We start from the raw sequence: 57,671 nt of genomic DNA, 5'->3' as shown, positions 1-57,671 counted from the left end.
TCGGCATGCGGTCCGGACACCAGCATCGGCACGCGATGGCGCTTGGGGTAGACCGGCGCCATGACCGCCACATCGACGTAGCGCCCGCCGGCCTTCTCGATGACCTCCGCCGCCCGGCGTTTCGTCCCTGGCGCGCAGGAGTTGCAGTCGAACCAGAACGCCCCAGGTGCAATACCGTCGGCAGCAGCGCTGGCGGCTATCAACGCCTGATCGGCCGTCACCACGCTGAAGACCGCATCCACGCCGGCAAGCGCTTGCTGGGCCGTCTCGCAGCCTGCAACGTCATGTTCCGCGTATCGCGCCTGCATCGCCGCGCCGCCATCGATATCGAAGGCGGTCAGCCTCAGGGGTCGCCCTGCCCCCCAACCACTGACGAATGCCGCCGCGGCCTCGCCGAAACCGATGAAGGCGAGCCGCTCAACTTTGCCGGAATTACTTTTCATGTCGATCTCCAAATATGTCCGAAGACTGGCAAACGGCATCCGGCTTCACCAGCGTTCATAGCATGAACTTATGCTACGGCACAGGCTTTCGAATTGTCGGCACACGGGGCGGTATGGAATGTCTCCTGCAACGAAACCCAAGGAGAGCAAACATGTCTGCCAAAAAAACCGCCCTCGTTATTTCTGCACACGCCGCGGATTTCGTTTGGCGCTGCGGCGGTGCCATCGCTCTTCATGCATCCATGGGTTATGAGGTGACGGTCGCCTGCCTGTCCTTCGGCGAACGCGGTGAATCCGCGAAGCTCTGGAAGCAGCAGGGCATGACCCTGGATGTCGTCAAGAAGGCCCGCCGCACCGAAGCCGAGAAGGCCGCGGAAGCGCTCGGCGTCCACGACCTCGTCTGCCTCGATCTCGGCGACTATCCGCTGGAGCTTTCCCGCGACGACAAGAACAGTCTGGTCGACGTGATCCGCAAGGTGCAGCCGTCCTTCATGCTGTCGCATTCGCAATACGACCCTTACAACACCGATCATATGTACGCGACACAGGTGGCGCTGGAATGCCGGATGATAGCCCAGGCCTGGGGCCACAACCCCGGAGAAAAGGTGCTGGGCGCGCCGCAGCTCTACCTGTTCGAGCCGCACCAGACCGAGCAGATGGGTTGGAAGCCCGACACCTTCCTCGACATCACCCCGGTCTGGGAGAAGAAGCGGGCTGCGATCGAATGCATGGAAGGCCAGGAGCATCTGTGGGAATACTACACCCGCGTAGCCATCAATCGCGCCAATCACTTCAAGCGCAATTCAGGCGGCCAGTCGGGCGGGCGCGACTGCAAATATGCCGAGGGATTCCAGTCCATCTTCCCGCGCACGGTCGACGAACTCTAATCGGGACTCCCGGAGGATAGCATGACGGAACCCTGCTTTGACCTTGCCCATCTCGCGCATGTCGAGATGTACACCGACCGGTTCGAGGAAAGTCTCGATTTCTTCACGCGCATCTACGGCCTGAAGCTGTCCGGGATGGACGAGAATTCCGCCTATCTGCGCGCCTGGGACGACTACGAATTCCACTCGCTGAAGCTGACACGCCACCACACCACCGGCGTCGGCCACATCGCCTATCGCGCTTCGTCGCAAGCGGCTCTCATGCGCCGGGTCAAGGCGATCGAGGAAAGCCGGTACAAGGTGATCGGCTGGGTCGACGGCGACCGTGGCCATGGCAAGGCCTTCCGTTTCGAGGATCCGTTCGGCCATGTCTTCGAGATCTACTGGGATACCGTCTGGTACGAGGCACAGGAAGAAGCAGAGAAGGCCGCGCTGAAGAACACCGCCTCCGCCTTCACGGGGGCTGCGCCGCGCAGGCTCGACCACCTCAATCTCCTGTCCGAGAACGTCACGGAATTCCGCGCCTTCATGGAGACCTGCCTCGGTAGCCGAGTGACGGAAATGATCCAGCTCGACAATGGCCGGCTCGGCGGTTGCTGGTTCACGGTCAACAACAAGACCTATGATCTCGCCTGCACCGAAGAGCATGGCGGCGGTCAGGGGCGGCTGCACCACGTCACCTATGCGACCGACCAGCGCGAGGACATATTGCGCGCCGCCGACATCTTTCTGCAAAACGGCGTCCACATCGAGACGGGCCCGCACAAGCACGCGGTCCAGGGCACCTTCTTCCTCTATGTCTGGGAGCCGGCGGGAAACCGGGTAGAGCTCGCCAATTCCGGCGCGCGCCTCATTCTCGCACCGGACTGGCACCCGGTCGTCTGGACCGAAAAGGACCGCAAGAAGGGCCAGGCCTGGGGCCTGAAGACCATTGAGACTTTCCACACCCACGGCACCCCGCCGGTTGAAACGAAGGGACACTGACATGGCCGTCGTCATCCAGAATATTGTGCGCGCCGATCAGGCGATCATCGATCGGCTGGCTGCAGCAGGCGTTGCCACCGTCCATGAGGCCCAGGGCCGCAAGGGCATGCTGTCGAGCCGCATGCGGCCGATCTATGCCGGCGCGCAGATCGCCGGTTCCGCCGTCACCATTTCCGCCCCCCCCGGCGACAACTGGATGTTGCACGTGGCGATCGAACAGCTAAAGCCCGGTGACATCCTCGTGCTGGCGCCGACATCGCCCTGCGACAACGGCTACTTCGGCGACCTGCTCGCCACATCCGCCATGGCGCGCGGCTGCCGCGGCCTCATCATCGACGCCGGCGTGCGCGACATCCGCGACCTGACGGCGATGGGTTTCCCCGTCTGGTCGAAGGCGATCTCGGCGCAGGGCACCGTCAAGGAAACACTCGGTTCGGTCAACGTGCCGATCGTCTGCGCCGGCGCGCAGGTCGATGCCGGTGACATCATCGTCGCCGACGATGACGGTGTGTGCGTCGTCAGGCGCGAGGAGGCCGAAACGGTGCTCGCGGCCGCCGAAAAGCGTCTTTCCGCAGAGGAAGCCAAGCGCAGGCGGCTTGCCGCAGGTGAACTCGGTCTCGACATTTACGACATGCGGCCGCGACTGGCCGAAAAGGGTCTGAAATATGTATGAGGACGGTATTCCCTGCCTCTGGATGCGTGGCGGGACATCGAAGGGTGCATATTTTCTGGCGAGCGACCTGCCCTCCGAGCCCGAGGCCCGCAATGCGCTTCTTCTGAGGATCATGGGATCGCCCGACCCGCGGCAGATCGATGGTATCGGCGGCGGCGATCCACTGACCTCCAAGGTCGCGATCCTCTCTCCCTCAACCCGGGACGATGCCGATGTCGATTACCTGTTCCTGCAGGTCTTCGTCGACCAGGCGCTCGTCAGCGATGCGCAGGGCTGCGGTAATATCCTGGCAGGCGTCGGACCGGCCGCGATCGAACGCGGACTTGTCGCGGCGACCGGCAACCAAACGCAGGTGCGCATTCACATGGTCAACAGTGGCGAGATCGCGCTTGCGCGCATCCAGACGCCGGGCGGCCGCGTCAGTTATGCCGGCGCCACAGGGATTGCCGGCGTGCCCGGGGTCCATGCCGCGGTGCCCCTGCTCTTCCTCAACATCGCCGGCTCGATGTGCGGCTCGCTCCTGCCGACCGGCAACGCCGTCGACGTTATCGACGGCATCGACTGCACGCTGATCGACAACGGCATGCCGTGCGTCATCATGCGCGCCGCCGATTTCGGCCTGTCCGGCAAGGAAGACCGCGAAGAGATCGAGGCCATGAACGAGCTCAAGGCGCGCATCGAGGCCATCCGCCTGAAGGCCGGTCCAATGATGAACCTCGGCGATGTCGAAAAGGCGTCGGTGCCGAAGATGACGCTTGTCTCCGCGCCGGACCAGGGCGGCGCGATAGCAACCCGAAGTCTCATTCCGCATCGCGTCCATGCCTCGGTCGGTGTGTTTGCCGCCATCACCGTGGCAACGGCGACACGGCTCGCCGGAAGCCCGGCGGCCGCGCTTTGCAAGCCTCCCGCCGACGGACGCTATCGCATCGAACACCCGACCGGCGATATGGAGGTCTTCCTCGATGTTGCGGAAGACGGGTCGATCAGGGGAGCAGGAAACGTCCGCACGGCTCGCAAGCTCTTTGACGGCAGGGTTTTTGTATAGCCAGCGGGATTGACTCTGTTGAAGATATTCCGCCTGGCTGTAATGAGACCTTCCTACACTTCATTCAGGCGGTTTTGGCTTCGAGATTCTGTGAGAGCCTCTCCACGAATGTCGCCAGTTAGATTGAAAATTGCAGCCTGTCCCTTGCGTAAGGCGGGCATGCCCTCGAGTCCCTTGATCGTCGCGTGTGCCGTTTTCAGCTTCTGACCGGCTTGATGAGCTGTTCCAACTCGCCATGGTCAGCCACAACGACGTTGTTCAGATATTTGACCCGCCGGTGCACAAGCTCTTTCGGGCCTTTGTCATCAGCCTTCAATCCCGAGATCGCGATGCCGTAGGTCGGCGCCTTGTCGGTTTTGATGACTGTTGGCTTTTTCCAATCCTTCAAGCCATTCAGAGCCTTGCCGAGAAATCACTTGGCTGCTTTGGCATTGCGCGTCGGCGACAGATAGAAATCGATCGTGTTGCCGTACCGGCAAAGGATGAACCGTGGGGAGAGGGTAGTCGCCCTCTCCCGGCGATCGATCCTAAAACTTGGTGGCAAAGTTGACCCAGACAGCGTTACCTTGAGCTCGGTTCTCTGCGAAAACTTCGTGTTGCCACGACGCGCTGACCTGCATCCCTGGATTGAAACTGTAGCTGATCGACGGACCGATGGCGAAGCCCTTGCCGCGATGTCCGTCTGCGGCAACCCCGGGTCCGGAGTCGTCCGAGATCTGCTGGAGATAATAGCCGACCGCGCCAACACGCCATTTATCGAAGTTCCAACCGACCGCATAGTCCAGGACGAATTCCGTACCGGACGTGTAGTCCGTGTCAGTATTCTCCGTGTTGAATATCAGGCGGGCCGTCGCGCCGACCTCCAGACCCTGCGGATCCAAATAGTGATAGCCGAGGGTCGGCTGAACGGACCAGTGGTTGACGCCGATATTGGCGATGTCGGAGGCGTCGTACTGGCCGGTTGGCAATGCCACGTCGACACCCACGACGAACGTATTGTTGCGATCCGGGTGCCAGGCGAGTCCCACGGAGGTGGTGATGTCGGCGAGGCCGAGCGTGGTGTCGTCACCGAATGGCAACGACATGTCGAGATGGACGACCGGAACGACGAGTTGTCCCCAGAGCTGGGCGCCCCCGATTTCGATGTCACTGACGTAGAGGAAGCGGAAGGTTTCCGCCAGCGCCTTGACCTCGAAGTCGATCGGCACCCTGTCGCCGTTCGAGTCGTTGGTCCGGTCGGCGGTGAAATAGTTGGTCTGGGAAAGAAAATAGAGACCGGGATAGGGTGGAATGCTCGCAGCGAAGAATTGCGCCGAACCTGGCGAATACTGCGTGTTGCCGTTCTCGGCGGCCTGCACTTGACAGAGCGCTGTTGCCGATAGTGCCGCGGCAAGCCCGAATTTCCTGAATTTCATTATTCATCCTCCTCACATGAACAACGACGACGATACCCGCGAGAAGGGCTCCGGGTTGCAAACGCGCGCAAGACGTCATTCTCGCGGTAAGCGAGCCTGGTCATCCAGATTGCCTGCTGTCCTCCCCCTCGGCGGCCACCTCGCCACCGGCGCATCGAGATTCCCTAATCTAGGGAAATTCGATACGACCTGAAATCCGAACTAAGTCGGCACTTGACGAATGTAAAATGGTCATTGGCAATACGAGCTATTCGCAGAATAAATACCCGGCTCGGATATATTCATCACGTCGCGGGATATATGCCTTTGACCGTGCCATCCTCAGCGATCGAGTGCACCGCCTCATGAATCTGCTCGCGGATCCACGAAAGGGCCGGATCACGTGTCCGGTAACTGTGCCACTGAAGCGACTGCTGCAGCGCGGGCAGCGGAAACGGCGGCTCCACGATCTTGACGCCGCCGAGCTTCGACAGGACCTCTGCCAGGCTCCGCTGCACCAGACCGACCCTTCGGCTTCCGCGAACAAGTAGCGGTAGCGACGTGAAGAAATAGGTGGTCACCTCGATCCTGAGCTTGATACCAACGCGATCGAAGGCCCGTTGGGCGAAGCTTTCCCCGCCATTGGGCGGTTGCATCACGACGTGACCGGCGGACAGAAAGTCGGCCTCCGACATCACACCGGAGGAGAACGGCCCGTCCGCATCGACGACACAGCAAAGCCTATCCTCAAGCAGCGTTTCCATCGGATGATTGGTTGAACAGAAGACGGTGGGCGCGATCAGCAGGTCGGCCTCTCCACGTTCCAGCAGAAGGTGCGGATAGTTCTGCTGTGGCTTGAATTCGATCTGGATGGCGGGCGCCAGTTTCTCCAGACGCTGGAGAAACGCCGGCATGATTGTGAGGACAGTATAGTCCGACACGATGAAGCTGAAGCTCCGGCTCGAGTCCCCAGGAGAGAACGACGGGGTTGAAACGACGGCTGCCTCGATCCGGACGATGATGTCGCGCACTGGCTGTTCGAGCGATGCGGCCAATGGTGACAGTTCCATGGATCGCCCGACCTGAATGAGAAGCGGATCGTCGAAATAATCCCGCAACCGCCCGAGCGCATTGCTCATCGCTGACTGTGTGATGAACATTTCCTCGGCCGCACGGCTGACGTTGCGGACACGGATCAGCGTATCGAGCGCCGCCAGCAGGTTCAGATCGAGGTTCTTGAAACGCATGAGTCCCCCTCCCAGATATTCATGGCGTAAATATAAATCATTTATCAAAGCAATTTTGTAAACAGATTGATTTTCGTTAAGTCTCCCCTCGGGAGGAAATGATTGTCATGTGGCCGGCCGAGCCATGCCGTCAGTCGAATCTCCTCCCGATGAAATTTGCGCCGCCAGCGGCGGCCTCGAGGAGACCCAATGTTCAAGTATTTTCCGACCAACTACGTCTGGAACCTCTCGGTCAATCTGTCGATCGAGATGGGCGCCCGGATGGGAGAGATCGAGGAAATGTGCGCCCCGCTGCAGGACGCGGCCAGGGCGCCGGATGCCGCCGGAACGCAGGCATTCCGCGAAACCTGGATTCATATGGCGGACAAGCTCGTTTCCCTTGCGGAAGAGGACGAAGCCAAGGGTCGGCTGATTTCGGCCGGCGACAAGCTGATCCGTGCCGCCAACTACATACTGACCGCCGAGCGCCTGCTGGCACATGGTTCGGAAGGTCGCGTGGCTCTTTACCAGCACTTTCTTTCCACCTTCGAGAAAGGTCTGGCGCTGTCCGGCTCGCCCTGTCGCCGGGTGGAGATTCCCTACGAAGGAACGCATCTTTCGGCGCTCTATGTGCCCGCCGAAGGCGTCGAGGGCCCCGCACCGCTGCTGGTCCAGGTCAACGGCCTCGACAGCACCAAGGAGATGAAACTTCTCGTCGGCCTGCCGGGCTGGCTCGCCAAGCGCGGCGTGGCCTCGCTGATCGTCGACCAGCCGGGCACGGGCGAAGCGCTTCGCCTTCAGGGGCTCACCGCCCGCTTCGACAGCGAGCATTGGGCCAGCCGCGTCGTCGATTGGCTGGAGGGCCGGCCGGACGTCGATCCCAGGCGCATCGGCATGGAAGGCGTGTCGCTCGGCGGCTACTACTGTCCGCGCGCGGTCGCCTTCGAGCCGCGGTTTGCCTGCGGCGTCGTCTGGGGTGCCAATCACGACTGGCGGGACGTGCAGAAGAAGCGCCTTGCCCGCGAGGGCAATTTCCCCGTCCCCCACTACTGGAGCCACGTCATGTGGGTCTGGGGCGCCAAGGACATGGACGAGTTCATGCAGATCGCCGAAAACATTCATCTGAACGGCATCCTCGACCGGATCCGCGTGCCTTTCCTCGTGACCCATGGCGAGAAGGACAGCCAGATCCCCCTTCAGTGGGCGCATGCCACCTACGATCAGCTGGTCAACAGCCCGAGGCGCGAACTGAAGATCTTCGACGAGCGCACCGGCGGCGTGCAGCATTCGAGCTTCGACAATTCCGCCAATGCCGGCGCCTATATCGCCGACTGGGTCGCGGAAACCCTTGGCGGAAGCACGGTCGCGGAGCAAGCAGCATGACGATCAAGACAATGATCTGCGGTCGGCGGCGTCTCGGGCAGACGCTTGGCGAAAACCGTGCGCACATGAAGGACCATCACGGCAGGCTGGTGCTGGACTACATCGCCCGCGAGCCGTCCCAGGCGCCGCGCCGCTACGTCCAGAACCATGTCTTCGACGGCATTTATTTCGGCGGTGACGGGCAGCCCAAGGCCCTCTCGCTCGGTCTGGATTTTGTCACCGAAGTCTGGTTTCCGGACATGGCGGCGGCGAAATCCTCGCGCGAGACGCCCTTTTATCTCGAGCAACTGCAGCCGGACGAACCCAAGATGGTGGATGAATCCTCCGTCCTCGGCCTTCCGGTCACCGAAGAATTGATCCTGCCGCCGGGCGTGCGGGACGGCGCCGTGAAAGTCTTCCTGTTCTGGTTCAACAATGCACCGGACGCCAAGACAGTGCCCGAAGCCGCCAAGGGCCCGGGCTACGGCATGTTCGGCCAGTGTCGCAACCTGCCGCTGTTTCCGGGACCGATCGAGGCCGTCGACGAATTCTGGCTGCCGGACGAGGCCGCCGGGCTTGCCTTCGCGCAGGCCTGCCGCGATGCCGCCGGGGCATTCGTTCCCTCCGACACACGTTACTGCCTGGCGATCGCCCGCGAACATGTTCTCCACGCAGGCTAATCAAGACATCGGAATAGAAAGGAATGTCCCATGAACATCATAGGACCTGATTATCTCGTCTTCGGCGTTGACGATGTCGCCGCCTGTTGTGAGTACCTGGATGCCTTCGGCCTGAAGCCGACGGACGTTACCGCTGCCGGCGGCCTGTTCGAGGCGCTGGACGGCACCGGCATCATCATCCGCCACAAGTCCGATCCGTCGCTGCCTCCGCCGTTGCCGACGTCGAACATGCTGCGCCAGCAGGTCTATGGCGTGCGCTCCGCCGAGGATCTCGACGCGATCGAAGCGGAGCTTTCCAGGGACCGTCGGGTGGCGCGCCTGTCCGACGGCTCGATCGAACTGAAGGATGACCATGGCTTCGAACTGAGATTCCAGGTCACGATCCGCCGCGAACTCGTCATGCCCGCGGAAAAGATCAATGCACCGGGCGCGCCGGCGCAACGCAAGCCGAACGAAATCGGCGTCTGGGAAGAAATGCCGGCGTTGCCGCGCACGCTCAGCCATGTCGTGCTGTTCGTTCCCGACATTGAAATCGCCACCCGCTTCTACTGCGACCGCCTCGGCTTCGTGATCACCGACACGCTGACGGGGGCGGGTCCCTTCCTGCGGCCGAAGGCGAACGACGACCACCACACGCTCTTCTTCATCCGCACGCCTGAATACATGAAGGGGTGCGAGCACCTCGCCTTCCACATGGGCGGCCCGACCGAGCTGATGGTTGCCGGCACGCGCTTCGTGAAGAAAGGCTATCAGAGTTTCTGGGGCCCCGGCCGGCACAAGTTCGGTTCGAACTGGTTCTGGTACTTCAACAGCCCGCTCGGCTGTCACTTCGAATATGACGCCGACATGGACAAGCATGACGATAGCTGGGTTGCCCGCGAAGCGCCGATGGGCGCCGAGGCCTCGCAGATCGTGTTGTTCGAAATGCGCGAGAAGTGGGCTCCCACCGGAGGTCCGCCGCCCGGCGCGAAGGGCTGACCCATGCAGGGCGCCGCGCGAAAACTCCACTATCTGTGCCGGTCCAACGAGATCGGCGAGGCCGAGGCGAAAGGCTTCGGCCCCTTTGACGGAGCGCGCCGGAAGATCGTCCTGATCCGGCGCCAGGGCGTTCTCTACGCCTGGCTCGATGCCTGCCCGCACTACTCCACCGGCACGCCGATGGCATGGAAGACAGACGCCTACCTGAATGGCGAGAAGACCCATCTGACGTGCCACTCGCATGGCGCGCTTTTCGAAATCGATACCGGCCAATGCGTTCTTGGACCTTGCCTGGGACAAAAACTGACAGCCGTAGACATTGCCGTGAGCGACGAGGGGGAGATTTTCGTCGCCGCACCCCCAGAGGAGGAAACCACATGAATTCAAATTCCAAAGTGCTTGTCATCGGCGGCGGCTTCGCCGGCATGACCGCGGCGCTGCAACTGTCCCGCAAGGGCTTCGAGGTGGATCTCGTCGAGATCGACGCCGGGTGGCGCTCCTATGGCGCCGGCATCAGTCTGCACGGCTCGACGCTTCGGGTATTGCGGGATCTCGGCCTGATCGAGCGGTTTCTCGAGGAAGGCTTCGCCAGCGATGGCGTGCAACTGCGCGGGCCGGACGACTCCGTGCTTGTTACGCTGCCGACCCCGCGCGTGGCCGGCGCCGACATCCCCGGCGACGGCGGCATCATGCGTCCGGCGCTCGCCAAGATCCTTTCCGAAGCCGTACGCTCTTCCACCACCAAGGTTCGCTTGGGGCTCACCTTCACCGACATCGTCCAAGGCGACGATGGAGTGCATGTTACCTTCGGCGGCGGCAGTTCGGAGACCTACGATCTCGTCGTCGGCGCGGACGGCCTCTATTCCGCCGTCCGTGCCAAGATCTTTCCCGAGGCTCCCAAACCGCGCTTCATCGGCCAGTCGGTCTGGCGCGCGGTGCTGCCAAGGCCCAAGGGCATCGATACCGTCGCCATGTGGATGGGCCCGAAGCTCAAGGTCGGCTTGAACGGCGTCAACAAGGACCAGGCCTACCTGTTCCTGACCGAAGACCGCCCCACCAACGACTTCGTTCCGCCGGAGGTGCTGGTTGAAACCTTGCGGGGCCTGCTGGAGCGCTTCCCCTCCCCGATCATCCGCGGGATCGCCTTGGAGCTGTCCTCCGAGCACCAGGTCATCTACCGCCCGCTCGAGCAGATGCTGTTGCCACGGCCCTGGTTCAGGGGCCGCGTGGTGCTGATCGGCGATGCCGTGCATGCCACGACACCGCATCTGGCAGCTGGCGCCTGCATCGGCATCGAGGACGCGATGGTGCTGGCCGAAGAGCTTGGCCAAGGCGCCGATCTCGGTTCCGCCCTTGCCGCATTCGAAGCAAGACGCTGGGAGCGCTGCCGGATGGTGGTCGAGAATTCCGGCCAACTGGCCGACATCGAAATCCATGGCGGCAGCCGCGACGCACATGCCGCGATCATGCAGGCTTCCATGAAAACGCTGGCGGAAGCCATCTGAAAAAAGTCGCGGCGGTGCAGCGATTTGGGAGATCGCGCACCGATGGCCGCCGTTCAATTTGCTGGAGGAGCACGAATGTCAGGACAAAAATTCGGAGTGGCCGGGGTAACCGCCCTCATCATCGGCCACTTCTCGGGGATGCTGGATCTCATCGCGCTGCCCGTCTGGGTCGGCGCGCTGGTCGAGCATTACGGTTTCAACCCGCAGCAGGCGGGTGGGCTGGCAACCCTGTTCCTCGTCGGCGCGGTCGTCGCAAGCGCCTTGGTCGCGCCACGCTTCGACAGGATGAACCAGAGACTGGCCGCGACCTTGGGCTTCGGCGTGGCCGCAGCGGCTTTCCTGCTCGCGTCCACACAGGCCGGCTTCATGCCGCTCGCCCTGCTCCACCTCGTCGCGGGCCTGTCCGTCGGCGTCGCGCTCTCCATGGTGCACGGGACAATGGGACACGCCGCCAATCCGCATCGCCTATACGCGCTGGCCGGCATTGCGCTTGGCCTGCTGGCCATCATTCTGCTTGCCGTCATTCCACAGTTGCTGATCGCCTATGGCGGCCCGGTTCTTTTTCAGGTCTTCGCCGGGATCATGGCGGTCGCCACCATCAGTTCCGCGCTGCTGTTCCGCAACCCCGTGAACGGCGTCGAACACCAAAGGCGGCCCTTCAGCCGCGCCGTCTGGCTCACCATCTTCGGCATCAGCATCATGACCTTCAACCAGGCGATGGTGTTTTCCTTCGTCGAGGTGATCGGCAAGACGCGCGGCTTCTCACCCGATAGCGTTCTCGCCGTCCTGATCGCGCTGGGTTTCGTCAACTTCATCCTGCCGTCTCCGTTGGCAGCATTCCTGCAGACGCGCGTCTCGGCGACGCTGGTCACCCAGATCGGACCTGCGGTTCAGGCCGTTCTCGCCGTCATCGTCACATCGGCGACGACCTTCACCCTCTGGGCGCCCGCCGCTGCGGTGTTCGTCTCCATCCAGATCTTCACCCACACTTTCGCCTTCGGGCGACTGGCCAAGCTCGATCCGACGGGGCGCGCGGTTGCCGCCACGCCGGCGATGCTGATGGTCGGCGCTGCACTCGGGCCGATCGTCGGCGGAGCGCTCGGCCAGAACCTCGGTTATTCGGCACTCGGCGTCGCCGCCATCGTGGTGGGCATCATCTCCATCGGCTTCTTCACCAAGGCGAAAGGCGCATGACAAACTTTCCCCCCATCACCCGCGTCGTGACCGGACACAGCCAGGACGGGCGCTCCATTCTGACCGAGGTCGGACCGCTGCCGACCGTCGTGGAGATCACCGCCATTCCGGGCACCGTATTCCATGAGGTCTGGTCGACGGCGGAGAGCCCCGCGCGCGTCGCCAACGACGGCGACCCGACGCTTGGGGCCCTCGTGCTGCCCCCGCCTCCCGGCGGCACCCGCATTCGCTTCGTCGACATTCCACCGGACACCGAGGATTTCCTGATGTCGGGGGCCGGGCGGATGGGCGAGGCGTTCGAGCAGATCGGCGACAAGGCCGCCTCGACGGTCAAGGAGAGCTCTCCGCATCCGCTGATGCACCGGACGGAATCGATCGACTACGGCATCGTCATCGAGGGCGAAATGACCCTGGTGCTGGATGATGGCGAGGCGCTTCTGAAGCCCGGTTCCGTGGTCGTCCAGCGCGGCACCAACCATGCCTGGGCCAACCGCTCCGGCAGGATGTGCCGGATGCTCTTCGTGCTCGTCTCGGGCACCTACGATCCCACGCTTGCCGCGAGCCTCGCGGGGAGATGACGCGCAATTCCCCGAAGGCCTGGCAGGCCTCGAACGGTAGCAAATGAGGTCCCCATGAAGTTCGCAACCTATCATGACGGAAGCCGCGACGGCCAATTGTGGGTCGTCTCGCGCGATTTGACGCGGGCAATACCGGCGACCGGCATTGCACCCTCCCTGCTCTTCGCCATCGAAGACTGGGATGCCATTTCTCCGCGCCTCGCCAGCCTCTACGACCGGCTGAACGCGGGCGAGGAACCATTCGCGACCCGTTTCGAGCCGCAACGCTGCCTGGCTCCCCTGCCGCGCGCGCCGCAATGGCTGGATGCCTCGGCGTTTCTCAACCATGGACGGCTGATGGACAAGGCCTTCGACAATCCGCCCAATCCGGATTTCGAGACGATCCCGCTGATCTATCAGGGCGCCAGTGACGATTTTCGTGGTCCGCTTGCCGATGTCGAATTCCCCGACGACGCGCTGTTGATCGACATGGAAGGCGAGTTCGGCGTCGTGCTCTCGGATGTGCCGATGGGGACGACGGCCGAGCAGGCGGAAGCCTATATACGCCTGCTGATGCAGATCAACGACTGGTCGCTGCGCGCGCTGGGTCCGCGCGAAATGCGCGCCGGGTTCGGCTTCCTGCAGGCAAAGCCCTCCACCGCCTTTGCGCCCGTCGCGATCACGCCGGATGAGCTTGGCCCGCAATGGGCGAAGGGACGCGTCAACCTCCCCTTGCATGTCGAAATCAACGGCCGTGAAGTCGGACGCGCCCGTGGCGACGAGATGCATTTCTCCTTCGGCCAACTGATCGCCCATTGCGCCCGCACCCGCAGGCTATCCGCAGGGACGATCGTCGGCTCGGGCACTGTCTCCAATGCGGATCGAAACGCCGGCTCGTCCTGCATATCGGAAATCCGCGTGATCGAACTTCTCGACGAAGGCGCCGCGCGCACGCCCTTCCTCACCTGGGGCGATCGCGTGCGGATGGAGGCGCGTCTGCCGGATGGCTCCGCCCCCTTCGGGGTGATCGACCAGAGCGTGGTGCGGACCTGATGCGTATTCTGGTCACCGGCGCCGACGGCTTTCTGGGACGGGGTCTGGCCGCCGCTTTCCCCGAGGTCTATCCCGATGCGCAAAGGATTGTCCTGACGGACCGGGCCTTTTCCGGGCCGGCTCCGTCCGGTTCGGAAGCGATCGCCGGCGATCTCGGCGACCAGGATTTTCTCACGGATCTGCTGGAGCCGGGTTTCGATCTTGTCTTTCATCTGGCAAGCGTTCCGGGCGGCCTGGCCGAGCGGGAACAGGATCGTGGCCACCACGTCAATCTGCTGGCGCCCCTGGCTCTCGCGCGCGCGGTAGCGGCAAATCACCCCGGCGCCCGCTTCGTGTTTGCCTCCTCAATCGCCGTATACGGCGACCTGGATGAATACCCCGTGACGGCGGAAACGCGGCCGGCGCCGCTTATCACCTACGGCGCTCACAAGCTGATGATGGAGATCCTGCTCACCGACATGACACGACGCGGGGCGCTGTCGGCCATAAGCCTGCGCTTTCCCGGCATCATCGCCCGACCGGTCGGCGAAAGCGGACACGGATCGGTGTTCATGAGCCAGATCTTCCACAGCATCGCCGCTGGCGAGACCTATGACTGTCCCATTCCCGCGGCCAGCACCTGCTGGTGGATGTCGAGGAAAGCGGCTGTCTCCACCCTGTTGCACGCCGCAAGGCTCGCCGACTCCGTCCAGACCGTCGTCCAGCCTCCGGTCCTGCATGCCGATCTGAACGAGGTCTGTGACGCGGTCTGCCGCGTCACCGGCAAACAGGCCCATATCCGCTGGGGCGATGACGACAACCTGCGACGCATCTTCGGCGCCATGCCGCCGCTCGACGCCACACCGGCGCTCGCCCTCGGCTTCCGCGCCGACGCCAATCTCGACACGCTGGCGAAAGCCGCACTTTCAGGAGACTGACCCATGAAGATCATCGACCTCTCGGTGGCCATCGAGAACGACATTCCCGCCGACCCGCCAGGGCTCGGTCCGAGGATCAGCTACACCAACCATGCGGAGGGCGCGGAAGAAGTGCTCCGCTTCTTCCCGGGCCTCGATATCGCCGAGGTTCCGGGCGGCGAGGGCTGGGCTGTCGAACAACTGCACCTGACAGCCCATGCCGGCACGCACCTGGATGCACCCTGGCACTTCGCCTCCACCATGAACAACGGCGAGCGTGCCTGGACCATCGACGAGGTGCCGTTGGACTGGTGCATCCGACCGGGCGTGAAGCTCGATCTGCGCGGGCTTCCCGATGGCCATGTGGCGACAGCCGCAGACATCGAGGCTGCCGTGAAGGCCACGGGCCGCGCGCTGCAACCCTTCGACATCGTGTTGGTCAACACCGCCGCAGGCGCCGCCTATGGCCGCCCGGACTTCCTTGGCCGCGGCTGCGGCATCGGTCGCGAAGCGACGCTTTGGCTGATGGCGCAGGGTATCCGCATCGCCGGCACGGACGCCTGGTCGTGGGATGCCCCCTTCCCTGTCACGGCAAAACGCTTCGCCGAAACCGGCGATGCAGGTCTTATCTGGGAAGGCCACAAGGCTGGTCGTGAAGGCATTTTCATGCACATGGAGAAGCTGACGCGGCTCGACGAACTGCCGCCCCACGGGTTCACCGTGTCCTGCCTGCCGGTCAAGATCAAGGGCGGATCAGCGGGTTGGTGCCGGGCGGTGGCAATTCTTTGATCTGAAGTGCCTCCCTAAGCGATTTTGCGAGGAAGCTTGCGCCGTTGAACTCCACTCTATGCATCGGATAGGCCCGGAGTCCAACCGATCTCCGACGCCCAGAGGTCCGCGCGTCGGGCAAATCCCCCAAGGTGGTCCGACTGGCTCTGTTGCAGAAGTTTTGTCGCTGCTGCGTGAAAGAGCGCCGAATATTCTCAACGAGATTGTCAATGAGCGATTTCAAGTGGCGGAATAAACAGTACGAACCGAAGAGCCCGTGGCATCCTATTGCGCGGCGAAGCACGGTCAGTCGACAGGGATCGGTTCGAGCGCAGAATTTCAGGGCCAGCGGTCATATCAAACCGCGCTTAAAGGCCGGAGACATGACTGCGCACCGACCCGCCAAGCTCTAGCATCGACTGAAGCTCCTTGCCGGGCGGGCGCCATCCAGACATTGCGATAGTGTCTGCATTCCCTTTTCCCGGCGCCAAGTTCTTGCGGCAATCAGGCAATTGCGCCGGTCACGGCTTTCCAATGCGCTGTTGCGCGGATGCGGTGAACGTGAGTGGCAAGGACGGATCGTTTGTGGTGTGGGGCGACGAAGAGATTTCGGAGCATCGAGAACATCGAGATGAACCGCTGCAAGCTGGCGGCTGATCGGAAACCCTCATCTTCCGTTCCCGCTTCCGCAGCGGCAGATGAGAATTTTCCGCTCGATTGTTGAGACCCTTGTGGGACCTGTGTCCGACAGCCGGCATAACGTTAAGAACGGGTTGCAAAGCAGCAAAGGCGTGTTACACATTACGCAACCGGTTTACTCAACCGGTTCACTACGAGCTCGAATTGATCTCCGATTTTCGTGCTCCTCGATATTCAAAAAAGCGCGATCTCAAGGTCGGCCAAAAAAGGGGTTCAGCAATGTCGCAGTCAAAATTTAGACAAGACGCTCTTTCGATTGCTTTGAACGGCTTCAAGAATGGGCAGATCGATCGTCGATCGTTCCTGGTTGCCATGGGTGCTTTGGGTCTGACCGTTGCGGTAAAACCGGGCAACGCTGCCGCAGATGCAAACGAAATCGTCATCTGCAACTGGGGCGGCGCCGCCGTTGACGCGCACCAGGAAGCGTTTGGAAAGCCGTTCACAGCGAAGACGGGCATTAAAGTCGTCGTAGACGGCGCAGGTCCCGATACCGCTGCAATCCGCGCGCAGGTCGAAGCCAACGCCGTTATCTGGGATGTCACGGACGGCGGCATGACCGATGCGGCAACACTTGGAAAGGGTGGATATGTGCGGCCGATCGACTATTCCGTTGTCGACAAGAATAAAGTCGGCCCGGGAATGGCGGCGGAATTCGGAATTGCCAACTATGTCTTTGCCAATGTTCTTGCCTACAATTCCGAAATGACCAAGGGCGTTGCGCCGTCCGGATGGGCGGACTTCTTCGACCTTGAAAAATTCCCTGGCAAGCGGACGATGTGCAAATATGTGCAGGGTCAGCTTGAGGCGGTGTTGCTTGCAGACGGTGTGGCCCCGAAAGACATTTACCCGCTCGACCTGGACCGCGCCTTCAAAAAGCTGAAGCCGCTCCTTCCGCACCTGATTTTCTGGGATAGCGGCGCACAAAGCCAGCAACTGTTCCGCGACGGCGAGGTGGTCATGGGCAATATCTGGCACTCGCGTGCGAATTTGCTCAGCAAGGAAACCAAGGGACGCCTGACCTGGAGCTGGGACCAGAACCTCCTCTTCCTCAGTGCCTGGTCAGTCCCGAAGGGAAATCCGGCTGGCGACAAAGTGTTCGAGTTCATCAATTCCAGCCTCGATCCTGAAGGGCAGCTGTTGCTGTTGCGCAGCATGGGTGGTGGACCGACCAACCCGAAAGCCATCGCCATGATGACCGACGAAGACAAGAAGGTCAGCCCTTCGACTCCCGAAAACGCAGTGACACAATTCAGGGTCGATCCCGCCTATTACGCGGAGAACGAAGCTGAAATTCAGAATAAGTACCTGGATTTCATTTCCTGATCCTGATGGGCGCTGTCAATCGCTATGGTCGCAAAATTTAATCGTCTGGCTTTTGCGTTAACGGTGCCTGCCAGCGCCGTTACGCTGCTTGTCTATATTGCGCCTATCCTGCAGGTCCTTGCATTGAGTTTTACCGACCCGAAGCCGGGTTTGCAAAATTATCAGGGACTTGCATCGAGCAATGCCGTCTGGAAAGTGGCGACGACGACGCTGAACGTTTCGTTGCTAACGATGGTGCTGACCGTCATCGCCGGCTATATCGTCGCCTTCGGCCTGCTGCACATGACGCTGAAAGCGCGAAACATCGCGCTTTTTTTTGTGCTCGTGCCCTTCTGGATTTCCGTCCTGGTCAGGGCCTTTGCCTGGGTCACAGTGCTTCGGCGTGAAGGCGTGATCAATTCCCTGCTGATGGATATAGGGCTCATCCACCAGCCGCTCGATCTCGTCTACAATCGTCTGGGCGCCATAATCGGGATGGTTCATTACATGATGCCGTTTGCGACGCTTCTTCTTTTCGCAAACCTTTCAGGGATCGACCACCGTATCATCCAGGCTGCCCGTTCCCTTGGAGCGCGACCGGCGACGATCTTTCTTCGTATATGGATACCGCTCAGCATGCCGGCGATCGTGGTTTCATGTGTATTTGTCTTCATCTATTCGCTGGGATTTCTGATAACGCCCCAGATTCTCGGTGCCGGGCGAACCGTCATGTTGGCTGAATTCATTGCCACCCAGATGTCGACGCTCAGATGGGGGGTAGCAACGGCGCTTGCAGTCGTTCTTCTGGTGATCTGCTCCGGCTCCGTCTTCCTGCTGATGAGGCGTCCGGCGCTGCGCGCGGCATTCGAGGGGAGGGATCTGCGATGACAGCGCGCCGTAGGTCTGCCTCTGCCCTCAACCGCATTCTCGTCGGTCTTATGCTGGCATTCCTGATCCTGCCGGTTCTCGTCGTCATTCCGGTCGCGTTGACGGATAGGGATTATCTCTCCCTTCCGGAGCATGGTCTGTCGCTCAGGCATTTCCTTTCCGTATTTGCCTGGGACGCGGGCTGGCTTCCCAGCATGTTGACAAGTCTTGCAATCGGCCTTGTTGCAAGTTTCTTTGCCACTGTGCTCGGGACTGCTTACGCTGTCGGCGCATGGTCTCTGAACGGATGGTGGCCCTCCACCACGCGAATGCTGATCCTGTCGCCGATCATCATTCCACCGATCATTTATGCGGTAGGGATTTTCAAGCTCTGGGCCAGGCTCCACATGCTCGATACGGTTATCGGCGTCGTCGTCGTCCATATCATCCTGTGCTTGCCCTTTGTGATCCTTGCGATGGGCTCGACCCTGTCCAACCTCGATCCGCGCATGGTGCAGGCCGCCCGGAGTCTCGGCGCTCGGCCGGGAACCGTCTTCTTCAGAATCGTGGCTCCCCATATCTGGCCGGGGGTTCTCTCTGCGGCGATCTTTGCCTTCATCACCTCCTGGGACGAGATAACGGTCACGCTCTTTATCACCAGTCGCACCGTCATCACTTTGCCCCGGCGTATCTGGACAAGCATCGCCGATAATGTCGACCCCGCCCTCGCCGCCGTCGCAAGCCTGATGCTGATCGTCGTCAGCCTCGGCATCATCGCCCACACGTGGCTCGCCAACCGGCAGCTGCCACCGAAAACCTGATTTTTCATATCACTTCCTGGAGTTACATAATGAGTCATACGCCTGCCATGAGCGAACACGAGTTCCGCGAGAACGAGTTCTTTCGTATATTCGCCTCGGTTCCCGAACCCGCCTTTCACGAACCGGATGAACAGACGCAGGTCTGGGGGCAGCCATGGGGATGCAACAGCGACGTTGGCCGCTTGCGCGCGGTGTTGATGCATCGGCCGGGGCGTGAACTCGATGTGATCAAGAACGTACCGATGCCGGAAGTCGGTGGCTATGGCGACCCTGAGGAGGGCTGGTACTGGATCGGCAAGGACATGCCGGATCTGGAAGCCATGCAACTCGCCCATGATCGCCTGACGGCGGCCCTGATGGCGGAGGGCGTCAAGATCCATTATGTCGGCGAAGCTGCGCCGGGCCGTCTAAACCAGGTCTACACACGTGACAACGTCATCGCGGTCAAGGGTGGAGCCATCATCACCCGCATGGCGCGCAAGGTGCGTCGCGGCGAGGAACTCCCCGTCATGCGGGCGCTGGCAAAGGCCGGATGCCCCATTCTCGGGACTGTACACGGGGCGGGTGTGTTCGAAGGTGGTGGCTTTGCACTGATCGACGACAAGACGGCGGTCTGCGCCCTCTCCATCGCCTGCAACGAGGAAGGCGTCGCCCAGGTCGAATCCTATCTACGGTCGGTGGGGGTGACGCTGATTAAGCTGCCGATGCCCGGCTACCGGATCCATATCGATGGCAGTTTCATGATGGTCGACGTGGAAACGGCTATCGTCAACACAAATGAACTGCCTTATTTCTTCATCGACTACCTGAAAAAGCGCGGCATGCGGCTGATTGATCTGCCGCCCGAGGACAATGCCTATTCGCTCAATTGCCTTGCCGTGTCGCCCGGCCGGGTAATCATGCACAGCACCGTTTCACCGCGCCTTGCCGAACGGGTCGATGCCGCCGGGATTACCGTCATACCGGTGGAATATGACGCAATCGAATCGGGCGGCGGCGGCATCCACTGCACTACGGCACCCCTGGCCCGCGACTCCATCTAGAAACAGGGGGTCTCAGAATCGCCCGCCGGGAACAACGAACATGTGCCAGAGTGTTTGGATGAACGCTCTGGCACGGTGCGTTGGGCAATGTCCCGCATTTAAAACGATCTCATCCAGGCAAAGCGACACATCATGAACCGACAGCGGATTTCAGAAATTCTTCCCGAGCTCGTTTCAATCCGGCATCATTTGCACGAGATTGCCGAGATTGGCCTCTCTGAATTCCAGACGACACGCTATATCGGTGACATTCTCGAAAGCTGGGGCTTTGTGCTTGATCGCGACTACGCCACAACGGCCATTGTTGCGACCCTTCAGCGCGGAAACGGACCGACAACCGTCGCCCTGCGTGCCGATATGGATGCATTGCCCATTCTCGAGGAAACCGGCCTTCCCTATAAAAGCACCACTCCGGGGATCATGCATGCCTGCGGTCACGATGGCCACAGTGCCATGTTGCTGGGTGCGGCCTACGCACTGTCGAAGAGCGAGGATTTCGACGGCCGGGTGGTTTTCATATTCCAGCCCGCCGAGGAGAATTTCGGCGGCGCCCAAATCATGATCGAACAGGGTTTCCTGCGGCGCTACGCCATCGATTATCTGTTTGCGCTTCACAATCTGCCCGCGCTCGAGGCGGGTAGATTTTCCCTTCGACGTGGCGCGATGATGGCATCGATCGATGTCGTCGCCGTGACAATCGCCGGACGTGGCGGCCATGGCGCATTGCCAGAAGAGACCGCAGACCCAATCGTTGCCGCCGCAACCGTCATTGTCGCGCTGCAATCGATCTTGTCGCGCAATGTCTCCCCGCACGAAGCGGCGGTGGTTACGATCGGCCAGATCCACGCCGGCTCCGCCGCAACAATCATTCCAGACAGGGTGGAGCTTGAAATCAGCCTGCGTGCGGTTCGTCCCGAGGTCCATGCGCTGCTCCGCCGCCGGATCGAAGAGATTGTCGTTGCACAGGCGGAGAGTTTCGGCACAACCGCGTCCTTCGACTGGAAAGTCGGCTATCCGGCCACGATCAATGACGATCGCGCCGCGGAAATCGCCCGCACCGCCATTCGCGAAACGTTCGGAAGCGAGCGGCTGGAAGAGCGTCCCTGTGCGCTCATGGCCAGCGAGGACTGTGCGTTCTTTCTCGAAAAGATACCGGGCGCCTATGTTTTCATAGGAAACGGCGACAGCAAGCCGCTCCACAATGCGCAGTATGACTTCAACGATGACATATTGCTGGATGGCGCCCTGTTTTTCTGCTCCGTTGTCGAGCAAGCTCTGCCGAAATAGCAAAGCGGAGGCCTCAGATGCACTGTCGCAAACGCCGCACAGTGCATCTGAGGACCGATCAGGCCTTTGCGATCAGCATGCCGGAGTTCAGCCAGAAGGGCGGCAGGCAGAGCGGGATCGCCGACAGAAGCAGGATATTGTCCTTGACCTCGACCCCCAATGTATCCCGGACGAAGCTCCGGCGGGCGTCGAATCTTGCCGATATGTCGGGATATTTCGTGCGGATTTCGGCGCGCAGAGCCTCGTCGGCAAATGTGACCGGATCTTCGCAATTCAGGGTCCAGCCATTCGGCATCGGCACCGGAATGACGTCGATCTGAAACGGCATGCCGGAGACTATCCGCTCGCCGCTGCCCGGCCTGATCGGCGAATGCATCCACTCGTCATGGCCGGTCAGATGTCCGGGATTGAGAGCGGATTTCAGACTGCCTCGCGCGAGCGTCGAGACCACCGCCTCGTGGATTGCCCCGCCTTCGACACCAATATCGGCGGTTTCATACCAGGCGAGCAAGCCTGCGAAATAATCCATCGAGACCTTCAGGAAGGCCTCGTCATGGTCGGAGATCAGGCCGGCACGCGCGGTAAGGCCTCCCCAGTAGCTGACTGCGGTCGTGATGCCGTCGCCACGCGCCGGAACCCGCGCCGTCGGACTGCGCAGCCCGATGACGGGTGCGGATGGACCGTTTGTGGCAAGCATCGGATGGCAGTTCATCGGTTCGCCCGCATAGCCCATGCGGCTTGCGGCCATGAGTTCGTTATCGCCAAGCTCAAAACCCCGGATGATCCGCCATACGGCAGCGGCCGAACGGGTGGCGGCCCATTCTGCCTCGGCGATCTGGTCGACATCGACCACTGCCCGCAATCCCTCCGTCGGATGCATCAGCACCCGTGTGGCATCGCTGACCTCGCCCGAAGGGCCTGTGACGAGCGAGAGCGAATCGACAATATAGGCGGGAACGAAGAATGACGGACGATCCTGATCCCATTCAGCGGTTTCGAGATATTTCCAGCCGGCAAGACCGATCCGGACACCTGCGCCGATGCCCGCCTCACGCAGCGCAGCGACCAGATTCGGTTTCTGAGTGCGATCCTGCGCCATCAGGCTCAGGGACTGGCACAGCAGGGTCTGCACGTTCTTGAGGGGAGAGATCGGCGTATAGCTCTGGTTCTCATTGCCCGTCACGATGAACTTGACGTCGTCAGGGCCAAGCAGCAGCAGGGCTTCCTCGAAGCGTGGGTCGAATCCGGTCAGGAACGACATGTTGGCGAAGTGCTCGCGGTCGCCATAGACGACAAGCCAGTCGGCACCCGAGGCCGAGAGCGCCCGCTTGCAGCGCGCCTCATAGGTGGCGGCGGGAATGCCGGGGCGTTCCACCGGAATTCCGAAATCCGGGACCGTGATTGTCTTCAATGTAAAGGACATTTTTCCTCCCTGGTTTTTACCGGATGCTGTGCTTGCGTCAGCGTCCATGTCTCGTGTTGCGTCCTGGCAGGTGATTGCCGAAAGTTGTTTAGTCGCTCGCCAGAAACCCGATCGCGCCGGGGTTGAAGCTGCACCGAATCTGCTGGCCGATTTGCAGTCCCGCGGCGGATTCCGAGGACGCCTGGATCATCAGGTCCTGCCCGTCGACGGTGCCGACCACCACCCGCTCGGACGAGCCGGTGAAGGAAATATCGAGCACGGTGACGGGGAAGCTGTAGCCGCCGCCGGCTTCGGAAAAGCTCAGATTTTCTGGCCGAACCCACAGTGTCACCTCGCCATTGCCGTGCTGGGCGGGATCGAACTGCGGTGGAGCTGGCAAATAATCGCCAAAAAGCTTCAATTTGTGTTCTGCCGGCAGATAGCGCGCGGTGACGATATTATTGCCACCTAGGAAGCCGGCCACAAACAGCGATGCCGGTTTCCGATAGATGTCGCGCGGCGCCCCCACTTGCACGATACGTCCATTGTGAAAAACCGCGATACGATCAGACATGGCATAAGCTTCTTCCTGATCGTGGGTGACGAAAATGAATGTGACGCCGGTTTCCTTATGCAGACGCTTCAACTCACGTTGCATGATTTCGCGGAGGCTGCGATCCAGTGCCGAAAGCGGCTCGTCGAGGAGCAGGATTCGCGGGCCGAACGATAGAGCGCGGGCCAGTGCCGCTCGCTGCTGCTGACCCCCGGAGAGTTCCCGCGGCTTGCGCCCGGCAAGCTTATCCAGTCCCACGAGGGAAAGCATTTCCTCGACCTTTGCCGAAATGTCTGCCTTGGCCCATTTCCGAACCTTCAGCGGAAAGGCGATATTGTCGGCGACGGTCATATGCGGAAACAGAGCGTAGCCCTGGAAGACAACGCCGAAGTCACGATCCTCCGGGTCAACGTCGGTCACATCGACACCATCGATCACGATACCGCCGTCGTCCGGTTGAGTGAAACCGGCAATCGACATGAGAAGCGTGGTCTTTCCCGAGCCTGAGGGCCCGAGAAGCGTGACGAATTCACCCGCATTGACCGAAAGATCGACACCGTCGAGAGCGACGGTCGAACCGTAGTTCTTGCTGAGCTTCCGGATGTCGAGAAATGCCATCTCAGAGCGGATCCCTGGCCAGGGGTCCGGTCGAGCAATGGATACCGCCACCGCCCATCTCGACGCATTCGTAGTCGATCGAAAGAACCTCTATGCCGGCAGCATCAAGCCGATCGGCAAGCCTTGGTGTCCGACTGGCATGCATGATGACGCGGCCTGGTGCGACTGCCAGGCAGTTCAGAGAAAAGGCATTGTCCTCGGGGGGAAGCTCGATCAGCCGCATACCGCGTTTGTTCAAATATTCGATAAAGAAAAAGGGCAGTTCATTGATATTGATGATCGCGGTATCGTGATCGATCATGTTGAAGCTGCCATCGATGTGGATACGGTAGCCGGGCATGGGCAATTTGATCAGTTCGATGCCGAGTCCGTTCAAGATCGACTCCACCTGCCGCACGCCTTCCGCATTGCAGGCCACCGACAACGCGCAGACTGCGGTCTTGTCGTCGATCAGGGCAAACCCGCCTCCTTCGAACACGGCCTCGCCGTGCAACGTGCCGAGAATGGGGCAGCCGGCCTTGGCGATCGTCTGCGTGACTGGCAGTTCCTCGCCACGCCGGACCTTGCGGGCAAGACGCGTGACGATTGCACCGCCTTTGACCGATATGACGCTGTCGCGGCAATAAATCTGCTTCATGGCGCCGGGGGCGGCCTTGTCGATCAGCACGACGTCCACGCCTTCGGCGCGAAGCAGTGCGGTGAACCTGTCATGGGCATCCTGCATCGCCGATAGATCGGGCAGCGTGTCGCCCATCCAGTACCAACCCTTTTCCGGATCGCCATAGCCACCGATCTCCGGCATGGGCTTGTTCTCGACGATATTCACCTCTTCGCCTGGACGATGCATGAGTACCGCGCGCAGTCTACCGACATCGCTCGAGCAGCCCCAGGGACGGCCCCAGACACGGGTCTGCTCATCCGGATCGGCAAAGCCGGGCGTCGGAATGGAGCCGAATGTCTGGAAGAATTTGGCTTCCTTATATTCGTGCTCGCTCATCGCAGGAGTGTGTCCCGTCATCGAATCCCCTCAAAAGTTGTTTCGGATTAAAATCTGTAAAGGTCGACCTGTTGCTTACTAAACCGCTTTATGAATCCTTATAAACCGTTTTACTAGCCAGTCAAACAATTGTTTCAGCTCGTTGCCTGGCATTCACAACGAAGTCTTGCCTGCCTGATCGTCCGGAGGATGCACCGTCCGAGATTGCCTATTAGTTTTTTGGAGGGCCGACCGAGTTGCGGACGACAAGTTCGACCGCCAACCTTTCCTTATAGCTTGCCGGCGTTTTGTCGGCGATGAAATCCAGCAGAATATTCACGCCGCGGCGCCCGAATTCGCCGGCGGGCTGTCGAACCGTGGTCAATGCGGGTTCCAGCAGGTCCGCATTCGCGATGTCGTCGAAGCTGATCAACGAAACATCTTTGGGAATGCTGATGTTAGCACTTCGTGCCGCGCGCAGAACTCCCAGCGCCTGCGTGTCGGCAAAGGTGAAGATTGCCGTTGGCGGACTTTCCAGAGCCATCAGCCTCTCGAAAGACTGAAATCCTTCCCTGTCGCTATATTCGTTAAACATCATGTAATCGTCTCGGGATTGAAGCCCGGCTTCGCGCATCGCCTTCTCGAAACCGCTAAGGCGCTCCTCGGTGCTCAACAGCCCGCGCGGGCCGCCAATCACGGCAATTTTCCGATGTCCCATTTCGATCAGGTACCGCGTCGCCAGCAAAGCGCCCCTTTCGCTGTCGGCAAAAAGGCGCGGCGCTATTGCGCCGGGCACGTCTTCGTCAAGCAAGATCACGCCGTGACTCTGATTGATCTTCTTCATCAAACGACCATCGTCGCGGTGGTTCGTCAGGAGAAGAATGCCATCGACCTGCCGGTCGTCGAGCCTCGAGAGGAAGGCAACCTCGTTTTCGAGGATGTTGCGGCTGTTGAACATGACGAGGCTATAGCCATGCCGCGTCGCTTCCTCTTCGCAAGCGCTGGCGATGGATGCAAACAGTGGATAGGCAATATCCGACACGATGAGGCCAAGGGCTTCGCTGCGGCCGTTGGTCAGGCGCCGCGCCAAAGCGTTCGGGCGGTATTTTAACTCAGCGGCGGCTTTCTCAATCCTCAGCGCAGTGAGAGGAGGAAGCGAGATCTGTCCGTTCAGATGGCGAGATACGGATGTCACGGACACGCCGGCGGCCGCGGCAACATCCCTGATTGTGATTTTTCGCTTTTGCAAGAGAAGACCGCCCGCGTACAGACGCTGATAAAACGGTTTCATAGATGTTCTAACCCGGTTTGGCAATGGGCTTCCGAAATGAAGCCAAGGTGGCCGGGTGAAAGGCGCGTGACAAAGTGTTCGGCGCTGGTGCATGGTCCATCGGGACTCGCGGCCGCGCGGAAGGGCATCCGGGCAGCTCAGCTGGCGGCACGACCATCTCAGCAGCGGCGACAGCAAGCAAATCCATGCCAGCAAGGCTCCATCATTCGTGCACGTTACGCCATCTGCATTAAGGAACCCGCATTGCTCGCCTCGATCCTATAATGACGGATGGTTGCATCATCGGTCATCCGGTCAGGGACCATCCAATGACTTCCGGGCTCCTATTTTGCGAACTCGTGCGATTTTGGAATCGAGATCTGGACCACCAACCCTCCGGAAGCCGAGTTCGTCGCGCCGATGCGGCCGCCGTGCCGCTCCACGGCCTGCTTGGCAATTGCCAAGCCCAATCCGTAGCCTTCCTGGCTGTCGGCATTGTCGCCACGGGAAAACGGCTGGAAGATGCCTTCAAGCTTGTCGGTCGGAACGCCCGGCCCCGTATCGGCGACGGTGATGGTCAGCACATCGTCGGCAACGCTCGAACGCACGGTCACGACAGATCCTTCGGATGCGTATTTGACGGCGTTGCGGATCACGTTTTCGAGGCCGCGATAGATCAGCTCCCCGTTGACCGGCGCGACAAAGGTCTGCGCGCCCTCGTAATTCACCGTAATTCTCCGCGCATGCCCCTCGAAGGTCGCGTCGTCCACGATGTCGGTGAGGAGATCGACCACGTCGAGTGTCTGGACCGTCAGAACGGTGGCGTTACGATCGGCAAGCCGTGCGAAGGTCAGGATCTCGCCGACGAGCCCGTCAATTCGCTCGATCTCGCGCAACATTCTCTCCATCATCGAGTGCAGCTTCCCCGGATTCTGCTGCAGGACGCCCATGGCGGCCTGCAGGCGGGACAGGGGCGATCGAAGCTCATGCGACACATCGTGGAAGAGACGCTGCTGCAGGTTTTGAAATTCTTCAAGGCGGGCAGCGCTGGTGTTGAAGTCGTGGGCGAGCGCCGCCACCTCATCCTTTCGCCCGGCGATTTCGCGACCGATCCGCACGTCGAAACGGCCGCTGGCAAGCGCGCTCAGTCCACGTCGAATTTCATCGACCGGCCGGACAAGATAGCGGGCCAGCCAATAAGCCGCGATTGCGGCCGCCACCAGTGCCGTCAGCCACGGCATGATCCTCGGCCAGACGAGCGAAAACAGGCTCGAGGGCTCCGCTCTCGCATCGACGAAGAAGCAGTCCTCGCCCCTTTGGACGTATAGCCCGCCGCCTATTTGACGGTTTGCGCAGTCAGCGCCCGGCTCGACCTGCGTTATGTCGATCGTTACCGGCTCGGCAGCCTTCTCAGCTTGCCGGGCAAACCGGTCGGCGGCTTCCTTGCCGTCCGCCTTCAGGATTTGCGAGGCGACCTCGACAACGACGGATTGACGGGCCTGTTGCAGCTCGCTGGACAAGGGAACGATCTGAAACACCGCCAGGGTGACGACCACGACCGCAACGCATGTCGTCATCGTCACCCAGATCGTCAGGAAGAACTTCCAAAAGAGGCGACGCATCAGCGATCCTGCAACAACTGATAGCCTTGCCCACGAACCGACTGTATCCAGGACTGGCCGTCGTCCCTCGTTCCCAGCTTCTGCCGGACACTGCTGATATGGACATCAATGCGCCGGTCGAAGGGGGTTAGTGCCCTGCCGAAGGCACGCTTGGAAATTTCCTGCTTGGACACCAGCTCGCCGACTTTGCGGGCCAGTATCTCCAACAGGATGAATTCAGTTCCGGTGAGGTCGATTTGCTTTCCCTGCCACTCGGCGATCCGACTGGCGGGATGCATGGTGAGCGCGCCGGCGCGCACCACTTCCGTGGCGGCCGATGGCTGCCCTGAACGGCGCAGGATCGCTCTCAACCGCGCCGCGAGTTCTCCCGGCGAGCAGGGCTTCGACACGTAGTCGTCCGCCCCGAGATTGAGGCCGGCGATACGATCCGAATCGTCGCCCTTGGCCGTCAGCATGACAATCGGAATGGCACCGTTGCGCCGAATGCGCTGCAGCAGTTCGATGCCATTCATCCGCGGCATCATGACATCGAGAACAAGGATATCCACGGACTTCGCAGCCGCCGCAGCGATTGCAGCAGGAGCTTCCGTCGCCGTTTCGACGTCGAAGCCTTCCTCCACGAGGTACTCCTTTAGCAGCCGCGTAAGTTCCTCGTCGTCGTCTACCAGAAGAACCTTTGCCATCCCGTCACCCTATGTCCAATCAAGGACTGGCATATACGCCAGCATTCCGCCAAGCACTGGATTTTACATATCTTAACACAAGATTGACCGCACTTTACGTTCACTCGTCTAAACGGTCCTTGATGTGCAAGCGGATAATCAAAGGACTACAATGAATGTCTCGGGGCGTAATTTTCTCGGCTGCTCGGCAATTTTGTCATGTTTAATCATTTCCGGATGCACGACATTTGAACAATTGCAGGCGCCTGACGCCAAGATCCCCGACTCTTGGCACGCAACACTGCCGCATGATGGACGAACCGACGATCTCCTGTCCTGGTGGTCGGGCTTCAACGATCCGTCCTTGACCGCGCTGATCGGCTATGCGGAGGCAGAAAGCCCCACCCTCGCCTCATCAGCGGCCGACATCCGAAAGGCCAGAGCGACGCTCGCCTCCTCGCAGGCCAGCCTGATTCCGCAGCTTGATGGTTCTGCATCCGTTCTGCGCTCGGGCACCGAGGGCGATTCCCAAAATCGCGTCGCGGCCTCCACGACCTCCAGCGGCGCGCTTGACGCATCGTGGGAAATCGACCTGTTCGGCAAGGACCGGCTCACAAGCAAGGCAGACCGCATCCGCATACAGGAGCAGATCGCCAACTGGCATGACGCCCGCGTCTCTCTCGCTGCGGAGGTGGCCGACTACTACGTCCAGTACAAGGCGTGCCGGCTTCTTGAAGAGGCCTATGCGGTCGAGCTCACATCGCAGCACGAAACCATTCGTGCAACGCAGACTTCGACCAACTCCGGCTTCACCTCCAATGCAGATCTGGCCCTCGCGAAAGCGAGTGCTGCGTCCTCGTCGTCGACGCTGACCGGACAAAAGGCCGAATGCGAAATCCTTATCAAGTCCCTGGCCCAGATGACCGGCGGCGATGAGGAGCGGGTTCGCGGCCTGCTGTCGCGCAGCAAGAACAGAATTCCAAAGCCCGAGACCTTCTCGGTCAAATCCGTCCCCGCCGACGCATTGCGTCAGCGTCCGGACATTGACGCATTGGAACTGGAACTGGCCGCCGCCATCGCCGATGTGGGCGCCGCGAAAGCGGATCTCTATCCGAGCCTCAGCATGAGCGGATCGATCACCATCAGCCAGTCGAGCCTGACCGGGAAGTCGCTGCCATGGTCCTTCGGACCAGCCCTGTCGATCCCGCTGTTTGACGGGGGATCGCGGCGCGCGGCGGTCGAGAGCAAGATCGCCGATTACGACAGCGCCGTGGCCAGCTACAAGTCGGGCGTACTGAGCGCGATCAACGACATCGAGACCGCCCTCGTGCGCCTCGACAGCACACGGCGCAAGATCAGTGACGCCGCCAGCGCCGCTGCGAACTACCGGTCCTATTTCAAATCGATAGACAGCAACTGGAAAGCCGGTGGCGCCAGCCTGCTGGACCGCGAAGAGGCGAGAAGGTCCGCGCAGTCGGCAGAAATAACGCTTATCGAAACGCGACGCGACGCGGTTCGCTACTGGATTGCCCTCTACAAGGCTTTGGGCGGCGGCTGGAATGCCGACGCCGCGCCCCCGCAGTCCGCAAAACCAGAATAATGAGGATACCGTCCATGCGGCCCGCACGCTCCCTATCCATCCTGCTCACGATCGCCCTCCTGTCCGGTACCGCGGCGACCACCTTCGCCACGGCTGCCGAGACGCAGGAAAGCGAAAGCCCCTCCCTGACCGTCAATGTCGTCAAGCCTGCCAAGCGTGAATGGCCGGAAAGCGTTCCGGCAACCGGCTGGCTGAAGCCCTGGCATGAAGCAATAATCGCTTCCGAACTCGCCGGCCTCCGGATCACGGACGTACTGGTCGATGTCGGGTCGGTGGTCAAGAAGGGTCAGCCGCTGGTGCAGCTTGCCAAGGATTCCCAGCTTGCCGAACTCGACAAGCAGAAGGCGTCCGTCGAGACCGCGGAGGCCGATCTCGCCAAGGCCAAGGCCAATGCCGACCGGGCCCGCAAGATCAAGGGCAGCGGCGCGCTTTCCGACGAGTCCGTAAACGACTACCTCATCTCGGAGCAGACCGCGACCGCAAGCCTGAAATCGGCCCGGGCCGATCTGGAAAGCCAGGAGATCAAGGTTGAACAGACGACCATAACGGCTGTCGACGACGGGCTCATCACCTCACGCTCGGCCCAGCTCGGCAGCGTCGTTTCCTCAGGCACGGAGCTTTTCCGGCTGTTGCGGCAGCAGCGCGTCGAGTGGCAGGCGGAGGTCTCCGCCCAATATCTTCCGCGCATCAAGGACGGACTCGAAGCGGTAATCAAGGGGCCGGACGGCAGCGATGTAAAGGGCAGCGTCAGGCTTGTCGGCCCGACCGTCAGCACCAGCACCGGCCGGGCAATCGTCTATGTCGCCCTGCCGACCACCGATCATCCGCCCGAAGGTCTATACGCCAGCGGGCAGATCAACCTCCAGACGACTGCTGCGCTGACCGTGCCGGAGGCGGCGATCGTCTATCGTGACGGCATCAACTACGTCTTCACCGTCAACGACAAGAGCCGGGTAACACGCGTTCGGGTCGAAACAGGCCGCCGCAACAATGCAGAAGTCGAGATCGTATCCGGTCTAGAGGGAGCCGAAAGCATCGTGAAATCCGGCGGCGCCTTCCTCTCTGACAATGCCCTCGTCAGGGTTGAAGGAGACAGCAAGTGAACATATCCGCCTGGTCGATCCGCAATCCCGTCCCAGCCCTGCTTCTGTTCATCCTTTTGACGGTGATGGGCCTCCTCTCTTTCGGCAAGCTGGCGGTCCAGAACTTTCCCGATATGGATTTGCCTACCATCAAGATCAGTGCATCGCTTGAAGGAGCGGCACCCGAGCAGCTTGAAACTGAAGTGGCGCGTAAGATCGAGGACAACCTCGCCTCCCTCAGCCTGCTGGATCACATCACCACGACGATCACCGATGGCTCGGTCTCCATCAGCGTGTCCTTCCAGCTGGAAAAAGACAGCGAAGAGGCGCTGAACGAAGTCCGCAACGCCGTCGATAGCACGACAGACCTTCCTTCTGAGATGGACAGTCCCAGCATCACGAAAGTCACCGTGCAGAGCTCGCCGCTGCTAACCTTCGCGGTCCGCTCGCAGCGTCTCAATGAGACGGAACTCTCCTGGTTTGTCGACAACGACATGAAAAAGGCTCTGCTGGCCGTTTCCGGCGTCGGTGATGTCAGCCGTATCGGCGGCATCGACCGCGAAGTGCATGTGGACCTCAACCCCTCGGTCATGGCATCGATGGGCGTCACGGCCGAAACCGTCTCCTCCACCCTCAAATCCGTTCAGGGAGACACCTCGGGCGGACGCGGTGAAGTCGGCGACCGCAGGCAGAACATCCGTACCCTCGGCGCCGTCGATTCCGTCGAGGCCCTGAAGGATATCGCCATCCCTCTGTCGGACGGTCAGCTTGTCCGCATCGGCGACGTCGGCACCGTGACGGACAGTTTTTCCGAACGCTCCTCTTTCGGTCATCTGGACGGCGAACAGGTCATTGGCGTGCAGGTCAAGCGCAACAGCGGCTTCTCCGACACAGGCGTTGCATCCGACATCCGCACGGCGATGACGTCGTTCGCAGCCCAGCATCCCGACGTCGAGATCACCGAGGCCTACACCACGGTCGAGCCGATCATCGAGAACTATGACGGCTCGATGGAGATGCTCTACGAAGGCGCGCTACTCGCCGTCGTCGTCGTCTGGTTATTCTTGCGGGACTGGCGGGCCACGATCCTGTCGGCGATTGCGCTGCCCCTGTCGGTCATTCCGACTTTCATCGTCATCCATTACGCCGATTTCAGCCTCAACACTATCACGCTTTTGGCCCTGTCGCTCGTGGTCGGCATTCTCGTCGATGACGCGATCGTGGAAGTTGAGAACATCGCCCGACATCTGCGAATGGGAAAGTCCCCTATGGATGCCGCGCTCGAGGCCGCGGATGAAATCGGACTGGCGGTTATCGCCACGACATTCACCCTTGTTGCCGTATTCCTGCCTACGGCTTTCATGAGCGGTATTCCGGGCCTCATTTTCCGGCAATTCGGCGTGACCGCGGCGGTCGCGGTTCTGGCGTCCCTACTGGTCGCCCGCCTGCTGACGCCGATGATGGCCGCCTATGTCATGAAGGCCGGCGTTGAAGAGAAGGAAGACGGAAGGATCATGCGCACCTATATGCGCGTGGTGAAATTCTGCCTGGGCCATCGCCTTCTGACCATGCTCGGGGTCGCCATTTTCGTTGGGCTTTCCCTGTCGGCGATACCATTCCTGAAATCGGGTTTCATGCCGGCATCGGACGATTCACAGACGCAGGTCACGCTGACCCTGCCGCCGGGCAGCACGCTCGATCAGACCAATGCGATCACGCAGCAGTCGGCCAAGATCATTGCCGGCGTGCCCAACGTCACGCATGTGTTCTCGGCGGTCGGCACGGCCTCGTCGGGCGGTGTCGACTCGACCACGACGACCGATGTGACAACCGCTACCATCGTTGTAGACCTGACGAACATCAACGACCGCGATGTCAAGCAAACCGAGATCGAAAACGATATCCGCAAGGCCTTGAGCGGAGTGGCCGGTACGCGGGTCGAAGTCGGAAGCGGCGGCAACGGCACAGAACTGGAGATCACGCTTGCCAGCGATGACAATGACGCCCTCGACAAGGCCAGTTCCTCCCTGGAAGAACAGTTGCGCACCCTCAAGGGGATCGGTGCCGTCACCTCCAGCGCATCGTTGCAGGCGCCCGAAATCCAGATCGTTCCTGATCTGACGCGGGCCGCCGCACTCGGCGTCACATCCGATGCCATCGCCCAGGCAGTTCGCGTTGCCACCTATGGGGACTATTCCTCGTCCATGGCGAAGCTCGATCTGCCGCAGCGGCAGCTGTCCATACGCGTGCGCTTCAACTCCGACAGCCGTACATCGCTCGACAGTATCGCCAACCTTCAGGTCGCGGGCGCCAACGGTAACGTCAATCTGGGCGCCGTCGCCGATATCCGTATCGGCGGCAGCCCTTCGGAGATCGACCGCATCGACCGCTCGCGCAACGTAACGCTGACGGTGGAGCTGAACGGGCGTATCCTCAACGACGTTTATAGCGAAGCCAAGAACCTGCCGGCGCTCAAGAACCTGCCGGAGGGCGTTCACCTGGTCGAACAGGGCGAATTGCAGCGAAGCTCAGAGCTGTTCCAGAGTTTCGGGACAGCCATGGCAATCGGCGTCTTCTGCATCTATGCGGTCCTGGTGATCCTGTTCCACGATTTCCTGCAGCCACTGACCATCCTGATGGCGCTGCCGCTGTCGCTGGGCGGCGCGCTGTTGCCGCTGATTATAACTGACACCAGCTTCTCGATGCCCGCAGTCATCGGCCTTCTGATGCTGATGGGCGTGGTGACCAAGAATTCCATCCTGCTGGTGGAATACGCGATCATGTCACGACGCAATGGCATGTCGCGTTTCGACGCGCTGGTCGACGCCTGCCACAAGCGGGCGCGTCCGATCATCATGACGACCATCGCCATGGGTTGCGGCATGCTGCCTGCGGCCCTGAGCCTCAGCGGCGGCGACTCCAGTTTCAGGCAACCGATGGCCATCGTCGTGATCGGCGGCCTGATCACTTCCACCTTCCTCAGCCTGCTCGTGATCCCGGTGATCTTCACCTTCATCGACGATTTCCTGCAGAAACTGCGGAGGCTGTTCGGAATCACCCCAAATCCGGCAGCCTGATGAGTTGCCCGGGCGGTCACGCCCGGGCAACTTTTCCCGACGTGAGCACCCAGGGCAAACCATGTCGGAATACTTGCAACGGCAGCGTCGTATCTGGCGTCGACGCAGGCCGGACACCAGACCCAGTTTCGGCGCCGTCTCGACTGCGAGATCCCAAAATGCCGGTCTCGCGCTTGAAGAAGTGGCTGACATAGGTCTGGTCGGAGAAACCGAATTGGGTTGCGATATCCTGGACGGATCTTGCCGATCGTTCCAGGTGCTGGCTCGCTTTCTGGACAATGCGCTTTTGGATCAAACCTGAGAAATCAGCTCATTCGATGCTCAGATCGTCACGCAGTAATCGACCATCGCCGAGGATCATTTCGAAGTTGGATAGCCAAGCCGATCGCGCTGGCCTGTGCCTCTTCTCGCTTTCCTGGTTGCCCACCGGACTAAAGGCCATGATGTCGAGTCGGCGGGCGAGAGGAGGCTCGCATCTATCCGGTAACACGCCATACCGTCGAAAAAGGGATGGGAGGAACATAACTTGGGGGTGGGGACGTCATGTTCCTCCCACGGCATCTATCGTGGCTAGGGGCCCGTCCGCCATGCGGTGCGAAACGGTTCCGATAGATGCCGTACCGGTTCCCTGGGAACAGGGAACCGATCGTGTCTATCGGGGCCTCACCAAGTGGCGAAAGACGCTCCGCCGGATCGCGATACGCCACCGTCGCACGCATGAAGCAGCGCCGGCAAACCCGCGGATACCCTGGCATTGAACTGGAAATCTCCGCGCCTGAAGCGCGTCGCTGAAACGCTTTTATCCCTGCCCTGCAGGGATTTCCGGCCGGTTTCCGGCCCCGGACCCATAGATCCGATCACATCCGCGACGATCGCGGCCTGTCCTGTGCACGTCATGTGCCCCATTCCCCATCTCTCACCATCCGCCACGTCATGCGCGGAGTCCCGTCCTGGAACGGTAAAAGAGTTAGGCCGCAAATCTGAATGAATTGATAAAATGAGGATAAAATTCTTGGTTTCCGCAAAATAAAGATCGTGCCGGCGGCTGAGCCCCCCGCCGGCAATTCCGAGGCGGTCTGTCAGCGGTCGTCGGCCGCCATCGCCCCCAGCAATTTCGGCAGGTCGCCGAATCTTGCGACGAGGCCGAAGACGATGGCAGCGACCACGACGAAAAGGATCGTCACGGAGGCCATGGTCGGCGTGTAGCCATAGCGGAGCGCGTTGAAGATCTTGATCGGCAGGGTCTCCATGGTGAAACCGACCGTCATGTAGGCGACGATGTATTCGTTGAGCGACAGCACGAAGGCGAAGGCATAGCCGGATACCAGATAGGGCCTGATCAGCGGCAGGACCACGGTGCGGAAAACCGTCTTGTCATCCGCGCCCATGGTCGACGCCGCCTCGACCAGAGAGCGGTCGATGGCCGAGAAGCCGAGCGAAAGTGTCACGAGCGGCAGCGTCACGAAGAAGATCGCGTGGCCGATGACCGCCGTCCATGGCTGGCCGTAAAAACCCGTCGTTGCCCAGAAGGTCAGGAGACCGAGCGCCGTGATGACGGGCGGAAGCGTAAACGGCGCGATGCCGAGGACCTGGAAGATGTTCGCCCAGGGCGCAAGCCTGCGCCACAGGAACCAGGCAAGCGGAAGCGCGATGGCGACCGCAAGCGCGGCAGAGGCAAGCGCCAGCCCGAGGGAAGCGAAGAAAGCCGAACGCCAGCCGGCATCTTCGAAGATCGCTCCGTACCAGGAGAGCGAAAACCCCTGGGGCGGAAAGGTCAGGCTCTGCTTCTCGTTGACCGAAACGCCGGCGACGACGACGATGGGAGCCGCCAGAAAGATCGCGATCAGGACGAAATAGATCCGCGTCAGCACCGTGTTCATGCCGTCTCTCCCTTGCGTCCGATGAAGAGGGTGAGCGCCACCATGCCGAGCGTGACAAGCACGAGGAACACCGCCATGGCCGCCGCGAACGGCATGTTGGACTGGTAGATCGCCTGATCGGTAATCAGCACCGACAGTGTCCAGTGCTGCGGCCGTCCGAGGATCTGCGGCAGGAGATAGGAACCGAGCGCGAAGATGAAGACCATGATGAGCGTTGCGACGATGGTGTTGCGCAGCGCCGGCACCACGACGGTGAAGAAGGCGCGGATCGGCGAAGCGCCGAGCGTCCGCGCGGCTTCCGTCAGCGTCGGATCGAGCCGCACCAGCGCGGGATAGAGAACCAGCACCGTATAGGGCAGCGCCTGATAGGTCATGCCGGTCAGCACCGCGCCGAAATTCGGCATCAGCGCCATGGGCTTTTCCATGAGGCCGATCATGACCAAAAGGTTGGTGATGCCGGCGGTGCGCGAGAAAAGCGTCGACCAGGCAAAGCCGATGATGACTTCGGACAGCGACAGGATCGACAGCAACGCGACGAGCCAGACCACCTGTGTGCGTCGCGACACGCGCGTCAGGAGATAGGTGAAGGGCACGCCGAGCACGACGCAGACCACCGCGACCGAGATCGCCAGCATCAGCGAAAAGCCGAGGACGCCGGCGAAGAACGGACTGATGAAGCGGGCGTAATTGTCGAACACGAAGGCCGGTTCGTAGAAGCCGCCCTGCTGCCGCTTGAAGAAGCTAACGGCGATCATCGTGCCGAAGGGCACGACGAAGAACAGGATCAGCATGCCCGCCGGGAAGGCGAGCGGCGCATAGTCGAGCGCTTTCTGCGGGGGGTCGCGCCTCATGCCGGCAGCACCACGGCCGTCTGCGGATCGATCACCACGCCGACCTCCTGACCGATGCTGACCACCGGCCGCTCGCGCGGTGTGGAAACCGCGATCACTTCCGAACCGCGAATATCGACGAAGGTCTCGATAGTGCCGCCGAGATCGCGGATGAAGGTGACACGGCCGGTAAGACGCCCCTCGCCCGGCGCCGAAAGATGGATATCCTCGGGGCGGACCGAAAGGCTGCAGGCGCTTTGGCCGCTCGCCGCAATGCCTTCGACCGGCTGGCCGAGCACGAGCGTGCGGCCGCTTTCGACGGTGAGCGGCAGAAGATTGGTGGAGCCGATGAAATCCGCGACGAAACGGTCGGCCGGCTTGCGGTAGATCTCGATCGGGCTTGCCGCCTGACGGATCTTGCCGCCGTTCATCACCACGACGGTATCGGCCATGGTCATGGCTTCGCGCTGGTCGTGGGTCACGACGATGGTGGTGATGCCGAGCTGCTGCTGCAGCTTGCGCAACTCCACCTGCATGGCCTCCCGCAGTTTGGCGTCCAGCGCCGAAAGAGGCTCGTCGAGCAGGAAGAGCTTGGGCGAGATGGCCAGCGCCCGGGCAATCGCCACGCGCTGCCGCTGGCCGCCGGAAAGCTTGGTCACGGGACGGTCGGCATAACCCGGCAGGTGGATCATGGCGAGCAGTTCCTCGACGCGCTTCACCTGCTGCTCGCGACCGATGCCGCGGATGCGCAAGGGATAGGCGATGTTCTCGCCGACGGTGAGGTGCGGAAACAGCGCCAGCGACTGGAAGACCATGCCGAGATTGCGCTTGTGCGTCGGGACCCGCGTGATGTCCTCACCGTCGAGCACGATCGATCCGCCGGTCGGAAGGTCGAGCCCGGCGATCATTCGAAGCAGCGTGGTCTTGCCGCAGCCGGACGGGCCGAGCATGCACACGAAAGTACCGTGCGGCACGTTCAATTGCACGTTGTCGACCGCCGTGAAGGGGCCGAATTGTTTCGTGACATCGTTGAGCGACAGTCCGGACATCATGTCTCCGCAAAAGTTCCGATGGCAGTGGGGTGAAGGTCGCATGACCCTCACCCCACCTCAAGTGCTGGATTGGTTTTTCGTTCAGGCGTCGATCAACCGACGATCAGTTCGGTCCACTTCTGGTTCAGCCAGTCGGATTTGGTTTGATAGAGGTCGTAGCGCGGGGTGATCGGCTCGATATCGGAAGACACGGCAGCGAATTCTTCCGCCGTCAGGTCGAGCAGTTCGCGCTTGACGGTCGGAGCCGTGCCGACCTTGCGCGACAGCGTCGCCTGGATCGAGGGCTGGCACATGTAGTCGATGAAGATGTGGGCTTCCTCGGTCTTGGTCGATGCGCGCGACAGGGCCCAGCAACCGGAATCCTGAATGCCGCCTTCCTTCGGGAAGGTGGAGCGGACCGGATTGCCGTCTGCGGCGGCAAGGCCGGTGACGTCGTGGTAATACTGGCCCATCGGGATTTCGCCCGACTTCAGCGCCTGTTCGAACTGGGCTTCGTCACGATACCAGAGACGGACGTTCGGCTTGACCTCGGCGAGCTTTTCGAAGGCCTTGAGAATGCCTTCCTCGGTGTCGAGCGCATTGGTGCCGCCGAAATAGGTCTTGGCCGTCACTTCCAGGAGGAAGGAGTTGGAGACCAGCGCCAGAAGACCGAGCTTGTCCTCGTTTGCCGGGTCCCAGAGCGCGGACCAGGAGGTCGGGGCTTCCTTGTAGACATCCGTGTTGGTGACGAGCGTGATATACCATGCAACGGCGCCGACACCGGCAACGCGGCCATCCGGATACTTGTTGACGAAGCGGTCGATCAGGCCGGAAGCGTTCTTGATCTTGCCCATGTCGAGTGGCGCCCACAGATCGGTGGACTGGCCCTTGAGCATCGAAACCTGCGACATCATCGAGAGGTCGGCGGGCGCCTGGCCGGCCTTTGCCGCCTGCTCGAGCTGCACCAGCCATGCTTCACCGGTCGGCTCGGCGACGGACTCGACCGCGATGCCGGTCGCCTTGGTGAATTCCGGGAAGATGTTCTTGTCGAAGGAATCCTTGAAGTAGCCGCCATAGACGCCGACCTTCAGCGACTTGTCCTGGGCGCGCAGGATCGAGGGCATGGCGAGCATGCCGGCGCCGGCAAGCGAGCCGGCCAGCACGCCGCGGCGGCTGACGGAAGCGTTGAGGATGTTTTTCATGGTCCTGTTCCCTTGTCTTCGTTGCTTGGTTTTCGTTGGTTGTCTTGAAGTCGAACCCGGGGCGCCTGATAGCGCCGTCCCGGGCAAAATGCCAGTTGCTCAACGGCCCTTGATCGCCGGACTATAGACCATGAGGCTCAGGATTTCGAAGAGAACCTGAGCGCCTGCATGGGCGGTATTGTGGGTCGCGTCGTACTGCGGCGCCACTTCGACGACATCGCCGCCGACCAGATTGATGCCCTTCAGGCCGCGGAGGAGTTCGAGCACCTCACGCGAGGAAAGGCCGCCGACCTCGGGCGTGCCGGTGCCGGGCGCGATGCTCGGGTCGAGGCTGTCGACGTCGAAGGAAAGATAGGTCGGGCCGTCGCCGACGATCTTCCTCGCTTTTTCGATGATCGCCGGAATGCCGAGCCCGGTCACTTCCTCGGCATGGATGACGGTCATGCCGGAATCGTAGGAGAACTCCCACAGATATTCGGCCGGGCCGCGAATGCCGATCTGGATGGTGCGCGTCGGATCGAGCACGCCGTCGAGCACCGCATTGCGGAACGGACCGCCGTGGTGGAACTTGGTCTGGTCGAAGGCACCGCCGGTATCGCAATGGGCATCGATATGGATCATACCGACCGGACCATGCTTCTTGGCGACGGCCTTCAGGATCGGGTGGCTGATCGAATGGTCGCCACCGACGGAAAGCGGCAGCAAGCCGGCCTCGACGATCTTCGAGTGATGCTTCTCGATATCCTCATGGCTGAGTTCCAGCCGGTAGCGGCTGGAGAACGGCACGTCGCCGATATCGGCGACCTTGAGGTCGAAGATCGGCGCGCATTCCAGAACATGGTTGTAAGGCCCGATGCGGTCGATGGCGCGCAGCGCCCGCGGCCCGAAACGCGAGCCCGGACGGTTGGACACGCCGAGATCCATCGGCACGCCGACGATCGCAACCTGCAGGTCCCCGAAATCCGGCGCTGCCGGATCGATCGGGCGATGCGGCGCGGACAGGAAAGTCGGGACACCGGCATAGGGCGCGGCGCGGGTTCCGTTGGAGAAGATCTTCTCCCCGACCTTGGCGAACTTCTCGTCGAAGATCTCGCCGGCCTTGTCGCTACCGTATTTCGCGCGCAGTTCCTGAAGTCGCTTTTCGTCGAAGGTCATTTCGTCTTTCACCCCTGCTCGCCGACGCCCTGCGCAACAGGAGTTCCCGCCGCGGGCGACTGTTTAATCGGCAGTTTTTGCGCCTGCCTCTATTGTGAGCATTAAGCCGCAAAGGGGTAGAAAAGCAATTCACGATGTTATAGCAATCGACGTGAGAAAAACTAACAAGCATAAGAACCATGTCCCATCGCCTGCCACCCCTCAATCCGTTGCGCGCCTTCGAGGCAGCGGCGCGGCGCGGATCGATTTCGGCGGCGGCCCGCGAGTTGAACGTCACGCACGGCGCGGTCAGCCACCAGATCAAGTCGCTTGAGGAAACGCTGAAGGCGCAGCTCTTCGAACGCGGCGGCAAACGGCTGAAACTGACCCCGCAGGGCGCCTTGCTGCTGCCCGCCGTCTCCTCAGCCTTCGACGGCATCGCCGCCGCCACCGCGCTGATGAACCGGCCAACCACCAGCGGCAATCTCAGGATTTCCTGCGTGCCCGCCCTGCTCTCCCTCTGGCTCGTGCCGCGCATGGGCAATTTCAGCGAGCAATATCCCGATATCAGCCTCACGCTGACCTCGAGCAACGATCCGAACCTCATCTATTCGACCGACATCGACATCGCCATTCTCTACGGCCCCGGCGGCTGGCGCGACTGCTGGACAAGGCTGTGGAGCACGCTGAACCTCTTTCCCGTCGCCTCGCCCTCGCTCCTCAATTCCCGGCCGCTCAGATCGGTGCGCGACCTGCGCGACCATGTGCTGCTGCATGGCGACGACGGACAGGAATGGAATACCTGGCTCGCCGCCGCCGACCAGCTCGACATGCCACGTCACCGGGAACATTTCTTGAGCGATGCGCGGCTTTCCACGGAGGCCGCCCGCCACGGCCAGGGCATTGCGCTCGGCGACAGCATTACGGCCTCGAGCCTGATCGCCTCGGGCGAACTGATTATTCCCTTCGATCTCTCAGTGCCCGCCACCAACGCCTTTTACGTCGCGACGCGAAACGAAGTGCGCGCAGCGCCGATCGCGCGCGTCTTCATCGACTGGCTTTTCGCGACCCTTGAAAACGAACGCGGCACCCAGCCGCTGCCCTCGCTGCGCCCGGCACACAGAGGCCGCAGCATTCGAAGCGCCAGCGGAGCCGCCGGCGCGAAGACGCCGGACAAGACCACGACCATATCACGCGCCCGAAAGGCGACGGCCTCCTCTGCGAGGAAGACCGCCTCCAAGGCTTGAACCAACCACCAGAAGACATCAGGACTGCCGAAATCACCATGCCCTCCGCCTCGTTCAACTCGCTCGTCTCCCGCCTGTCGCCCCCGCCGGTGCCGTCCGTCTTCGCCTGGGCCCGCGCCTATGACGGCGGCCGCGGCCCGCTGATCGACCTGTCGCAGGCCGTCCCCGGCTACGCGCCGCATCCGGACCTGCTTGTCTGGCTCGGAGAGGCCGCCGCTTCCCGCGCATTCGCCGGCTACGGCCCGATCGAGGGCGAAACCGACCTGCGCAAGGTCTATGCGGCAGATGTCGCGGAAATCTACGGCGCGCCGGTCGACGCGCAGAACATCCACATCACCTCCGGCTGCAATCAGGCCTTTATGGCTGTGGCGATGGCGATCGCCGGTCCGGGCGACAAGGTGGCGCTGACCGAGCCTTTCTACTTCAACCAGGAAACCACGCTCGCCATGATGGACATCGAGCGCGTATTGGTGCCGCTCGATCCGGCAAAGGGTTTCGTACCGGATGTCGACGCGGTCCGCGCGGCACTGGCGAAGGGCATCAAGGCCATTGCGCTCGTCTCGCCGAACAATCCGACCGGCGCGATCTATCCCGCCGATCTGCTGCGGGAGATTTTCGAAGCCTGCCGTCAGGCCGGCGTCTGGCTGATCCTCGACGAGACCTATCGGGACTTCCTGCCGCAAGGTGACAAGCCGCACGATCTCCTGTCCATTCCCGGCTGGGAAGACAACCTGATCCTGCTTTATTCCTTCTCCAAGTCCTTCTGCATTCCGGGTCATCGTCTTGGTGCCGTCACCGCCGGCCCGAAAGCCGTCGCGGAAATTGCCAAGGTGATGGACAACCTGCAGATCTGTGCGCCCCGCGCGCCGCAGGCCGCAGTCGCCCGCGCCATTCCGGCGCTGCGCGACTGGCGCAACGACAACCGCAAGGAAATCCTGAAGCGGGCGGACACGCTGAAGGGTGTCATGGCGAAGCTGCCGGACTGGAAGATGGATTCGCTCGGCGCCTATTTCGCCTTCATCCGCCATCCCTTCGAAGGCAGGCCTTCCGCGCTGGTGGCCGAGAAGCTCGCCCGCGAAGCCGGTGTCGTCTGCATTCCCGGCGCCTATTTCGGCGAGGCGCAGGAAGGCTATCTGCGCTTTGCCTTCGCCAATGCGGATTCGGCAACGATCGACGCCCTGACGGATCGCCTCTTGGGCTTCCGGCTGGATTGAGAGCAAGAAATGGTGGCGAAACGGATCGCGATCATCGGCGGCGGGCCGGCGGGGCTGATGGCGGCGGAAGAGCTTTCCCGCGCCGGCCATGCCGTCACCGTCTACGAGGCGATGCCGACCGTTGGCCGGAAGTTCCTGCTCGCGGGTAAATCCGGCCTCAACATCACCCATGCCGAACCCTATGAGCGTTTCGTCACCCGCTTCGGCACGGCGGGCGAAAGGCTGCGGCCGGCGCTGGATGCCTTTACCCCGGAGGATATCCGCAGCTGGGCGGCAGCACTCGGCACGGAAACCTTTATCGGCACATCGGGCCGCGTCTTCCCCAAGGCCATGAAGGCCTCGCCGCTGCTGCGCGCCTGGCTGAAACGGCTGGAGACGCAGGGCGTCACGATCCTGACGAGGCATCGCTGGACCGGCTTCGACGGGGATACTTATCGCATAGAGACACCGGAGGGCGAAAAGCGGATCGAGGCCGATGCGGTGCTTCTGGCGCTCGGCGGCGCGAGCTGGCCGAAGCTCGGTTCCGATGCCGGCTGGACCACCTGGCTTCGCGAAAAGAATGTCGACATCCATGATTTCCGGCCGGCCAATTGCGGCTTCGACTGCGCATTCTCGCAAACCTTCCTCGACCGCTTCGCCGGCGAACCGCTGAAATCCGTGACCGCGACGAGTGCGGCCGGCACCATTCCCGGCGAATTCGTCATCAGCCGTCACGGCATCGAGGGCAGCCTCGTCTATGCCCATGCCGCAGCACTGCGCGACGCGCTTGCCACCGCCGGCAGGGCCAGCCTCGTTCTCGACCTTGCGTCGGGCCGGACGCGGGAAAGACTGGTGCGCGATCTGGCGAGACAGGACGCCAAGGCGAGCTTTTCCAACCGGCTGCGCAAGGCGACCGGCCTCGATGGCGTCAAGACCGCCCTGCTGCGGGAACTCGTTCCCGACGCCAATTGTCTCGATGCGGAAGCGCTTGCCGGCCTCGTCAAGGCGCTGCCCTTGCCCGTCGCCTCACCGCGCCCAATCGCCGAAGCCATCTCCTCGGCCGGCGGTATTTCCTTCGACAGCATCGATGATCGTTTCATGCTGAAGGCGCTGCCCGGAAGCTTCGTTTCAGGCGAAATGCTCGACTGGGAGGCCCCGACGGGAGGTTATCTGCTGACCGCCTGCCTCGCCACCGGCAAGGCGGCGGCATCCGGCATCCGGCAATGGCTTGACGTCAAGGCAGGCTGACGCCGGCAATCGCCGCTCTTGAACAGACGGCGGCTTCCCGCCATCCTGACCGGGGGAGCGAAAAGCAATCGCAACAATGATCGTATAGGGCAGGGAAACACGTCCACATGCAGCGCGAAACACCAGCCGGCAACGACCCGGTCGTCGTCATCGGCCACGTCAACCATGACCGCGTCTGGCGGCTGAAGGAACCGCTGCGCCCCGGCGGCCGCATCGCCTGGATCGACCGCACCGTGCGCCTCGGCGGGGGTGGCTATTATACCGGCGGCATGCTGCGCGCGCTCGGCCGGAACGTCGAGCTTGTCACGACGCTTGCCGATGACGAGCACGGCCGGGGCGCCCTGGAAGAACTCAGGCGGGAAGGGTTTGGCACAGACCATGTGACCCTCGGCGAGGGTGAGACGGAATTTGCCGAAATCTTCCTCGACCCGACCGGCGAACGCACCATTCTCGGCAGCACCAAACGCATCGCCCGCCACTTCAAGCTTGAGCGCCCGCTTCAGGCGGGGGCCTTCTACGTCAACGGCATGCAGCTTTCGGACGCAATCGTCGCTTCGCTCGACAAGGCGGCGCTTGTCGTCTCGCAGTTTCCATTGAGGAACCCGACGCCCCGCCCCGCCGATGTGATCGTCGGCTCCAGGGCCGATTTTCCGGGCCAAGGCCTCGATGAAATCTGGCAGGCGGCGCGCACGATAGCGGGCAATCGCCTGAAGGACCTGATGCTGACCGACGGGCCGAATGAAATCTCCGTCTATGACGGCCGGAACGAAACCCGCGTCGTCGTGCATGAAAGGGTGGTGACCGCCGACACCATCGGAGCAGGCGACAGTTTCAGCGGCGCGCTGCTCCATGAGCTGCTGAACGGCATGCCGATCACCGCCGCCGCCGCATCGGCCTGCGAAAGAACCGCCGACTGGCTTCGCCGCCGGGACGCAGCGACAGCGACGGTCGATCCCGCAGGCTCAATCTGACGCCTTGGGCACTCCGGAAAATTTTGTCGTTCCGATGGAACCTCGATGACATCAGGGAGTTAGGGCGGTCGCAATGGAGGATGTAATGATCCACACCACACCCACCTGGAACGAACCCGTCGAACTGAAACTGCAATGCGGACTGACGAGAAGCTTCAAGGAAGCCTATGACGCCCTCTACTTCCTGGAGGAGGAATGGCCGGTCCGGCACGGCGCCGCCTATCAACGCGCCAAGCGCTGGTGCGGCATGGCCCTGGAAACGGACAGGGCTTCCGACATCGCACGCAAGGCCTTTGTCGAGGCCGCCCGCAAGGCAGGTCTGCTGGATAAAGGCTCTACGCCGGACAGCGCAAACGATCCGGAATAGGAAAACGCTCGCCTGAGGCTCGAACATCCCGGCCGACGTGGCCCCCTCTCCTGGGCGCCTTCTGGGCCGGACTTGTCTCAGGACGAGCAAGTCCCTACGAATTTCATCGGCGGCGGGAACGAACCCGCCGGTGAAAACGGGGACGGCAAATCCTGACATGCAGATTAGGGCTCTGATCTATTTCGACGAACTGGTGCGCGCCCGCTCGATCCGGGCCGCGGCGGACAAGCTCAACATCCAGCCGACGGCGCTCGCCCGCCAGATCGACCAGCTCGAACATTATTTCGGAACGCCGCTCGTCGAGCGCTCGAGCCGCGGGGTGCGGCTGACATCCGCCGGCGAACTGCTGGCCGCCCGCGCCGGCAAGACGCTCAGGGAACTCGACCACGTCCGGCAACTGATCGACGATCTCGAAGGGCTGAAGCGCGGCCACGTCAACATCTTCGCAAGCGGCGCCACGGTCGCCAATCTGCTCGCACCGGCGCTTGCCGATTTCAGCCTGAAATTCCCCAAGATCCGCTTTTCCGTGACCATCGCCTCCGCCCGCGCGGCGATCGAGGCCGTGGCCAATGCCGAGGCCGACATCGCCGTCACGCTGTTTTCCGAACCCGAACCGGGAACCAAGGTGCGCCTGCGCGCCGAGATCGTCTACGACGTCATCGCCGCCGCCGACCATCCGGCGGCAAGCCATGCCGAGCTGACGGTTCCGCAACTGGCCGCCTATCCGCTCGCGGTGCCGGACCGCTCTTTCGGCGCGCGGCTCGCCTTCGATGCGCTGTTCAAATCGGCCGGTGTCACGCTCGATCCGGTCTTCGTGACCAGTTCGCTGGAAATGCAGAAGGAACTGGTGCTGCGGGGCGCCGCCGTAACCCTGCTGCCGGCATTGACCGTGCTGCGCGAATGCCGTGCGGGGCAACTGGTGGCGATCCCGATTGCCGGAAACAGGGGCATCCGCACCCCGATCGAGCTTTGCGTCGCCTCGGACCGCCAGTTGTCCTTTGCTGCGACAAAACTGCTCGATGCCATAGACCGCTTCATGCGTGAGGCCATGCCCCGCGCGACGGGCAAAAGAGTGTAGCGATTTTCGATACACGGAGAACACAAAAAACCGCATTGTGTGCGCGCCAACGAGATGCCAGTATTTTTTGCACCGCGCCATCGGCTAAACTGCCGAAACAGAACGAGCGCCAGGAACAGGGGAATTTCATGACCAATGCTTTGCTTGCCGCAGGTCTCGCCGGACGGAAAACCTTCCGAAGCTTCGCCCTCGGCCTTGCCGCCACGGCGGCCATCGTGTTTTCCGGCTCCGCTTTCGCCGCGCAGAAGGATCTGACGCTCGGCATGGCGGTCGAGCCGACCGGCCTCGACCCGACGGTTGCAGCACCCGTCGCCATCGGCCAGGTGACGTGGCAGAACATTTTCGAAGGCCTCGTCACTATAGACCGCGACGGCAATATCCAGCCGCAGCTTGCCACGAGCTGGGACATTTCCGCAGACGGGCTGACCTACACCTTTCATCTTGCCGAAGGCGTGAAGTTCCATGACGGGGAAGCCTTCGATTCCTCCGTCGCCAAGACTTCGCTCGACCGCGCCCGCGGCGCCGACAGCGTCAATCCGCAGAAGCGCTTCTTCGCCGCCATCGACACCATCGAGACACCCGATGCGGCAACGCTGGTGCTGAAGCTGAAGGAGCCGGCCGGAAGCCTGCTCTATTGGCTCGGCTGGCCGTCGTCCTCCATCGTCGGCACGAAGAGCGCGGCCGACGACAAGACCACGCCGATCGGCACCGGCCCGTTCAAGTTCGTCAGCTGGGCAAAGGGCGACAAGGTCGAACTCGAGGCCAATCCGGACTACTGGAACAAGGACCGGCAGGTGAAACTGGAAAAGGTCACCTTCCGCTTCATCTCCGACCCGCAGGCACAGGCCGCCGCGCTGAAATCCGGCGATGTCGACGCTTTCGCGGAATTCAGCGCTCCGGAACTCGTGGAAACCTTCAAGGACGATCCCAGGCTTGCGACCGTGATCGGCAATACCGAGCTCAAGGTCGTGGCCGGCATGAACAACGCCCGCAAGCCGTTCGACGACAAGCGCGTCCGTCAGGCGCTGATGATGGCGCTTGACCGCTCCGTCATCGTCGAGGGCGCGCGGTCCGGCTACGGCACGCCGATCGGCAGCCACTACACGCCGAACGACCGCGGGTATATCGATCTCACCGGGGTCTACCCTTACGATCCGGAAAAGGCCAAGGCTCTGCTGGCCGAGGCCGGCTATCCGAACGGCTTCAGCTTCACCATCAAGACGCCGCAGATGGCCTACGCCCCGAGCAGCGCCCAGGTGATGCAGGCGATGTTCGCCGAAATCGGCGTGACGATGAACATCGAGCCGACCGAGTTTCCGGCCAAATGGGTGCAGGACGTCCTGAAGGGTCGCGACTACGAGATGACCATCGTCGCCCATGCCGAGCCGATGGACATCGATATCTATGCCCGCGATCCCTACTACTTCAACTATAAGAACCCGGCCTTCAACGACCTCCTGAAGAAGATCGAGGCAACTTCCGACACCGCCGAACAGGACAAGCTCTACGGCGAAGCCCAGAAGATCCTCGCCGAGGACGTTCCGGCGCTCTTCCTTTTCGTCATGCCGAAGCTCGGCATCTGGGACAGGAAACTCAAGGGCCTCTGGGAAAACGAGCCGATCCCGTCCAACGTGCTGACCGAGGTTTATTGGGAAGAGTGAGTGTCGCCCGCACGCCTCGCTGAGAGACGAGCCATGAGCATTGCACCCCCCTCTGCCCTGCCGGGCATCTCCCCCTCAAGGGGGGAGATCGCAGGTGGATATCACCAGCCATGCCGATCGGTGTCGAGCCGCGCTGAAAGGCTATCCCCCCGACAGATGACGAAGAAGAACCGATCCTCGATGTCGACCGAAGCATACACAGGGCAACCGTCACCGATCTCCCCCCTTGAGAGGGGTGGATTGACTGGACAGCAAAAACAAAACACGGAAAGGCAACGTCAGCATAACGGGAGCTTACCCCCATGCTGACGCTTCTCGCCCGCCGCATCGCCGGCCTCGTCCTGACGCTTCTTGCCGTTTCGGCCCTGATCTTCATCGTCATGGATATCCTGCCGGGCGATCCCGCCTCGATCATGCTGGGCATGTCGGCAAGTCCCGACACATTGGCAGCGCTGCGCCATGAACTCGGCCTCGACCAGCCGCTCGTCATCCGCTACCTGCAATGGCTGGCCGGCGTGGCGACAGGCGATCTGGGAAAATCCTACACCTATGGCGTTCCGGTTGCCGGCCTGATCGCAGAAAGGCTCGCCGTGACGCTGCCGCTGGCGCTGATGGCGATCCTGATTTCGATGGCGATCGCCATTCCGCTCGGCGTGGTTTCCGCCAGCCGACGCAATTCGGCGGTCGATTACGCCGGCGGCTTCGTTTCCCAGCTTTTCATCGCCGTTCCGGGTTTCTGGGTGGCGCTGCTGCTGATCCTCGCCTTCTCGATGAGCCTCGGCTGGCTCCCGGCCGGCGGTTTTCCCGGCTGGCAGGCGGGCATCATCGCCGGTCTCGAAGCGCTTCTCCTGCCGGCCGTGGCGCTGGCGCTGCAACAGGCGGGCGTGCTGACCCGCGTCACCCGCTCTTCGGTTCTGGAAGTGCTGAACGAGGATTTCGTCCGCACGGCGCGCGCCAAGGGCCTCTCCCGCCGCGCCGCACTCTGGCGCCATGCCGTGCGCAACGCGCTGGTGCCGGTCGCGACCATTCTCGGCCTGCAATTCACCTTCCTGATCGCCGGCGCCGTGCTGATCGAAAATGTCTTCAACCTGCCGGGGCTCGGACGGCTGGCGCTTCAGGCGCTCTCCCAGCGGGACATCATCGTCCTGCAGGATGTGGTCCTGTTCTTCGCGGCACTGGTCATCACAATGAATTTCCTCGTCGATCTTTCCTACCTGCTGCTCGACCCTAGACTGAGGGGGCGCAGCCGATGAACGCCGCCACGCCTGCAACCGGGCGTACCCGCCCCTGGCTCGCCTTTCGCCGTCCGAACCTTGCGATCGGCGCGACGATCATCGTGTCTCTCGTGGCCATCGCCCTCGTCTCGCTGGTCTGGACGCCCCTGCCGCCGGCGAAGATGCAGATCGTCCACAAGCTGAAAGCCCCGCTCATTCACGGCCTCCTCGGCACCGACCAGTTTGGCCGCGACATCGCCTCCATGCTGATGGTTGGCGCATGGAACTCGCTGTCGACCTCGGCCGCAGCCGTCGCCATCGGCGCTTCGCTCGGCACCCTCCTCGGCGTTTTCGCCGCCGCCCGGCGCGGTTTGACGGAAGCCTTCGTGATGCGCGTCAGCGACGTGATCTTCGCCGTGCCGCCGATCCTCTCCGCCATGATGCTCGGCGCTCTGATCGGCACCGGGCGGTTTACCGCCATCATCGCGATTGCCGTCTTCATGGTTCCGGTCTTCGCCCGCGTGACTGCGGGTGCCGCCCTGCAGATCTGGTCGCGCGACTATGTGCTCGCCGCCCGCGGGGCCGGCAAGGGCGGCTTTCTCATCACCGTGGAGCATGTTCTGCCCAATATCGCCAACCAGATCATCGTGCAGGTCACGATCCAGCTCGGCCTTGCGATCCTGACCGAAGCGGGCCTGAGCTTCCTCGGCCTCGGCATGCCGCCGCCGGCCCCGACCTGGGGCCGCATGCTGGCGGACGCCCAGACCTATCTCGCCACCGCCCCCTGGCTGGCCATCATGCCGGGTCTGGCGATCGCGCTCTCCGTCTTCGGCTTCAACATGCTGGGCGACGGATTGCGGGATCTTCTCGACCCTCGCGAAAAGGGGCGTTCATGACAACGGCTCCACTGCTTTCCGTCCGGGATCTCGCCATTTCCATCCGCATGGGCGATGGCAGCCTCACCCCCATTGTCACAGACGTCGCCTTCAACGTGGAGGCCGGCGAAAGCCTTGGCGTGGTCGGCGAAAGCGGCTCGGGCAAGTCGCTCCTGTCGCTCGCCATCATGGGCCTTCTGCCGGGTGTGGCGGAAGCGACCGGGACCATCGCCTTCGAAGGCGAAAACCTGCTGGCGGCATCGGAAGATCGCCTCTGCCACATCAGGGGCAACCGGATCGGCATGATCTTTCAGGAGCCGATGACCGCGCTCAATCCGGCCATGACCATCGGCGACCAGATCGCCGAGGGCCTTGTCTGGCACCAGGGCATGTCATGGCGCGATGCCCGGAGCCAAGCCGTCGACCTGCTCGACCAGGTGCGCATTCCCGATGCGGCGCGGCGGGCAAAGACCTATCCGCACGAAATGTCCGGCGGGCAGCGGCAGAGGGTCGGCATCGCCATCGCGCTTTCGCTCAAACCCGCGCTGATGATCGCCGACGAGCCGACCACGGCGCTCGATGTCACCGTGCAGGCGGAAGTGCTCGACATTCTCGACGACCTCGCCCGCGAACACGGCATGGCGCTGATCCTCGTCAGCCACGACCTCGGCGTCATCGCCCGCATGTGCCGGCGCACCATCGTCATGTATGCCGGCCGCCGGATGGAGGAAGGCGGCACCCGCGAGGTGCTGACCGAGCCGCGCAATCCCTATACCCGGGGGCTGATCCGGGCCATTCCGAAGCGGGTGGCGGATGGCGGCCGCCTCCAGACCATTCGCGGCACAGTGCCCGGATTCAACAGGCTGCCCGCCGGCTGTGTTTTCTCCGACCGCTGTCCGGAGCGCATCGACGCCTGTCATACTGCCGAACCCGGCTGGACCCACTTCGATACCAACCGCGGCGTCCGCTGCATCCGGACGATGGAGGAAGGAAACCGATGAGCAAGTCTCCCCTCCTCGATATCCGCGTTCTGTCCCGCGACTATGTCAGCCATTCGCTGGTCGGCACGTCGCACAGCATACGGGCGCTGGACGAGGTGTCTCTCACCGTCGATGGCGGCGAGATCGTCGGCATTGTCGGCGAGAGCGGTTGCGGGAAATCGACGCTTGCCCGGCTGGTGGCGGCGCTCGACAGACCGACATCGGGCCATGTGCTCTTCGATGGCGACGACCTGTTCTCGCTTCGCCCGAAAGATCTCATGCGCAAGCGCGAGAATTTCCAGATGGTGTTTCAGGACCCGTTCGGCTCGCTCGATCCGCGCCAGAAGGTCGAGCGCATCGTCGCCGAACCGCTGCATGTCCTGGCGAGACGGCCCAGCCGCGCGGAAATCCGCGAGAAGGTCGCCGATATGCTGGAAAGCGTCGGCCTGCAGGCGGCCCATGCCGGACGTTATCCGCACGAATTCTCCGGCGGCCAGCGTCAGCGCATCGCAATCGCCCGCGCCCTCGTCACCGAACCGAAGCTGGTCATCGCCGACGAGGCGGTCTCGGCGCTCGATCTCTCGGTACAGGCGCAGGTGCTGAACCTCCTGATGGACCTGCGCGAAAAACGCGGCGTGAGCTTCCTCTTCATCACCCACAATCTCGCCGTGGTCGACTGCATCGCCGACCGGGTCGGCGTCATGTATCGCGGCCGGCTGGTGGAGACAGGGCCGGCGCATCATGTCTTCGAACGGCCGTTTCACCCCTATACGAGGGTGCTGGCCGATGCCGAGCCGAGCATCGAGCGTTTCGGCCGGCCGGCAGCCTCCGAGCGTTCGCCCCCGCCGCCCTCTCGTGCCGATGCCGGCGGCTGCGCCTTTCGCAACCGCTGTCCGCTGGCCATAGCACGCTGCGCCGCCGAGCGGCCGGAACTGCGCATGATCGCGCCGGGACGGCAGGCCGCCTGCCACCGTGCGGAAGACATGGGCGCGGAAGACATGGCCGAAAACGGAAACTAACGCCACAGAACGAATTTTTGAAGCAGAAGGCATAAGCCGAAATGACTGATTTGCTCAATTTGACCATCAAGGACCTTGTCGCCGGTTACCGCGCGAAAACCCTTTCGCCCTATGAATACTGGCTGGCGGTCGAAGCCCGCATCGAGGCCTTCGAACCGCATGTGGCGGCGCTTTACGCCTATGACCCGCAGGGCGCGCGCGAACAGGCCAAAGCCTCCACCGAACGCTGGCTGCGGGATGAGCCATTCGGCCCTCTCGACGGCATTCCGGTCTCGCTGAAGGAACTGATCGCCACCAAGGGGCAGCCCGTTCCGCTCGGCACCGCCGCGGTCGAGCTTCTCCCCGCCGAGGAAGACGCGCCGATTGCCGCGCGTATGAAGGAAGACGGCGCGGTGATCTTCGCCAAGACCACCTGCCCCGACTACGGCATGCTCTCCTCCGGCCTGTCGAGCTTTCACCCGCTCTCGCGCAACCCCTGGGACCTGACGCAGAACCCCGGCGGATCGAGCGCGGGTGCGGCGGCGGCCGGCGCAGCCGGCTACGGCCCCTTGCATATCGGCACGGATATCGGCGGATCGGTGCGCCTGCCCGCCGGCTGGACCGGCCTCTTCGGCTTCAAGCCCAGCCACGGCCGCATTCCCGTCGATCCCTATTATGTCGGCCGCTGCGCCGGCCCGATGACGCGATGCGTCGACGATGCGGCCTTCTCGATGGCGACGCTTTCGCGCCCCGACTGGCGCGACGGCACCAGCCTGCCGCCCAATGATTTCGACTGGATGGACCACGAGATCGACGTGCGCGGCATGAAGATCGGCGTGATGCTGGATGCCGGCTGCGGCCTTGCAGTCGAGACCGAAATTCGTGACGCGGTGCTCGCCGCCGCCAAACGCTTCGAGGACGCGGGCGCGACCGTCTTCGAGGTCGAACCGGTCCTGACGCGCCAGATGCTCGACGGTCTCGACAATTTCTGGCGGGCCAAGTTCTGGGGCGATATCCGCAACCTCAGCGCCGAGCGCCGAGCCAAGATCCTGCCCTATATCTACCAGTGGGCCGAAAAGGGGGCGGATGTCTCCGGCGTCGAGGCGGTGCACGGCTTCGGCCAGACCATCGAGATGCGCAAGACCTGCGGACGGCTCTTCACCACCGTCGATGCGGTGCTCTCGCCGACCAATCCGATCGTCTCCTATCCGGCGGACTGGGCCTCTCCCACCAACGATCCGGAAAAGCCCTTCGAGCATATCGCCTTCACCGTTCCATGGAACATGTCGGAACAGCCGGCGGCCTCGATCAACTGCGGCTTTTCGAAAACGGGCATGCCCATCGGCCTGCAGATCGTCGGTCCCCGCTTCGACGACATGCGCGTGCTGAAGCTGTCGAAACTGTTCGAAACCTGGACCGGCGGCATCACCAACTGGCCGAAACCGCCGTTGGCCTGAACCGGCTCAGGCCTTGATCCGCTCCATGCCAGGATCGAACATCGGCCCGAGATGGATTTCGGCGGGGACCTTTTCCATCGCGACGACGAGTTCGTAGGAACCGCTCGTCAGGTAGTCGTCGCTGACCCCCTCGGCATTGCGGACATAGCCGTAGCCGATTGCCTTGCCGAGCGTGTAGCCATAGCCGCCGCTGGTGAGATAGCCGACCGGCTCGCCGTTGCGCAGGATCGTCTCGCGACCGAGCAGGACGACATCCGGTCCGGCGGTGAACCCCATCAGCCGCTTCTTCAGCGGTTGGCCGGCTACGGCCTCAAGCGCGGAGCGGCCGAGGAAATCGGCGTTACGCTTGAGTTTCACGGCAAAACCGAGCCCGGCTTCAAGCGGCGTATCGTTCGGTGTGATGTCGGAGCCCCAGGCGCGATAGCCCTTTTCCAGCCTAAGCGATTCCAGCGCCCGATAGCCGACCGGCTTGACTCCGAACGGCTGTCCCGCCGCCATCAGGGCATCGAACACCTCGCCGATGGCACCGATGGGGACATGCAGCTCCCAGCCAAGTTCGCCGACATAGGTGATGCGCAGGGCCCGCACCGTACTTCCGGCGATGGCGATTTCCCGCGCATGGCCGAAGGGGAATGCGGCGTTCGAGACATCCGCCTTCGTCACGGCGGCCAGAACGTCCCGTGCCCTCGGCCCCATCAGCGACAGCGTGCCCCAGTCCTCGGTGACATCCACCATCTCCACCCGCGCGCCTGCCGGAACATGGTCGGCGATCCAGCCGAAATCATGGGTGCGGAAGCCTGTGCCGGTGACGATGTAGAACCTGTCTTCGCCGAAACGGGCGACCGTCATGTCCGCCTCGATACCGCCACGGGTGTTGAGAAGCTGGGTATAGGTCAGGCGACCGACCGGCTTGGTCACGTCGTTGGCGCAGATGTGGTCCAGTACCTTCAGCGCATCGGGGCCGGTCACCTCGTATTTGGCGAAGGAGGACTGGTCGAAGATGCCGACGGCTTCGCGCACATGGGCGTGTTCGGCGCCGACCGCATCGAACCAGTTCTGCCGGCCCATCGAGTAGACATCCCGCCCTTCCGTACCCGCGAGGGCAAACCAGTTCGGCCGTTCCCAGCCGAGCTTGGAGCCGAACACGGCGCCATGGGCCTTCAGCCGCTCGTAGAGGGGCGAGGTCAGCCGCGGCCGGCCGCTTTCATATTCCTCATGCGGGAAGGCGACGGTGTAGTGCTTGCCATAGGCCTCGAGCGTGCGGTCGAGCACCCATTGGCGGTCGCGATGCATGCCGGAGAAGCGCCGGATATCGACCACCCAGAGATCGAGCGGCGCTTCGCCATCCACGACCCACTGTGCCAGCACCCAGCCCGCACCGCCGCCGGAAGCGATGCCGAAGGCATTGAAGCCCGCGCCGACAAACATGTTGGAGCATTCCGGCGCGACGCCGAGAATGAAGTTTCCATCGGGAGTAAAGCTCTCGGGGCCGTTAATCATCTGCTTGACGCCGGCCTTTTCCAGCGCCGGAATGCGCTCAATGGCCTGCACCATGTGCTGCTCGAAATGATCGAAATCGTCGTCGAACAGGCGGAAGGCCCATTCGTCCGGCACGTCTCCGGTCGTCCAGGCCTGAGGATTTGGCTCGTAGCCGCCCATCACCAGGCCGCCGACCTCCTCCTTGAAATAGGTGCGGCGGTCCGGATCGCGGATCGTCGGGGCGTCGGTGGCAAGCCCGTCGATCTTCTCGGTGATGATATACTGGTGCTTGACCGGCTGCAGCGGCACGTTGATGCCGGCCATCGCGCCAACCTGACGCGCCCACTGTCCGGCACAGTTCACGACCTTCTCGCAGGCGATGTCGCCGAGCGTCGTCTTCACCGCGACGATGCGGCCGTCCTTCATGTCGAAGCCCGTTACCCGGACGTTCTCGACGATCTTCGCGCCATGCATGCGCGCACCCTTCGCCAGCGACTGGGTAATGTCGGAGGGGCTCGCCTGTCCGTCCGTCGGCAACCAGCTTGCACCGACGAGATCGTCGACATTCATCAGCGGCCACATCCGCTTGACCTCTTCCGGCGAGACCAGATGCATCTCCATGCCGAAGCTGCCGGCGGTGGTGGCAAGACGGCGGAATTCCGTCCAGCGGTCCTGATTGGTGGCAAGCCGCAGGCAGCCGGTCATCTTCCAGCCGGTCGCAAGCCCGGTCTCGGCCTCCAGACCCTTGTAGAGCTCGACCGAATATTTCAGCACGCGGGTAATCGAGGCCGACGAACGCAACTGGCCGACGAGACCTGCCGCATGCCAGGTGGAACCGGAGGTCAGCGTGCCCTGCTCCAAAAGCACCACATCCGCCTTGTGGTCTCGGGCGAGATGATAGGCGGTCGAACAGCCGATGATGCCGCCGCCAATGACGACGATCTGGGCATGGGAAGGAAGCATGGTCATGGAGACGTCTTTCCGTAAAGGCTACGATAATGGTCGAGGGCGACAGCGAGCCGGTCGAGATTTTCAGCGGTGTAGGCGACGTAGTCGGCGCCCGGCGCCGACAGATGCAGTTCCGACACCATGCTCCACATCGCCTCGCGCAGCAGCGAAGCGCATTGCATGGCTGCAAGCGAACGGCGGATGCCGGGATCGGGCGTCGTCCCGAGATAGGTGGCGAGGAAATCATCGGACTGATCGGCCGAAAACCCCGCATTCGAGGTCACCCCGGCAAGATCGAACATCGCCGTCGAGAAGCCGGCATATTCATAATCGATCAGCCACAGACGCTTGCCGTCATCCATGATGTTGGCCGGCAGAAGATCGTTGTGGCCGAAGACGATCGGCAGCGGCGATTGCGCTTTCTCAAGTTCATCGGCAATCGCCAGATAGCCGGGCAGTTCCGCCGTCATGCGGCTTTTGCCCTTCTCCAGCGTGTAGGCGTAATCGCGAATGACATGGAAGGGCCAAAACAGGAAGGCCACGCCCCTGACAAAGCGAGGCATGGTGTCATGAAAATCCCTGAGCAGCCGGGCGATCCGTCCGCGTTCGGCGATCACGTCCTGCGCGGTGAACGTCTTGCCCTCGATGAACCCCGTCACCATCACGCCCGGTTCGGCGTAATGAATGTCCGGGCCGAAGCCCGCGGCCTGCGCGGCCTCGGCCGTCATAAGCTCGCGGTCGCGAAAGACATGGTGAAACGGATAGTCGCTGCCGAAACGCACGACATGCAGACCGCCGGCATCGCGCACCACATAGCTCTCATTGCTGATGCCGCCCTTGAGCAGGGAAATCTCGATCGCACCGTTCCAGCAGGGCAAGGCCCTTATCCGCTCGTCCCCGGCCTTCGGGACGATGGCTTCCGACGGCATGGAAACGCTCATCGCGCCACCCTGCCCGCCTGCTGGCAGGGGCCATCGGACGTCATGAAGGCTGGCTGGTGGAAAGACATGCAGCTTCTCCCGGTCGAACGCTTGAAATGTTTCAGGCCAATCCCTCGCGCCGTTCCCGCATTGTTTTTGTCGTGGGACGCGACAGGATCGCCTGCAATCTCACGCGAGAAAAGCCGGCCTGTCAATCGGCCGATGTGGTTTTATGTGTTTTTCTGCCCGTTTTTGTGACTTTACATTTTCCCGCCGCCAAAGCATCGCTATCTGCTTGCGACAGCGATGAAACGGGGAGCCATGAACGAACCGAAGCGCCACAGGGAGATCTTGCGATTTCTACAGCAGGACGGAACGCTTTCGATTTCCGATCTTGCCCGCCGATTGCGCGTTTCGCTTGAAACCGTGCGC

52 protein-coding genes and 2 pseudogenes (2 of these 54 cut by a window edge) are annotated in these 57,671 nt (G+C 62.1%); 35 read left to right on the top strand and 19 right to left on the bottom strand.

Annotation, left to right across the window (positions count from 1 at the left end; translation table 11 throughout):
• A protein-coding gene (locus J5N58_RS04015) for an NAD(P)-dependent oxidoreductase (RefSeq protein ID WP_244709788.1) crosses the window boundary here: on the bottom strand, positions 1-443 show its 5' portion. 430 nt of this gene lie to the left of the window's left edge; only the first 443 of its 873 coding nucleotides appear in the window; its start codon is at positions 441-443; its stop codon lies off the left edge, out of view.
• Between the two features lie 152 nt (positions 444-595).
• Between J5N58_RS04015 and J5N58_RS04010 the strand changes: the two genes are divergently transcribed.
• Genes J5N58_RS04010 through J5N58_RS03995 form a run of 4 tightly spaced genes read left to right on the top strand, consistent with a single transcriptional unit; the run spans position 596 to position 4,032 of the window.
• The gene (locus J5N58_RS04010) at positions 596-1,330 is read left to right on the top strand and encodes a PIG-L deacetylase family protein (RefSeq protein ID WP_244709786.1); all 735 of its coding nucleotides are present in this window, start codon (positions 596-598) and stop codon (positions 1,328-1,330) included.
• Positions 1,331-1,351: 21 nt separating this feature from the next.
• A complete protein-coding gene (locus J5N58_RS04005; RefSeq protein ID WP_244709784.1) occupies positions 1,352-2,314 on the top strand; it encodes a VOC family protein in 963 nt (320 codons plus the stop codon).
• Between the two features lies 1 nt (position 2,315).
• Positions 2,316-2,987 carry a 4-carboxy-4-hydroxy-2-oxoadipate aldolase/oxaloacetate decarboxylase gene (locus J5N58_RS04000; RefSeq protein ID WP_113340123.1) on the top strand — a complete coding sequence of 224 codons (672 nt, stop codon included), beginning with the start codon at positions 2,316-2,318 and terminating at the stop codon, positions 2,985-2,987.
• Positions 2,980-4,032, top strand: coding sequence for a 4-oxalomesaconate tautomerase (locus J5N58_RS03995; protein WP_113426762.1), 1,053 nt, complete (start codon positions 2,980-2,982; stop codon positions 4,030-4,032). The genes J5N58_RS04000 and J5N58_RS03995 overlap by 8 nt, the downstream gene beginning before the upstream one ends.
• A gap of 77 nt (positions 4,033-4,109) precedes the next feature.
• On the opposite strand, the pseudogene J5N58_RS03990 reads toward J5N58_RS03995, so the two are convergent.
• The 3 genes and pseudogenes from J5N58_RS03990 to J5N58_RS03980 form a co-directional block, all read right to left on the bottom strand.
• Positions 4,110-4,507, bottom strand: a pseudogene (locus J5N58_RS03990) (DDE-type integrase/transposase/recombinase); the annotation flags it as partial.
• A 52-nt stretch (positions 4,508-4,559) separates the two neighbouring features.
• Entirely contained in the window at positions 4,560-5,447 is an 888-nt protein-coding gene (locus J5N58_RS03985) for a SphA family protein (RefSeq protein ID WP_113340124.1), read from the bottom strand.
• Positions 5,448-5,731: 284 nt separating this feature from the next.
• Entirely contained in the window at positions 5,732-6,673 is a 942-nt protein-coding gene (locus J5N58_RS03980) for a LysR family transcriptional regulator (protein ID WP_112829222.1), read from the bottom strand.
• Between the two features lie 189 nt (positions 6,674-6,862).
• Between J5N58_RS03980 and J5N58_RS03975 the strand changes: the two genes are divergently transcribed.
• The 10 genes from J5N58_RS03975 to J5N58_RS03930 all read left to right on the top strand — a co-directional run bounded on the left by J5N58_RS03975 (position 6,863) and on the right by J5N58_RS03930 (position 15,666).
• On the top strand, positions 6,863-8,035 hold the full coding sequence (locus tag J5N58_RS03975) for an alpha/beta hydrolase family protein (protein WP_244709782.1): 1,173 nt from the start codon (positions 6,863-6,865) through the stop codon (positions 8,033-8,035).
• Entirely contained in the window at positions 8,032-8,694 is a 663-nt protein-coding gene (locus tag J5N58_RS03970; protein ID WP_113444295.1) for an EthD domain-containing protein, read from the top strand. Before J5N58_RS03975 ends, J5N58_RS03970 begins: the two co-directional genes overlap by 4 nt.
• Positions 8,695-8,724: 30 nt before the next feature.
• Entirely contained in the window at positions 8,725-9,672 is a 948-nt protein-coding gene (locus J5N58_RS03965; protein WP_113466167.1) for a VOC family protein, read from the top strand.
• 3 nt (positions 9,673-9,675) lie between these two features.
• Positions 9,676-10,053 (top strand): Rieske (2Fe-2S) protein, encoded by a 378-nt coding sequence (locus J5N58_RS03960; protein ID WP_244709780.1) that lies wholly within the window; start codon positions 9,676-9,678, stop codon positions 10,051-10,053.
• A complete protein-coding gene (locus J5N58_RS03955) occupies positions 10,050-11,177 on the top strand; it encodes an FAD-dependent oxidoreductase (protein ID WP_244709778.1) in 1,128 nt (375 codons plus the stop codon). The genes J5N58_RS03960 and J5N58_RS03955 overlap by 4 nt, the downstream gene beginning before the upstream one ends.
• Positions 11,178-11,252: 75 nt before the next feature.
• Positions 11,253-12,371 carry an MFS transporter gene (locus J5N58_RS03950; protein WP_244709776.1) on the top strand — a complete coding sequence of 373 codons (1,119 nt, stop codon included), beginning with the start codon at positions 11,253-11,255 and terminating at the stop codon, positions 12,369-12,371.
• A complete protein-coding gene (locus tag J5N58_RS03945; protein WP_244709774.1) occupies positions 12,368-12,949 on the top strand; it encodes a cupin domain-containing protein in 582 nt (193 codons plus the stop codon). Before J5N58_RS03950 ends, J5N58_RS03945 begins: the two co-directional genes overlap by 4 nt.
• Before the next feature lie 54 nt (positions 12,950-13,003).
• Positions 13,004-13,981, top strand: coding sequence for a fumarylacetoacetate hydrolase family protein (locus tag J5N58_RS03940; protein WP_244709772.1), 978 nt, complete (start codon positions 13,004-13,006; stop codon positions 13,979-13,981).
• Positions 13,981-14,898 carry an NAD-dependent epimerase/dehydratase family protein gene (locus J5N58_RS03935; RefSeq protein ID WP_244709770.1) on the top strand — a complete coding sequence of 306 codons (918 nt, stop codon included), beginning with the start codon at positions 13,981-13,983 and terminating at the stop codon, positions 14,896-14,898. Before J5N58_RS03940 ends, J5N58_RS03935 begins: the two co-directional genes overlap by 1 nt.
• A gap of 3 nt (positions 14,899-14,901) precedes the next feature.
• Complete coding sequence (locus J5N58_RS03930; RefSeq protein ID WP_113340134.1) at positions 14,902-15,666, top strand: cyclase family protein; 765 nt, start codon at positions 14,902-14,904, stop codon at positions 15,664-15,666.
• A 483-nt stretch (positions 15,667-16,149) separates the two neighbouring features.
• Here J5N58_RS03930 and J5N58_RS03925 read toward each other — a convergent pair.
• A pseudogene (locus J5N58_RS03925) lies at positions 16,150-16,406 on the bottom strand (DDE-type integrase/transposase/recombinase); the annotation flags it as partial.
• A 157-nt stretch (positions 16,407-16,563) separates the two neighbouring features.
• Here J5N58_RS03925 and J5N58_RS03920 point away from each other — a divergent pair.
• The 5 genes from J5N58_RS03920 (at position 16,564) to J5N58_RS03900 (ending at position 21,664) form a co-directional block, all read left to right on the top strand.
• Positions 16,564-17,667 carry an ABC transporter substrate-binding protein gene (locus tag J5N58_RS03920; protein ID WP_112829211.1) on the top strand — a complete coding sequence of 368 codons (1,104 nt, stop codon included), beginning with the start codon at positions 16,564-16,566 and terminating at the stop codon, positions 17,665-17,667.
• A 150-nt stretch (positions 17,668-17,817) separates the two neighbouring features.
• Entirely contained in the window at positions 17,818-18,534 is a 717-nt protein-coding gene (locus J5N58_RS03915) for an ABC transporter permease (RefSeq protein ID WP_244709768.1), read from the top strand.
• The gene (locus J5N58_RS03910; RefSeq protein ID WP_112829209.1) at positions 18,531-19,334 is read left to right on the top strand and encodes an ABC transporter permease; all 804 of its coding nucleotides are present in this window, start codon (positions 18,531-18,533) and stop codon (positions 19,332-19,334) included. Before J5N58_RS03915 ends, J5N58_RS03910 begins: the two co-directional genes overlap by 4 nt.
• 29 nt (positions 19,335-19,363) lie before the next feature.
• A complete protein-coding gene (locus J5N58_RS03905) occupies positions 19,364-20,377 on the top strand; it encodes a dimethylarginine dimethylaminohydrolase family protein (protein WP_112829208.1) in 1,014 nt (337 codons plus the stop codon).
• Positions 20,378-20,509: 132 nt separating this feature from the next.
• Entirely contained in the window at positions 20,510-21,664 is a 1,155-nt protein-coding gene (locus J5N58_RS03900; RefSeq protein ID WP_112829207.1) for an amidohydrolase, read from the top strand.
• A 58-nt stretch (positions 21,665-21,722) separates the two neighbouring features.
• On the opposite strand, the gene J5N58_RS03895 is transcribed toward J5N58_RS03900, so the two are convergent.
• From J5N58_RS03895 to J5N58_RS03870, 6 genes are all read right to left on the bottom strand, one after another.
• Entirely contained in the window at positions 21,723-23,087 is a 1,365-nt protein-coding gene (locus J5N58_RS03895; RefSeq protein ID WP_244709765.1) for a M24 family metallopeptidase, read from the bottom strand.
• A gap of 88 nt (positions 23,088-23,175) precedes the next feature.
• Positions 23,176-24,237: an ABC transporter ATP-binding protein gene (locus tag J5N58_RS03890; RefSeq protein WP_244709763.1), complete on the bottom strand. Its 1,062-nt coding sequence runs from the start codon at positions 24,235-24,237 to the stop codon at positions 23,176-23,178.
• 1 nt (position 24,238) lies between these two features.
• Entirely contained in the window at positions 24,239-25,255 is a 1,017-nt protein-coding gene (locus tag J5N58_RS03885) for a dimethylarginine dimethylaminohydrolase family protein (protein WP_244709761.1), read from the bottom strand.
• Positions 25,256-25,445: 190 nt separating this feature from the next.
• Complete coding sequence (locus J5N58_RS03880) at positions 25,446-26,504, bottom strand: LacI family DNA-binding transcriptional regulator (RefSeq protein ID WP_244709759.1); 1,059 nt, start codon at positions 26,502-26,504, stop codon at positions 25,446-25,448.
• 323 nt (positions 26,505-26,827) lie between these two features.
• Positions 26,828-28,105 carry a sensor histidine kinase gene (locus tag J5N58_RS03875; RefSeq protein WP_244709757.1) on the bottom strand — a complete coding sequence of 426 codons (1,278 nt, stop codon included), beginning with the start codon at positions 28,103-28,105 and terminating at the stop codon, positions 26,828-26,830.
• The gene (locus J5N58_RS03870) at positions 28,105-28,788 is read right to left on the bottom strand and encodes a response regulator (protein ID WP_112829201.1); all 684 of its coding nucleotides are present in this window, start codon (positions 28,786-28,788) and stop codon (positions 28,105-28,107) included. Before J5N58_RS03870 ends, J5N58_RS03875 begins: the two co-directional genes overlap by 1 nt.
• Before the next feature lie 151 nt (positions 28,789-28,939).
• Here J5N58_RS03870 and J5N58_RS03865 point away from each other — a divergent pair, with 151 nt between their 5' ends.
• The 3 genes from J5N58_RS03865 to J5N58_RS03855 are packed head-to-tail and all read left to right on the top strand — an operon-like array spanning position 28,940 to position 34,526.
• The gene (locus J5N58_RS03865) at positions 28,940-30,367 is read left to right on the top strand and encodes an efflux transporter outer membrane subunit (RefSeq protein ID WP_244709755.1); all 1,428 of its coding nucleotides are present in this window, start codon (positions 28,940-28,942) and stop codon (positions 30,365-30,367) included.
• A gap of 14 nt (positions 30,368-30,381) precedes the next feature.
• On the top strand, positions 30,382-31,470 hold the full coding sequence (locus J5N58_RS03860) for an efflux RND transporter periplasmic adaptor subunit (RefSeq protein WP_113447785.1): 1,089 nt from the start codon (positions 30,382-30,384) through the stop codon (positions 31,468-31,470).
• On the top strand, positions 31,467-34,526 hold the full coding sequence (locus J5N58_RS03855; protein WP_244709753.1) for an efflux RND transporter permease subunit: 3,060 nt from the start codon (positions 31,467-31,469) through the stop codon (positions 34,524-34,526). The genes J5N58_RS03860 and J5N58_RS03855 overlap by 4 nt, the downstream gene beginning before the upstream one ends.
• A gap of 16 nt (positions 34,527-34,542) precedes the next feature.
• Here the strand turns inward: J5N58_RS03855 and J5N58_RS26045 are convergent, their stop codons facing one another.
• The 6 genes from J5N58_RS26045 to speB form a co-directional block, all read right to left on the bottom strand.
• Positions 34,543-34,821, bottom strand: coding sequence for a helix-turn-helix domain-containing protein (locus tag J5N58_RS26045; RefSeq protein WP_425314452.1), 279 nt, complete (start codon positions 34,819-34,821; stop codon positions 34,543-34,545).
• Positions 34,822-35,605: 784 nt separating this feature from the next.
• On the bottom strand, positions 35,606-36,406 hold the full coding sequence (locus tag J5N58_RS03850; RefSeq protein ID WP_113424372.1) for an ABC transporter permease: 801 nt from the start codon (positions 36,404-36,406) through the stop codon (positions 35,606-35,608).
• Positions 36,403-37,257, bottom strand: coding sequence for an ABC transporter permease (locus tag J5N58_RS03845; RefSeq protein ID WP_244709751.1), 855 nt, complete (start codon positions 37,255-37,257; stop codon positions 36,403-36,405). Before J5N58_RS03845 ends, J5N58_RS03850 begins: the two co-directional genes overlap by 4 nt.
• Positions 37,254-38,285, bottom strand: a complete 1,032-nt coding sequence (locus J5N58_RS03840) for an ABC transporter ATP-binding protein (RefSeq protein WP_113424370.1) — start codon at positions 38,283-38,285, stop codon at positions 37,254-37,256. The genes J5N58_RS03845 and J5N58_RS03840 overlap by 4 nt, the downstream gene beginning before the upstream one ends.
• A 95-nt stretch (positions 38,286-38,380) precedes the next feature.
• On the bottom strand, positions 38,381-39,469 hold the full coding sequence (locus J5N58_RS03835) for an ABC transporter substrate-binding protein (RefSeq protein WP_112829192.1): 1,089 nt from the start codon (positions 39,467-39,469) through the stop codon (positions 38,381-38,383).
• A 99-nt stretch (positions 39,470-39,568) separates the two neighbouring features.
• On the bottom strand, positions 39,569-40,624 hold the full coding sequence (gene speB, locus J5N58_RS03830; protein ID WP_113340880.1) for an agmatinase: 1,056 nt from the start codon (positions 40,622-40,624) through the stop codon (positions 39,569-39,571).
• Between the two features lie 179 nt (positions 40,625-40,803).
• Here speB and gcvA point away from each other — a divergent pair, with 179 nt between their 5' ends.
• The 12 genes from gcvA (at position 40,804) to J5N58_RS03770 (ending at position 53,892) form a co-directional block, all read left to right on the top strand.
• Positions 40,804-41,850, top strand: coding sequence for a transcriptional regulator GcvA (gcvA, locus tag J5N58_RS03825; RefSeq protein ID WP_113340881.1), 1,047 nt, complete (start codon positions 40,804-40,806; stop codon positions 41,848-41,850).
• Between the two features lie 38 nt (positions 41,851-41,888).
• The gene (locus tag J5N58_RS03820) at positions 41,889-43,064 is read left to right on the top strand and encodes an aminotransferase (RefSeq protein ID WP_244710086.1); all 1,176 of its coding nucleotides are present in this window, start codon (positions 41,889-41,891) and stop codon (positions 43,062-43,064) included.
• Positions 43,065-43,073: 9 nt separating this feature from the next.
• Entirely contained in the window at positions 43,074-44,291 is a 1,218-nt protein-coding gene (locus tag J5N58_RS03815) for a TIGR03862 family flavoprotein (RefSeq protein ID WP_244709749.1), read from the top strand.
• Positions 44,292-44,398: 107 nt separating this feature from the next.
• Entirely contained in the window at positions 44,399-45,262 is an 864-nt protein-coding gene (locus tag J5N58_RS03810) for a PfkB family carbohydrate kinase (RefSeq protein WP_244709747.1), read from the top strand.
• 85 nt (positions 45,263-45,347) lie between these two features.
• Positions 45,348-45,629, top strand: coding sequence for a DUF982 domain-containing protein (locus J5N58_RS03805; RefSeq protein WP_113340885.1), 282 nt, complete (start codon positions 45,348-45,350; stop codon positions 45,627-45,629).
• A 157-nt stretch (positions 45,630-45,786) separates the two neighbouring features.
• A complete protein-coding gene (locus tag J5N58_RS03800; protein WP_113424365.1) occupies positions 45,787-46,707 on the top strand; it encodes a LysR family transcriptional regulator in 921 nt (306 codons plus the stop codon).
• 128 nt (positions 46,708-46,835) lie between these two features.
• On the top strand, positions 46,836-48,368 hold the full coding sequence (locus J5N58_RS03795; protein WP_113444280.1) for an ABC transporter substrate-binding protein: 1,533 nt from the start codon (positions 46,836-46,838) through the stop codon (positions 48,366-48,368).
• A 302-nt stretch (positions 48,369-48,670) separates the two neighbouring features.
• A complete protein-coding gene (locus tag J5N58_RS03790; RefSeq protein ID WP_244709745.1) occupies positions 48,671-49,621 on the top strand; it encodes an ABC transporter permease in 951 nt (316 codons plus the stop codon).
• The gene (locus tag J5N58_RS03785; RefSeq protein ID WP_113340889.1) at positions 49,618-50,478 is read left to right on the top strand and encodes an ABC transporter permease; all 861 of its coding nucleotides are present in this window, start codon (positions 49,618-49,620) and stop codon (positions 50,476-50,478) included. Before J5N58_RS03790 ends, J5N58_RS03785 begins: the two co-directional genes overlap by 4 nt.
• A complete protein-coding gene (locus J5N58_RS03780; protein WP_244709742.1) occupies positions 50,475-51,458 on the top strand; it encodes an ABC transporter ATP-binding protein in 984 nt (327 codons plus the stop codon). Before J5N58_RS03785 ends, J5N58_RS03780 begins: the two co-directional genes overlap by 4 nt.
• Positions 51,455-52,456 carry an ABC transporter ATP-binding protein gene (locus J5N58_RS03775; RefSeq protein ID WP_244709740.1) on the top strand — a complete coding sequence of 334 codons (1,002 nt, stop codon included), beginning with the start codon at positions 51,455-51,457 and terminating at the stop codon, positions 52,454-52,456. The genes J5N58_RS03780 and J5N58_RS03775 overlap by 4 nt, the downstream gene beginning before the upstream one ends.
• 41 nt (positions 52,457-52,497) lie before the next feature.
• Positions 52,498-53,892, top strand: a complete 1,395-nt coding sequence (locus tag J5N58_RS03770) for an amidase (RefSeq protein ID WP_113466397.1) — start codon at positions 52,498-52,500, stop codon at positions 53,890-53,892.
• A gap of 6 nt (positions 53,893-53,898) precedes the next feature.
• On the opposite strand, the gene J5N58_RS03765 is transcribed toward J5N58_RS03770, so the two are convergent.
• Entirely contained in the window at positions 53,899-56,340 is a 2,442-nt protein-coding gene (locus tag J5N58_RS03765) for a GcvT family protein (RefSeq protein ID WP_113466396.1), read from the bottom strand.
• Positions 56,337-57,260: a choline/ethanolamine kinase family protein gene (locus tag J5N58_RS03760; RefSeq protein ID WP_244709738.1), complete on the bottom strand. Its 924-nt coding sequence runs from the start codon at positions 57,258-57,260 to the stop codon at positions 56,337-56,339. The genes J5N58_RS03765 and J5N58_RS03760 overlap by 4 nt, the downstream gene beginning before the upstream one ends.
• Before the next feature lie 300 nt (positions 57,261-57,560).
• Here J5N58_RS03760 and J5N58_RS03755 point away from each other — a divergent pair, with 300 nt between their 5' ends.
• A protein-coding gene (locus J5N58_RS03755; protein ID WP_112829177.1) for a DeoR/GlpR family DNA-binding transcription regulator crosses the window boundary here: on the top strand, positions 57,561-57,671 show its start. Its footprint extends 666 nt past the window's final position; only the first 111 of its 777 coding nucleotides appear in the window; it begins with the start codon at positions 57,561-57,563; the stop codon falls past the right edge of the window.

The organism is Paenirhizobium cremeum (assembly GCF_022884085.1).
In the GTDB taxonomy this organism is placed as follows: domain Bacteria; phylum Pseudomonadota; class Alphaproteobacteria; order Rhizobiales; family Rhizobiaceae; genus Allorhizobium; species Allorhizobium cremeum.
The sequence above is the reverse complement of the archived record's forward strand: the minus strand, read 5'-3'. Positions and strand labels throughout refer to the sequence as shown.

Coding starts and splice junctions, on each gene's coding strand:
- J5N58_RS03840 (WP_113424370.1), bottom strand. CDS start 38,285: ATGTCCGGACTGTCGCTCAACGATGTCACGAAACAATTCGGCCCCTTC.
- J5N58_RS03845 (WP_244709751.1), bottom strand. CDS start 37,257: ATGAGGCGCGACCCCCCGCAGAAAGCGCTCGACTATGCGCCGCTCGCC.
- J5N58_RS03885 (WP_244709761.1), bottom strand. CDS start 25,255: ATGACGGGACACACTCCTGCGATGAGCGAGCACGAATATAAGGAAGCC.
- J5N58_RS04010 (WP_244709786.1), top strand. CDS start 596: ATGTCTGCCAAAAAAACCGCCCTCGTTATTTCTGCACACGCCGCGGAT.
- J5N58_RS03880 (WP_244709759.1), bottom strand. CDS start 26,504: ATGAAACCGTTTTATCAGCGTCTGTACGCGGGCGGTCTTCTCTTGCAA.
- J5N58_RS03995 (WP_113426762.1), top strand. CDS start 2,980: ATGTATGAGGACGGTATTCCCTGCCTCTGGATGCGTGGCGGGACATCG.
- J5N58_RS03870 (WP_112829201.1), bottom strand. CDS start 28,788: ATGGCAAAGGTTCTTCTGGTAGACGACGACGAGGAACTTACGCGGCTG.
- J5N58_RS03765 (WP_113466396.1), bottom strand. CDS start 56,340: ATGACCATGCTTCCTTCCCATGCCCAGATCGTCGTCATTGGCGGCGGC.
- J5N58_RS03905 (WP_112829208.1), top strand. CDS start 19,364: ATGAGTCATACGCCTGCCATGAGCGAACACGAGTTCCGCGAGAACGAG.
- J5N58_RS03775 (WP_244709740.1), top strand. CDS start 51,455: ATGAGCAAGTCTCCCCTCCTCGATATCCGCGTTCTGTCCCGCGACTAT.
- J5N58_RS03930 (WP_113340134.1), top strand. CDS start 14,902: ATGAAGATCATCGACCTCTCGGTGGCCATCGAGAACGACATTCCCGCC.
- J5N58_RS03960 (WP_244709780.1), top strand. CDS start 9,676: ATGCAGGGCGCCGCGCGAAAACTCCACTATCTGTGCCGGTCCAACGAG.
- J5N58_RS03975 (WP_244709782.1), top strand. CDS start 6,863: ATGTTCAAGTATTTTCCGACCAACTACGTCTGGAACCTCTCGGTCAAT.
- J5N58_RS03955 (WP_244709778.1), top strand. CDS start 10,050: ATGAATTCAAATTCCAAAGTGCTTGTCATCGGCGGCGGCTTCGCCGGC.
- J5N58_RS04005 (WP_244709784.1), top strand. CDS start 1,352: ATGACGGAACCCTGCTTTGACCTTGCCCATCTCGCGCATGTCGAGATG.
- J5N58_RS03965 (WP_113466167.1), top strand. CDS start 8,725: ATGAACATCATAGGACCTGATTATCTCGTCTTCGGCGTTGACGATGTC.
- J5N58_RS03815 (WP_244709749.1), top strand. CDS start 43,074: ATGGTGGCGAAACGGATCGCGATCATCGGCGGCGGGCCGGCGGGGCTG.
- J5N58_RS03800 (WP_113424365.1), top strand. CDS start 45,787: ATGCAGATTAGGGCTCTGATCTATTTCGACGAACTGGTGCGCGCCCGC.
- J5N58_RS03780 (WP_244709742.1), top strand. CDS start 50,475: ATGACAACGGCTCCACTGCTTTCCGTCCGGGATCTCGCCATTTCCATC.
- J5N58_RS03805 (WP_113340885.1), top strand. CDS start 45,348: ATGATCCACACCACACCCACCTGGAACGAACCCGTCGAACTGAAACTG.
- J5N58_RS03895 (WP_244709765.1), bottom strand. CDS start 23,087: ATGTCCTTTACATTGAAGACAATCACGGTCCCGGATTTCGGAATTCCG.
- J5N58_RS03770 (WP_113466397.1), top strand. CDS start 52,498: ATGACTGATTTGCTCAATTTGACCATCAAGGACCTTGTCGCCGGTTAC.
- J5N58_RS03950 (WP_244709776.1), top strand. CDS start 11,253: ATGTCAGGACAAAAATTCGGAGTGGCCGGGGTAACCGCCCTCATCATC.
- J5N58_RS03890 (WP_244709763.1), bottom strand. CDS start 24,237: ATGGCATTTCTCGACATCCGGAAGCTCAGCAAGAACTACGGTTCGACC.
- gcvA (WP_113340881.1), top strand. CDS start 40,804: ATGTCCCATCGCCTGCCACCCCTCAATCCGTTGCGCGCCTTCGAGGCA.
- J5N58_RS03900 (WP_112829207.1), top strand. CDS start 20,510: ATGAACCGACAGCGGATTTCAGAAATTCTTCCCGAGCTCGTTTCAATC.
- J5N58_RS03785 (WP_113340889.1), top strand. CDS start 49,618: ATGAACGCCGCCACGCCTGCAACCGGGCGTACCCGCCCCTGGCTCGCC.
- J5N58_RS03850 (WP_113424372.1), bottom strand. CDS start 36,406: ATGAACACGGTGCTGACGCGGATCTATTTCGTCCTGATCGCGATCTTT.
- J5N58_RS03970 (WP_113444295.1), top strand. CDS start 8,032: ATGACGATCAAGACAATGATCTGCGGTCGGCGGCGTCTCGGGCAGACG.
- J5N58_RS04000 (WP_113340123.1), top strand. CDS start 2,316: ATGGCCGTCGTCATCCAGAATATTGTGCGCGCCGATCAGGCGATCATC.
- J5N58_RS03980 (WP_112829222.1), bottom strand. CDS start 6,673: ATGCGTTTCAAGAACCTCGATCTGAACCTGCTGGCGGCGCTCGATACG.
- J5N58_RS03795 (WP_113444280.1), top strand. CDS start 46,836: ATGACCAATGCTTTGCTTGCCGCAGGTCTCGCCGGACGGAAAACCTTC.
- J5N58_RS03935 (WP_244709770.1), top strand. CDS start 13,981: ATGCGTATTCTGGTCACCGGCGCCGACGGCTTTCTGGGACGGGGTCTG.
- J5N58_RS03860 (WP_113447785.1), top strand. CDS start 30,382: ATGCGGCCCGCACGCTCCCTATCCATCCTGCTCACGATCGCCCTCCTG.
- J5N58_RS03875 (WP_244709757.1), bottom strand. CDS start 28,105: ATGCGTCGCCTCTTTTGGAAGTTCTTCCTGACGATCTGGGTGACGATG.
- speB (WP_113340880.1), bottom strand. CDS start 40,624: ATGACCTTCGACGAAAAGCGACTTCAGGAACTGCGCGCGAAATACGGT.
- J5N58_RS03760 (WP_244709738.1), bottom strand. CDS start 57,260: ATGAGCGTTTCCATGCCGTCGGAAGCCATCGTCCCGAAGGCCGGGGAC.
- J5N58_RS03790 (WP_244709745.1), top strand. CDS start 48,671: ATGCTGACGCTTCTCGCCCGCCGCATCGCCGGCCTCGTCCTGACGCTT.
- J5N58_RS03945 (WP_244709774.1), top strand. CDS start 12,368: ATGACAAACTTTCCCCCCATCACCCGCGTCGTGACCGGACACAGCCAG.
- J5N58_RS03820 (WP_244710086.1), top strand. CDS start 41,889: ATGCCCTCCGCCTCGTTCAACTCGCTCGTCTCCCGCCTGTCGCCCCCG.
- J5N58_RS03865 (WP_244709755.1), top strand. CDS start 28,940: ATGAATGTCTCGGGGCGTAATTTTCTCGGCTGCTCGGCAATTTTGTCA.
- J5N58_RS03985 (WP_113340124.1), bottom strand. CDS start 5,447: ATGAAATTCAGGAAATTCGGGCTTGCCGCGGCACTATCGGCAACAGCG.
- J5N58_RS03920 (WP_112829211.1), top strand. CDS start 16,564: ATGTCGCAGTCAAAATTTAGACAAGACGCTCTTTCGATTGCTTTGAAC.
- J5N58_RS03810 (WP_244709747.1), top strand. CDS start 44,399: ATGCAGCGCGAAACACCAGCCGGCAACGACCCGGTCGTCGTCATCGGC.
- J5N58_RS03940 (WP_244709772.1), top strand. CDS start 13,004: ATGAAGTTCGCAACCTATCATGACGGAAGCCGCGACGGCCAATTGTGG.
- J5N58_RS03910 (WP_112829209.1), top strand. CDS start 18,531: ATGACAGCGCGCCGTAGGTCTGCCTCTGCCCTCAACCGCATTCTCGTC.
- J5N58_RS03835 (WP_112829192.1), bottom strand. CDS start 39,469: ATGAAAAACATCCTCAACGCTTCCGTCAGCCGCCGCGGCGTGCTGGCC.